The organism is Pseudomonas sp. NY15435 (assembly GCF_048068295.1).
Taxonomy (GTDB): domain Bacteria; phylum Pseudomonadota; class Gammaproteobacteria; order Pseudomonadales; family Pseudomonadaceae; genus Pseudomonas.
In genome coordinates this window covers 57176-114846 of record NZ_JBLUQA010000006.1, presented here as the reverse complement: position 1 = coordinate 114846, position 57671 = coordinate 57176, and the positions used below count along the sequence as shown (strand labels likewise).

Annotated in this window: 44 protein-coding genes (1 of these 44 cut by a window edge); 21 read left to right on the top strand and 23 right to left on the bottom strand. The window is 65.0% G+C overall.

The window, feature by feature from the left end:
• Positions 1-18: 18 nt before the first annotated feature.
• The 7 genes from lon to cmoB all read left to right on the top strand — a co-directional run bounded on the left by lon (position 19) and on the right by cmoB (position 7373).
• Entirely contained in the window at positions 19-2418 is a 2400-nt protein-coding gene (lon, locus tag ACNFH5_RS15925) for an endopeptidase La (protein WP_416747502.1), read from the top strand.
• Between the two features lie 551 nt (positions 2419-2969).
• Positions 2970-3365 (top strand): protease inhibitor I42 family protein, encoded by a 396-nt coding sequence (locus tag ACNFH5_RS15920; RefSeq protein WP_416747500.1) that lies wholly within the window; start codon positions 2970-2972, stop codon positions 3363-3365.
• A 106-nt stretch (positions 3366-3471) separates the two neighbouring features.
• Positions 3472-4146 (top strand): lysoplasmalogenase, encoded by a 675-nt coding sequence (locus ACNFH5_RS15915; protein ID WP_416747498.1) that lies wholly within the window; start codon positions 3472-3474, stop codon positions 4144-4146.
• Position 4147: 1 nt separating this feature from the next.
• Positions 4148-4894: a substrate-binding periplasmic protein gene (locus ACNFH5_RS15910; RefSeq protein WP_416747496.1), complete on the top strand. Its 747-nt coding sequence runs from the start codon at positions 4148-4150 to the stop codon at positions 4892-4894.
• An 87-nt stretch (positions 4895-4981) separates the two neighbouring features.
• Positions 4982-5554, top strand: coding sequence for a hypothetical protein (locus tag ACNFH5_RS15905; RefSeq protein ID WP_026078837.1), 573 nt, complete (start codon positions 4982-4984; stop codon positions 5552-5554).
• Between the two features lie 113 nt (positions 5555-5667).
• Entirely contained in the window at positions 5668-6408 is a 741-nt protein-coding gene (cmoA, locus tag ACNFH5_RS15900) for a carboxy-S-adenosyl-L-methionine synthase CmoA (RefSeq protein WP_416747493.1), read from the top strand.
• Entirely contained in the window at positions 6405-7373 is a 969-nt protein-coding gene (gene cmoB, locus ACNFH5_RS15895) for a tRNA 5-methoxyuridine(34)/uridine 5-oxyacetic acid(34) synthase CmoB (protein ID WP_416747491.1), read from the top strand. Before cmoA ends, cmoB begins: the two co-directional genes overlap by 4 nt.
• 152 nt (positions 7374-7525) lie before the next feature.
• On the opposite strand, the gene pdxJ is transcribed toward cmoB, so the two are convergent.
• From pdxJ to rpoE, 12 genes are all read right to left on the bottom strand, one after another.
• Positions 7526-8269 (bottom strand): pyridoxine 5'-phosphate synthase, encoded by a 744-nt coding sequence (gene pdxJ, locus ACNFH5_RS15890; protein ID WP_017517398.1) that lies wholly within the window; start codon positions 8267-8269, stop codon positions 7526-7528.
• Positions 8262-8966, bottom strand: a complete 705-nt coding sequence (recO, locus tag ACNFH5_RS15885; protein WP_416747489.1) for a DNA repair protein RecO — start codon at positions 8964-8966, stop codon at positions 8262-8264. Before recO ends, pdxJ begins: the two co-directional genes overlap by 8 nt.
• 88 nt (positions 8967-9054) lie before the next feature.
• Positions 9055-9996: a GTPase Era gene (era, locus tag ACNFH5_RS15880; protein ID WP_416747487.1), complete on the bottom strand. Its 942-nt coding sequence runs from the start codon at positions 9994-9996 to the stop codon at positions 9055-9057.
• Positions 9989-10681 carry a ribonuclease III gene (rnc, locus tag ACNFH5_RS15875; protein WP_017517395.1) on the bottom strand — a complete coding sequence of 231 codons (693 nt, stop codon included), beginning with the start codon at positions 10679-10681 and terminating at the stop codon, positions 9989-9991. The genes era and rnc overlap by 8 nt, the downstream gene beginning before the upstream one ends.
• Positions 10678-11055: a DUF4845 domain-containing protein gene (locus ACNFH5_RS15870; protein WP_416747484.1), complete on the bottom strand. Its 378-nt coding sequence runs from the start codon at positions 11053-11055 to the stop codon at positions 10678-10680. The genes rnc and ACNFH5_RS15870 overlap by 4 nt, the downstream gene beginning before the upstream one ends.
• A 142-nt stretch (positions 11056-11197) precedes the next feature.
• Positions 11198-12052 carry a signal peptidase I gene (gene lepB / locus ACNFH5_RS15865; RefSeq protein WP_416747482.1) on the bottom strand — a complete coding sequence of 285 codons (855 nt, stop codon included), beginning with the start codon at positions 12050-12052 and terminating at the stop codon, positions 11198-11200.
• A 5-nt stretch (positions 12053-12057) separates the two neighbouring features.
• Complete coding sequence (lepA, locus tag ACNFH5_RS15860; protein ID WP_416747480.1) at positions 12058-13857, bottom strand: translation elongation factor 4; 1800 nt, start codon at positions 13855-13857, stop codon at positions 12058-12060.
• Positions 13858-14004: 147 nt separating this feature from the next.
• Entirely contained in the window at positions 14005-15435 is a 1431-nt protein-coding gene (locus ACNFH5_RS15855; protein WP_081517633.1) for a DegQ family serine endoprotease, read from the bottom strand.
• A 36-nt stretch (positions 15436-15471) separates the two neighbouring features.
• Positions 15472-15927: a SoxR reducing system RseC family protein gene (locus ACNFH5_RS15850; protein WP_416747477.1), complete on the bottom strand. Its 456-nt coding sequence runs from the start codon at positions 15925-15927 to the stop codon at positions 15472-15474.
• A complete protein-coding gene (locus ACNFH5_RS15845) occupies positions 15924-16868 on the bottom strand; it encodes a MucB/RseB C-terminal domain-containing protein (RefSeq protein WP_416747475.1) in 945 nt (314 codons plus the stop codon). Before ACNFH5_RS15845 ends, ACNFH5_RS15850 begins: the two co-directional genes overlap by 4 nt.
• Positions 16869-16889: 21 nt before the next feature.
• Positions 16890-17474, bottom strand: a complete 585-nt coding sequence (locus tag ACNFH5_RS15840) for a sigma-E factor negative regulatory protein (RefSeq protein WP_045209770.1) — start codon at positions 17472-17474, stop codon at positions 16890-16892.
• 31 nt (positions 17475-17505) lie between these two features.
• A complete protein-coding gene (gene rpoE / locus ACNFH5_RS15835) occupies positions 17506-18090 on the bottom strand; it encodes an RNA polymerase sigma factor RpoE (RefSeq protein ID WP_024765535.1) in 585 nt (194 codons plus the stop codon).
• Between the two features lie 460 nt (positions 18091-18550).
• Between rpoE and nadB the strand changes: the two genes are divergently transcribed.
• The gene (gene nadB / locus ACNFH5_RS15830) at positions 18551-20167 is read left to right on the top strand and encodes an L-aspartate oxidase (RefSeq protein ID WP_416747471.1); all 1617 of its coding nucleotides are present in this window, start codon (positions 18551-18553) and stop codon (positions 20165-20167) included.
• Here the strand turns inward: nadB and ACNFH5_RS15825 are convergent.
• Both ACNFH5_RS15825 and ACNFH5_RS15820 read right to left on the bottom strand, forming a co-directional pair.
• The gene (locus ACNFH5_RS15825) at positions 20136-20588 is read right to left on the bottom strand and encodes a protein YgfX (RefSeq protein WP_416747469.1); all 453 of its coding nucleotides are present in this window, start codon (positions 20586-20588) and stop codon (positions 20136-20138) included. The genes nadB and ACNFH5_RS15825 overlap by 32 nt on opposite strands.
• Positions 20572-20826 carry a succinate dehydrogenase assembly factor 2 gene (locus tag ACNFH5_RS15820; RefSeq protein ID WP_416747467.1) on the bottom strand — a complete coding sequence of 85 codons (255 nt, stop codon included), beginning with the start codon at positions 20824-20826 and terminating at the stop codon, positions 20572-20574. Before ACNFH5_RS15820 ends, ACNFH5_RS15825 begins: the two co-directional genes overlap by 17 nt.
• A gap of 170 nt (positions 20827-20996) precedes the next feature.
• Between ACNFH5_RS15820 and ACNFH5_RS15815 the strand changes: the two genes are divergently transcribed.
• Together ACNFH5_RS15815 and ACNFH5_RS15810 are read left to right on the top strand one after the other, a co-directional pair.
• Positions 20997-21932 (top strand): YgfZ/GcvT domain-containing protein, encoded by a 936-nt coding sequence (locus ACNFH5_RS15815; protein ID WP_416747466.1) that lies wholly within the window; start codon positions 20997-20999, stop codon positions 21930-21932.
• 45 nt (positions 21933-21977) lie between these two features.
• The gene (locus tag ACNFH5_RS15810; RefSeq protein WP_416747464.1) at positions 21978-22814 is read left to right on the top strand and encodes an HDOD domain-containing protein; all 837 of its coding nucleotides are present in this window, start codon (positions 21978-21980) and stop codon (positions 22812-22814) included.
• Positions 22815-22969: 155 nt separating this feature from the next.
• Here ACNFH5_RS15810 and ACNFH5_RS15805 read toward each other — a convergent pair whose 3' ends face one another.
• Together ACNFH5_RS15805 and ACNFH5_RS15800 are read right to left on the bottom strand one after the other, a co-directional pair.
• Complete coding sequence (locus ACNFH5_RS15805) at positions 22970-24355, bottom strand: sensor histidine kinase (protein ID WP_416748074.1); 1386 nt, start codon at positions 24353-24355, stop codon at positions 22970-22972.
• Between the two features lie 13 nt (positions 24356-24368).
• The gene (locus ACNFH5_RS15800; RefSeq protein ID WP_416747462.1) at positions 24369-25040 is read right to left on the bottom strand and encodes a response regulator; all 672 of its coding nucleotides are present in this window, start codon (positions 25038-25040) and stop codon (positions 24369-24371) included.
• A 287-nt stretch (positions 25041-25327) separates the two neighbouring features.
• Between ACNFH5_RS15800 and ACNFH5_RS15795 the strand changes: the two genes are divergently transcribed.
• From ACNFH5_RS15795 to ACNFH5_RS15780, 4 genes are read left to right on the top strand one after another with little or no spacing between them, the layout of a single operon-like run.
• A complete protein-coding gene (locus ACNFH5_RS15795) occupies positions 25328-26617 on the top strand; it encodes an OprD family porin (protein WP_416747460.1) in 1290 nt (429 codons plus the stop codon).
• Between the two features lie 27 nt (positions 26618-26644).
• The gene (locus tag ACNFH5_RS15790; protein ID WP_416747458.1) at positions 26645-27622 is read left to right on the top strand and encodes a Bug family tripartite tricarboxylate transporter substrate binding protein; all 978 of its coding nucleotides are present in this window, start codon (positions 26645-26647) and stop codon (positions 27620-27622) included.
• A gap of 49 nt (positions 27623-27671) precedes the next feature.
• Positions 27672-28139 (top strand): tripartite tricarboxylate transporter TctB family protein, encoded by a 468-nt coding sequence (locus tag ACNFH5_RS15785; protein ID WP_416747456.1) that lies wholly within the window; start codon positions 27672-27674, stop codon positions 28137-28139.
• A 10-nt stretch (positions 28140-28149) separates the two neighbouring features.
• Positions 28150-29670, top strand: a complete 1521-nt coding sequence (locus ACNFH5_RS15780; protein ID WP_416747454.1) for a tripartite tricarboxylate transporter permease — start codon at positions 28150-28152, stop codon at positions 29668-29670.
• Positions 29671-29747: 77 nt separating this feature from the next.
• Here the strand turns inward: ACNFH5_RS15780 and ung are convergent, their stop codons facing one another.
• The 4 genes from ung to ACNFH5_RS15760 form a co-directional block, all read right to left on the bottom strand.
• Positions 29748-30440 carry a uracil-DNA glycosylase gene (gene ung, locus ACNFH5_RS15775; protein ID WP_416747452.1) on the bottom strand — a complete coding sequence of 231 codons (693 nt, stop codon included), beginning with the start codon at positions 30438-30440 and terminating at the stop codon, positions 29748-29750.
• Positions 30441-30494: 54 nt separating this feature from the next.
• Complete coding sequence (locus ACNFH5_RS15770; protein ID WP_416747450.1) at positions 30495-31058, bottom strand: hypothetical protein; 564 nt, start codon at positions 31056-31058, stop codon at positions 30495-30497.
• Between the two features lie 98 nt (positions 31059-31156).
• A complete protein-coding gene (locus ACNFH5_RS15765) occupies positions 31157-31975 on the bottom strand; it encodes a VanW family protein (RefSeq protein ID WP_416747448.1) in 819 nt (272 codons plus the stop codon).
• A gap of 39 nt (positions 31976-32014) precedes the next feature.
• Complete coding sequence (locus ACNFH5_RS15760) at positions 32015-32893, bottom strand: AraC family transcriptional regulator (protein ID WP_416747446.1); 879 nt, start codon at positions 32891-32893, stop codon at positions 32015-32017.
• Positions 32894-33074: 181 nt separating this feature from the next.
• Between ACNFH5_RS15760 and ACNFH5_RS15755 the strand changes: the two genes are divergently transcribed.
• From ACNFH5_RS15755 to ACNFH5_RS15730, 6 genes are all read left to right on the top strand, one after another.
• Complete coding sequence (locus ACNFH5_RS15755; RefSeq protein WP_416747444.1) at positions 33075-34238, top strand: isobutyryl-CoA dehydrogenase; 1164 nt, start codon at positions 33075-33077, stop codon at positions 34236-34238.
• Between the two features lie 196 nt (positions 34239-34434).
• The gene (locus ACNFH5_RS15750) at positions 34435-35253 is read left to right on the top strand and encodes an enoyl-CoA hydratase (protein WP_416747442.1); all 819 of its coding nucleotides are present in this window, start codon (positions 34435-34437) and stop codon (positions 35251-35253) included.
• A 10-nt stretch (positions 35254-35263) separates the two neighbouring features.
• Complete coding sequence (locus ACNFH5_RS15745) at positions 35264-36367, top strand: enoyl-CoA hydratase/isomerase family protein (RefSeq protein WP_416747440.1); 1104 nt, start codon at positions 35264-35266, stop codon at positions 36365-36367.
• A 129-nt stretch (positions 36368-36496) separates the two neighbouring features.
• The gene (mmsB, locus tag ACNFH5_RS15740; RefSeq protein WP_416747438.1) at positions 36497-37381 is read left to right on the top strand and encodes a 3-hydroxyisobutyrate dehydrogenase; all 885 of its coding nucleotides are present in this window, start codon (positions 36497-36499) and stop codon (positions 37379-37381) included.
• A 72-nt stretch (positions 37382-37453) separates the two neighbouring features.
• Positions 37454-38086 (top strand): potassium channel family protein, encoded by a 633-nt coding sequence (locus tag ACNFH5_RS15735; RefSeq protein WP_416747436.1) that lies wholly within the window; start codon positions 37454-37456, stop codon positions 38084-38086.
• 113 nt (positions 38087-38199) lie between these two features.
• A complete protein-coding gene (locus ACNFH5_RS15730) occupies positions 38200-38841 on the top strand; it encodes an NAD(P)-dependent oxidoreductase (protein ID WP_416747434.1) in 642 nt (213 codons plus the stop codon).
• 216 nt (positions 38842-39057) lie between these two features.
• On the opposite strand, the gene ACNFH5_RS15725 is transcribed toward ACNFH5_RS15730, so the two are convergent.
• The 3 genes from ACNFH5_RS15725 to ACNFH5_RS15715 are packed head-to-tail and all read right to left on the bottom strand — an operon-like array spanning position 39058 to position 43964.
• Entirely contained in the window at positions 39058-40428 is a 1371-nt protein-coding gene (locus ACNFH5_RS15725) for an HlyD family type I secretion periplasmic adaptor subunit (RefSeq protein ID WP_416747432.1), read from the bottom strand.
• Positions 40418-42574, bottom strand: a complete 2157-nt coding sequence (locus ACNFH5_RS15720) for a type I secretion system permease/ATPase (protein WP_416747430.1) — start codon at positions 42572-42574, stop codon at positions 40418-40420. Before ACNFH5_RS15720 ends, ACNFH5_RS15725 begins: the two co-directional genes overlap by 11 nt.
• 28 nt (positions 42575-42602) lie before the next feature.
• Positions 42603-43964, bottom strand: a complete 1362-nt coding sequence (locus ACNFH5_RS15715) for a TolC family outer membrane protein (RefSeq protein ID WP_416747428.1) — start codon at positions 43962-43964, stop codon at positions 42603-42605.
• A 338-nt stretch (positions 43965-44302) separates the two neighbouring features.
• On the opposite strand from ACNFH5_RS15715, the gene ACNFH5_RS15710 reads away from it, so the two are divergent.
• Positions 44303-57671, top strand: partial view of a retention module-containing protein gene (locus tag ACNFH5_RS15710; RefSeq protein ID WP_416747426.1) — the 5' portion only. The gene runs 863 nt beyond the window's last position; the window shows 13369 of its 14232 coding nt (coding positions 1-13369); the start codon lies at positions 44303-44305; the stop codon falls past the right edge of the window.

Below are 57671 nucleotides of genomic sequence, written 5' to 3'. Positions count from 1 at the left end.
CAATCAGTCAGGTGCCTCATGAGCGACCACGACGAGATTCACGATATCCACAGCGCCGAAGAGGTCAGCAATACCGGGCTGGTATTGCCGGGGCAGAACCTGCCGACCACGGTCTATGTCATCCCGATCCACAACCGCCCGTTCTTCCCGGCGCAGGTGCTGCCGGTGATCGTCAACGAGGAGCCGTGGGCGGAGACGCTCGAACTGGTCGCCAAGACCGAGCACCACAGCCTGGCGCTGTTCTTCATGGAGAACCCGCCGGAAGATCCCCGCCACTTCGACCCGGACAGCCTGCCCGAGCACGGCACGCTGGTGCGCGTGCACCACGCCAGCCGCGAGGGCGGCAAGCTGCAGTTCGTCGCCCAGGGCCTGTCGCGCGTGCGCATCCGCGGCTGGCTCAAGCGCCATCGCCCGCCCTTCCTGGTGGAAGTGGAATATCCGCACACGCCCAGCGACCCGAGCGACGAGGTGAAGGCCTACGGCATGGCCCTGATCAACGCGATCAAGGAACTGCTGCCGCTCAACCCGCTGTACAGCGAAGAGCTGAAGAACTACCTCAATCGCTTCAACCCCAACGACCCGTCGCCGCTGACCGATTTCGCCGCCGCGCTGACCACTGCGCCCGGCTCCGAGCTGCAGGGCGTGCTGGACACCGTGCCGATGCTCAAGCGCATGGAGAAAGTGCTGCCACTACTGCGCAAGGAAGTGGAAGTCGCGCGCCTGCAGAAGGAGCTGTCCGCCGAGGTCAATCGCAAGATCGGCGAGCGCCAGCGCGAGTTCTTCCTGCAGGAACAGCTGAAGATCATCCAGCAGGAACTGGGCATCACCAAGGACGACAAGAGCGCCGACTCCGACGAATTCCGCGCACGCCTGGAAGGCATGACCCTGCCCGACCAGGCGAAGAAACGCATCGACGAAGAGCTGAACAAGCTGTCGATCCTGGAGACCGGCTCGCCGGAGTACGCCGTCACGCGCAATTACCTCGACTGGGCGACCTCGGTGCCGTGGGGCTTGATGGGCGTCGACAAGCTCGACCTCAAGCACGCGCGCAAGGTCCTCGACCGGCACCATTCCGGCCTGGAAGACGTGAAGGACCGCATCCTCGAGTTCCTCGCGGTCGGCACCTTCAAGGGCGAGATCGCCGGCTCCATCGTGCTGCTGGTGGGCCCGCCCGGCGTGGGCAAGACCAGCATCGGCAAGTCCATCGCCGAGAGCCTGGGGCGGCCGTTCTACCGCTTCAGCGTCGGCGGCATGCGTGACGAGGCGGAGATCAAGGGCCATCGCCGCACCTACATTGGCGCCCTGCCCGGCAAGCTGGTGCAGGCGCTGAAGGACGTCGAGGTTATGAACCCGGTGATCATGCTCGACGAGATCGACAAGCTCGGCAGCAGCTACCAGGGCGACCCCGCCTCGGCGCTGCTGGAGACGCTCGATCCGGAGCAGAACGTGGAGTTCCTCGACCACTATCTGGACCTGCGCCTGGATCTGTCCAAGGTGCTGTTCGTCTGCACCGCCAACACCCTGGACTCCATCCCCGGCCCGCTGCTGGACCGCATGGAAGTCATTCGCCTGTCCGGCTACATCGCCGAAGAGAAGCTGGCCATCGCCAAGCGTCACCTGTGGCCCAAGCAGCTGGAAAAGGCCGGCGTGCCGAAGAATCGCCTGTCGATCAACGATGCCGCCCTGCGCGCAGTGATCGAGGGTTACGCCCGCGAGGCCGGCGTGCGCCAGCTGGAAAAAGTGCTCGGCAAGCTGGTGCGCAAGTCGGTGATGAAGCTGCTGGAAGACCCGGATTCGGTGGTGAAGATCGGCGCCAAGGACCTGGAGGAATACCTCGGCACGCCGGTGTTCCGCACCGAGCAGGTGCTTTCCGGCGTCGGCGTGATCACCGGCCTTGCCTGGACCAGCATGGGCGGCGCGACGCTCCCCATCGAGGCGACGCGCATCCATACGCTCAACCGTGGCTTCAAGCTCACCGGGCAACTGGGCGACGTGATGAAGGAGTCGGCGGAGATCGCCTACAGCTACATCAGCTCGAACCTGAAGAAGTACGGCGGCGAGTCGAACTTCTTCGACCAGGCCTTCGTCCACGTGCACGTGCCGGAAGGCGCCACGCCCAAGGACGGCCCCAGCGCCGGCGTGACCATGGCCAGCGCCCTGCTGTCCCTGGCGCGCAACCAGGCGCCGAAGAAAGGCGTGGCCATGACCGGCGAACTGACCCTCACCGGCCAGGTGCTGCCCATTGGCGGGGTGCGCGAGAAGGTCATCGCGGCGCGCCGGCAGAAGATCTTCGAGCTGATCCTGCCCGAGCCCAACCGGGGGGACTTCGAGGAGTTGCCGGAGTACCTGAAGGAAGGGCTGACGGTACATTTCGCCAAACGCTATGGGGACGTGGCGAAGGTGCTGTTCCCGAGCTGACTTGCGCCCCCCTGCGGCGCATTCGACCTGTAGGAGCGAGGGGACGCCTAGTTCTTGCTCGCGAATAACCTCCGAAGCGGGGGAAGGTTCGCGAGCAAGCTCGCTCCTACATGAAAGGCATACCCGCGCTCTGGTTCTGGCTCTGACTCTGGCTTCAGTGATTTCCAGAGAAACCACCACACACTCCGAACTGCCCCGTTTCAGGAGGCCTCGTTGAGGCGGAGTTTCAGGGTTTGAGCGACATGGATGTCGCGAGAGCGGCGATGGGCCAGGGATGGCCCTTCGCCGCGCGCCCCTGAAACTTCGCTTCAACGAGGGTATTTTTCGCGCCAAGCGAAAAACCGGATGGAGGGGCAAGACCTTTGCCTACTTTGGGTGGGGCGGCCATCCGTCATTTGCCAAAGTAGGTCGCCCGAGGGGGCGAAACCCAATACATCCGAGCAAACCGAAGCGGCGCAGAGGCACCTAACGACACACAAGGCGAACACAGTCCGCTTGAAACCCCGATTGCGTTATCCTGCGGCCCAACCTGTCCCCACTCAGGAGCCGTCATGCCGTCGTACCGCTCATTGCTGCCCCTCTCCCTGGCCCTGCTCGCCGGCTGCGCCGGGCAGCCCAAACCCGTGGTCACCCTGGAAGACGCCAGCGACTGCAAGCCGCTGAAACTGCACACCGGCCAGGAGCTGGTGCTGATCCTGCCGAGCAACCCCACCACCGGCTTCCGCTGGGAAATGCGCAACGCCGCCAACGGCCTGCTGCGCCCGCTCGGCCCGGAGGTCTACAGCAACCCGGAAGACGCAGGCCTGGTCGGCAGCGCCGGCGAATCCACCTGGCGCTTCCGCGTGACCGCTGCCGGCGAGGACAAGCTGGAACTGGCCTACCGCCGCCCCTGGGAAGCCGAAGTCGCCCCCGCGCAGACCTTCACCTGCCCCATCGCCGTGAAGTAACCCGCCGAGCCCGGCGCCATAAGCCGCTCGCGCTGACGCCTTCGGCCTGTAAGCCAGGCGCCGGCCTGCGGCACAGTGGCCGTTCATTTCCTCGGGAGGGAACCCCATGCGCTGGGCACTCTTGGCACTGATCGGCGGTGTCGCCTACCTGTTCGCCGTCACCTTCGACCTGCCCGTCCTGCGCATGCTGTGCAAGCCGCTGCCGGTCCTGGCCATGCTTTTCTGGATTCTCGGCACGCCCGCCGACGGCTACCGCCGCTGGGTCGCCATCGGCCTGGTGCTGTCGATGCTCGGCGACATCCTGCTGGAATGGCCGATCAACGCCTTCGTGCCCGGTCTCGCCGCCTTCCTGCTGGCTCATCTCGCTTACCTGGTCGCCTACCTCGGCGACACGCGCCGCTTCGCCCCGCTCGGCCTGCTGGTCGCAGGCGCCCTGGGTGGTGGCCTGTTCGCCCTTCTCCATAGCCGCGGTCTCGGCCCGCTGCTGTTACCCATTGCGCTGTACAGCCTGACCATCAGCGCCATGCTCTGGCGTGCCATCGCCCGTCTCGGCGTGCCCTCTATCGCCAATGCCAGCCGGCTACTCGCCGCGCTGGGTGCGTTGCTGTTCGTCAGCTCCGACTCGATGATCGGCATCAGCCGCTTCGTCGCCGCCTTCGACGGCTCCTCTTACGCCATCATGCTCACCTACTGGCTCGGCCAGTTCGGCATCGCCGCGTCCGTCACATCCCGTCATATCGCTCTGCCATACTCGGAAGGACAAACCACTTCCCGGGTCTGACATGCTGCGAATCGCTTCACCGCTGCTGCTCCTGTGTTCGGCACTGGCCAGCGCCGAACCCCTGCGCCTGGCCGGCGACGACTGGTGCCCCTATCTCTGCCCGGACGATCCGGACAAGCCCGGCTACCTGCTCGAAGCCCTCGGCCAGGTGCTGCCGCAACCGCCGCTGTTCGAACCCCTGCCCTGGCCGCGCGCCCTGCAGATGGCCCGCGAGGGGCTGGTGGATGGCGTAGTCGGCGCCTACAGCGAAGAGTCCGAGGAGTTGCTGATCGGCGAAGAGCCCATCGGCTGGGTGACCATGCGTTTCTACGTGCGCAACGACAACCCCTGGACCTGGCAAGGTCCGACCTCGCTGAGCAGCCAGTCCATCGGGCTGGCTCAGGGCTACTCCTACGGCAAGGAACTGGACGCCTGGCGCGACGAGCACCTATCCAACCATGAACAGGTTCAGGTACTCAGCGGCGAGAAAGTCCTCGAACGCAATATCCAGAAGCTGCTGCTGGGGCGCATCACGGTGCTGCTGGAGGACAGTCAGATCGTCGAGCATTACCTGCATCGCCACGGCCTGTCGGCGAGCATTCAAGCAGCCGGTGAGCTCGCCGATAAACGTCCCATGTACGTCGCCTTGAATCCTCGCCTGGATGGCGTGCAGGACCGCCTGGCCGATCTCGACGAAGGCCTGCGAGAACTGCGCCGCAACGACCAGTGGAAACCCCTGATGCAGGGTTACGGAATCGCCGTTGACTAGCCCTGCGAAGGCGTGAGAAAAGTCCGGCAGAGCCCTCTGTCATCGGCTATAGATCAATTAATAAGAGACTGGGAAAAGGGGAGCTCCATGCGTGCAGTAGTTCGCTCGATGTTGTTGCTGGGAGCCTGCCTGACGCTCTCTGCCTGTGGCAGCCTGCTGCCCAGCGAACGCGCGGAAGTGCAATCACCATTCCTGGATTACCAGGATGCACAGAGCCGCTACAACCAGGTCGACCCTGGCAAGACCACCAAGTCGCAGCTCTACGCGCTGGGCTTCGATCCGCTGTCCCAGGGCAACGCCAAGATGCTTTCCTTCATCGACGTGCGCCTGCTATTCGTGCAGCCCAACATTCCCATCGACTACCTGCCCGACGGCCTGGTGACGTGCCTGCAGGCCAAGGATCGCTGCATCGGCTACGCCTTCGACTTCAACAAGACCGACAGCCAGCGCGTGGGCAGCTTCTGGGCCGACATCTTCAACTTCCGCAAGCGCCGCCAGGTGCAAGGCTGGTCGTTCCGCCCGGTGTTCGTGCTGATCGACGACGTGGTCGTGCACAAGACCAGCAACGGCGAGCCGAACATCCGCCGCATGGAAGACAAGAAGAACCCCCTCGGCCCGCTGCAGGGCGCCGGCGAATACTTCTCCGACCAGCTCAAGTGACCCTTATCGGCTGAAGCTTGGGCGCACCCCGCGCCTCGGCTACAATGCGCGCCCCGGCAGACCGGGCGCGCCGCGCCTGGTTGCCTGTTCAGCGTAACGAGGCCCCATCCAGCGTGAGCGAATCCGACCGCATCTTCGCCCAGCCGCAAACCCAGGTTCCCGACTTCACCTTCAACGAGGACGTGGTGCGCGTCTTCCCGGACATGATCAAGCGATCGGTGCCGGGCTACCCCACCATCGTCGAGAACATCGGCGTGCTCGGCGCGCGCTTCGCCACGCCGAACAGCGTGCTCTACGACCTCGGCTGCTCGTTGGGCGCCGTGACCCAGGCGCTGCGCCGCCATGTGAAGACCGAAGGCTGCCGCGTCATCGGTGTCGACAACTCCGCACCGATGATCGAGCGCTGCGGCGAATACCTGCGCGCCCAGGACGCCATGCACCAGGAACTGCTGCCGGTCGAACTGATCGAGGCGGACATCCTGAAGCTGGACCTCAAGCCCTGCTCGCTGATCGCGCTGAACTTCACCCTGCAGTTCATCGCCCCTGAACAACGCCTGGAACTGCTCACCCGCCTGCACAGCGCCCTGCTGCCCGGCGGCGCGCTGATCCTCTCGGAAAAACTGCGCTTCGCCGACGAGCAGGAGCACGAACTGCTCACCGACCTGCATATCGACTTCAAGCGCGCCAATGGCTACAGCGAACTGGAAATCGCCCAGAAGCGCACCGCCATCGAGAACGTCATGCGCCCCGACACCCTGGAGACCCACCGCGAGCGCCTGCTGGCCGCAGGATTCTCAAAGGTCGTGCCCTGGTTCCAGTGCCTCAACTTCGCTTCCCTGATTGCCCTGCCATGATCGAACGCTTCGACCTCGACCGCCTGCGCCTTGAACTGGCCGGCACGCCACTGGAATCCTGGGCCGCCTCGCTGCCCGCGCAACTGGCCAGCAAGGTCGACGATGGCCACGGCGATCTCGATCGCTGGCTGGCCGCGGTGGATCGCCTGCCGGCGCTGCAAGCCGCTGCCGTCGAATTGCGCGAGCGCTTCAATCTGGAAGGCGCCTGCGACGAAGCGACCCGCGATCAGCTTACGCTGGCGTTGCAGGGACTGATCCCGTGGCGCAAGGGGCCGTTCAACCTGTTCGGCGTGCACATCGACACCGAATGGCGTTCGGACTGGAAATGGGATCGCGTTTCGCCGCACATCGACCTGATGGGCAAGCGCGCCCTCGATGTCGGCTGCGGAAACGGCTATTACCAGTGGCGCATGCTTGGCGCTGGCGCGCGCAGCGTGGTGGGCGTGGACCCGAACTGGCTGTTCTTCTGCCAGTTCCTCGCCATGAAGCGCTACCTGCCGGACCTGCCTGCCTGGCATCTGCCCTTCGCCCTGGAAGACCTGCCCGAGAAGCTGGAAGGCTTCGATACGGTGTTCTCCATGGGCGTGCTCTACCATCGCCGCTCGCCCATCGACCACCTGCTCGCGCTCAAGGACTGCCTGCGCCGTGGCGGCGAACTGGTGCTGGAAACCCTGGTGGTGGAAGGCGACGTGAACACCGTGCTGGTGCCCGAGGACCGCTACGCGCAGATGCGCAACGTGTGGTTCCTGCCATCGGTGCCGGCACTGGAGCTATGGCTGCGCCGTGCGGGCTTCACCGATGTGCGCAGCGTGGATATCAGCCGCACCTCGGTGGAGGAACAACGCGCCACTGAGTGGATGCGCTACCAGTCGCTGCCGGACTTCCTCGATCCGAACGACCACAGCCGCACCCTCGAAGGCCTGCCGGCGCCGCTGCGCGCCACCCTGGTCGCGCGCAAGCCGTAAGTCTCGACAGGTTCGCGAGCAAGCTCGCTCCTACGAAGAGCACTGCTCCTTGTAGGACCGAGGGGGGCGCCTAGCCCTTGCTCGCGAACCACCCTCAATCAGTGGCGTAGGGCGTACAACCGCTCGCGGTTGTACGCCGTCTGGCAGCCGGATCAGCGATTGGCCGCCGCCACGATCAGCGCCTTCATCTCGGCAACCGCCTGCTTGAAGCCCACGAACAGCGCATGGGCGACAATCGCGTGGCCGATGTTCAGCTCGTTGATCCCGGCAATGGCCGCCACCGGCTCGGCATTGTGGTAATGCAGACCATGGCCGGCGTTGACGATCAGCCCGTGGGACAGACCGAACTCCACGCCATCGCGGATGCGCGCCAGCTCATGGGCGGCTTCGGCCGGGTTGTGGGCGTCGGCATAGCGACCGGTGTGCAGCTCGACGGCCGGCGCACCGATGCGCGCAGAGGCCTCGATCTGGCGCTGATCCGGGTCGATGAACAGCGACACTTCACAACCGGCAGCGGCCAGGCGCTGCACCGCTTCGCGGATACGCGCTTCCTGGCCGGCGACGTCCAGGCCGCCTTCGGTGGTCAGCTCCTGGCGGGTCTCCGGAACCAGGCAGACATGGGCCGGGCGGATGATCTCGGCGAACTTCATCATCTCCTCGGTAACACCCATCTCGAAGTTCATCCGCGTCTGCAGCACTTCGGCGAGCACACGTACGTCGCGGTCCTGGATGTGCCGGCGATCTTCGCGCAGGTGCACGGTGATGCCGTCGGCGCCGGCTTCCTCAGCGTCCAGCGCAGCTTTCACCGGGTCGGGATAACGGGTGCCGCGGGCCTGGCGCAGGGTGGCGACGTGGTCGATGTTCACGCCGAGCAGGATACGGTTGGCTTCAGTCACGGGAGTTGTCCTTGCGATTCATGAAGAGCTCGCGGCTGACCAGCGGTCGGCCGCCAAGATGGGGCGCCAGGGCCTGGCGCATCAGGCGCTTGGCCGCCGCCAGGGCGCCGGGAGCGCTCCAGTCGGCTTCGGCCATGGCCAGCAGATCGGCACCGTGGAACAGGCCAGGCTGCAGACTGCCGACCGGTTCCAGGCCGGAGTCGGGCAGCAGGCGATAGAGACCGTCCGGGGCGACGCTCTGGCCGACGATATCGGTGTCCAGGGAAAAACCATAGCCCAGGTCGTCCAGCAACCGCCATTCGAAGGAACGCAGCAGTGGCTCCAGCGGACTACCGGCGGCCAGCAGCGGCAAGGTCGCTCGGTAATGCTCGAAGAGCGCAGGATGCGGGTCTTCCGCCGGTAGCAGGCGAACCATCAGCTCGTTCAGGTAGAGGCCGCTGAACAGCGCCTCGCCACTGAGCAGATTGGGAATGCCATTGGGCTCCAGCCGCACGACGTTCTTCAGATCGCTGCGCCCGCGGAATTCGGCCTCCAGCGGCACGAACGGGCGCGCCAGAGCCCCCGCCTTGCCCCGCGCGCCACGCAGAACGGCACGCAACCGTCCCTGCGGGGTGAAGAAATCCACCAGCGCGCTGGTTTCCTTGTAGGGACGGCTGTGCAGGACGAAGGCGGCTTGGGCAGTGGAAGCGAGGCTCATGGCGCTGCGCCTGGAGTGGGAGTCGAGAGACGGGCGCGCTCAGGCGCCCGGAGGCTGCGCCCCGCGAAAGCTCGCGGGGCAACAAGGATCAGAGGTCGCCGTAGCCCAGCGAACGCAGTGCGCGCTCGTCGTCGGACCAGCCGCCCTTCACTTTCACCCAGAGGTTGAGCATGACCTTGGAATCGAACAGTACTTCCATGTCCTTGCGCGCGTTCTGGCCGATGCTTTTGATGCGCTCGCCCTTCTCGCCGATGATGATCTTCTTCTGGCCGTCGCGCTCCACCAGGATCAGCGCATGGATGTGCAGAATCGGACCATCCTGCTTGAACTCTTCGATCTCCACGGTGACCTGGTACGGCAGCTCAGCGCCCAACTGGCGCATGATCTTCTCGCGCACCAGCTCGGCAGCCAGGAAGCGGCTGCTGCGGTCGGTGATCTGGTCTTCCGGGAAGAAGTGCTCGCTCTCCGGCAGACGCTCGGCCACCAGGCCTTCGAGCACATCGAGGTTCTGCCCGTGCTGGGCGGAAATCGGTACGACCTCGGCGCTGGGCAACTGCTCAGCCAGCCACTGCAGGTGCGGCAGCAACTCGCCCTTGTCTTCCATACGGTCAACCTTGTTCACCGCCAGCAGGACCGGGCAGCTCACGTACTTGACCTTGTCGTAGACCATCTGGTCTTCGTCGGTCCAGCGGTTGCGGTCGACGACGAAGATCACCACGTCGACGTCCTTCAGCGCGGCGCTGGCCGAACGATTCATGTAGCGGTTGAGCGCTTTGTCGTTGTCCTTGTGCAGGCCGGGGGTGTCGACATACACCGCCTGCACGTCACCCTCGGTCTTGATGCCCAGCAGGGTATGGCGAGTGGTCTGCGGCTTGCGCGAAGTGATCGCCAGCTTCTGCCCGAGGATGTGGTTGAGCAGGGTCGACTTGCCTACGTTGGGGCGGCCGACGATGGCGACATAACCGCAACGAACGGCTCCTGCTTCATCGTGCTCGGATGGGTCGTGCTGGTCTTGCTCGTGCTCACTCATGGCCATTCTCCACGCCCAGGGCTGCCAGGGCGGCGGCAGCGGCCACCTGCTCGGCGATGCGGCGACTGCCGCCGTGACCGTGGGTCTTGTCATTCAGCAGGGCCACCTCGCATTCCACGAAGAAAGTGCGGCAATGCGGTTCGCCCTGGATATCCACCACGTCATAACGCGGCAGTTCGCACCCGCGGGACTGCAGGAATTCCTGCAGGCGGGTCTTGGGGTCCTTGTTGGTATCCACCGGGGTCAGCTCGCGCAGTTGCGGGCCGAGCCAGTCCATGATCCGCTCACGGGCGGAATCCATGCCGGTGTCCAGATAGATGGCACCGATCAGCGCCTCCATGGCGTCAGCCAGGATCGACTCACGGCGATAACCGCCGCTCTTCAGCTCGCCCGAGCCCAGTCGCAGGTAATCGCCGATTTCGAAACCACGGGCCAGCAGGGCCAGGGTCTCGCCTTTCACCAGTCGCGCACGCAGACGCGACAGCTGGCCTTCGCGGGCCTGGGGGAAGTGGGTGAACAGGGCTTCGCCGATGACGAAGTTGAGGATGGCGTCGCCGAGGAACTCCAGGCGCTCGTTGTTGCGCCCGGCGAAACTGCGATGGGTCAGCGCCAGGACCATCAGGTCCTGGTCGCGGAAGGTATAGCCAAGCTTGCGCTCGAGTCGATCCAGACTGTTGTTACTCACGGCATTCGTACACGGAATTCTTTGTCAAATTTGACCACCAGGTCGATGTTCTGGACCAGTGGCTCGCGTTTTTCGTACTTCAGGTGGGCGCGGAACTCGTTGTTCTCGAGTTGCACGTCCAGCGCATCTTCCAGTTTCAGGTCGCGGATGTTGTTGAGCATCAGCGCCTTGTCCACGTAGGAGTAGAACTCCGGAACGGTGCGCACTTCGGCGGCCTTGTCAGTCTCCACCGAGGTGATGGCCTTCTCGATGGCGTAGTAGTCCAGGTAGTGCGGAATGACTTTGAACGCGGCGCTGGCGACAAACGCCACGATGGCGAGCACGACCAGCCAGCCCAGCAACGACATCCCCTTCTGCGAACGTGCGTACGTCATATCGACCTCATGTCGGTATCTTTCTTATTTGCCCGCCAGCCGCGGCAGGTCCAAGTGAAGCGGGGCTGCCTCGCTCCCCGCGTGCAGCCCCGCTCTTTTCTAGCATCGCTCCAGCCGTGCCGGCCTGGACCGTCTCACAAGTTTAGTGAATCACGCCGACTCGCGAGAAATTCGGCAGATTGCGCATTTTCGGGTCCGGCCAGCTCATCCAAACCGCGAACGCCTTTCCGACGATATTGCGGTCCGGAACCATGCCCAGCAGGTCCTTCGGAATCTTCGGATCGTTCCAGTAGCGGCTGTCGTTGGAGTTGTCGCGGTTGTCGCCCATCATGAAGTAATGGTCGGCCGGCACTTTCCACTGCTTGCCCGGCTCGATGCGGAAGCGGGTCATTTCCTTGCGGATCATGTGCTCCACGGCACCCAGCTTTTCCTGGTACAGGGTCACGCTGCCCAGGGTGCCCGGCTCTTCGCCCACCAGCGACTCGGCCACGGCCTGGTCGTTGATGTACAGGCGCTTGTCGCTGGTATAGCGAATGGTGTCGCCCGGCACGCCGATAACGCGCTTGATGTAGTTGATGTTCGGATCGCTGGGATAGCGGAACACCATGACATCGCCACGCTGCGGGTCACCCACCGGGATCACCTTGGTGTCCAGCACCGGCAGGCGAATGCCGTAGGCGAACTTGTTCACCAGGATGAAATCGCCCACTTCCAGGGTCGGTTTCATCGAGCCCGACGGGATCTGGAAGGGCTCGACCAGAAACGAACGCAGCACCAGCACGATGAACAGCACCGGGAAGAACGATTTGCCGTACTCGACGAGTACCGGCTCCTTGTTCAGCTTTTCCAGCACTTGCGGGTCAGCTTCGCTGACCGAACCTTCATAGGCGGAAATGGCTGCCCGGCGGCGCGGTGCGAACAGCACCAGGTCCACCAGGGCGAGAACGCCGCATACCGCGACGGCAATCACCAGCAACAGCGGGAAATTCAGGGTCATAGGGTTCAACTGTCCACTTTGAGCACAGCGAGGAAGGCTTCCTGCGGAATCTCCACGCTACCGACCTGCTTCATCCTTTTCTTACCGGCTTTCTGCTTTTCCAGCAGCTTGCGCTTACGGCTCACATCACCACCATAGCACTTAGCCAGCACGTTCTTCCTGAGCGCCTTGACCGTCGAGCGGGCAATGATCTGCCCACCGATGGCCGCCTGAATCGCGACATCGAACATCTGCCGCGGAATCAATTCCTTCATCTTCTCCACCAACTGGCGGCCCTTGTACGGGGCGTTGTCGCGGTGGACGATCAGGGCGAGGGCGTCAACCTTCTCGCCGTTGATCAGCACATCGAGGCGAACCAGGTTGGCCGGCTCGAAGCGGTCGAAACTGTAGTCCAGCGAAGCATAGCCACGGCTGGTGGACTTCAGGCGGTCGAAGAAGTCCAGCACCACTTCGTTCATCGGCAGATCGTAGATCACCTGGACCTGGCCGCTGAGGAAGTGCATGTCGCGCTGGACGCCGCGCTTCTCGATGCACAGGGTTATGACGTTGCCCAGGTGCTCCTGAGGCACAAGGATGGTCGCGCGGCAGATCGGCTCGCGCATCTCGTCGATGGACGAAAGGTCGGGCAGCTTGGACGGGTTGTCGACATAGAGGATGTCGCCGTTCTTCTGCACGATCTCGAAGATCACGGTCGGCGCGGTGGTGATCAGGTCCAGGTCGTATTCGCGCTCCAGGCGCTCCTGGATGATCTCCATGTGCAGCATGCCGAGGAAGCCGATGCGGAAGCCGAAGCCCAGGGCCTCGGAGCTTTCCGGCTCGTACTGCAGCGCGGCGTCGTTCAGGGTCAGCTTCTGCAGGGCTTCGCGGAAGTCCTCGAAATCATCGGAACTGACCGGGAACAGGCCGGCATAGACCTGCGGCTTGATGCGTTTGAAGCCCGGCAGCACGCCCACGTCGGGAGTGTTGTTCAGGGTCAGGGTATCGCCCACCGGCGCGCCAAGGATGTCCTTGATGCCGGCGATGATGAAGCCCACTTCACCGGCCTTGAGGTCCGGAGTCTCGGTGTGCTTCGGGGTGAAGACGCCGACGCTGTCCACCTGGTGGACCTTGCCGGTGGACTTCACCAGAATCTTGTCGCCTTTCTTCACGCGGCCGTGCTTCACACGCACCAGCGAGACCACGCCCAGGTAGTTGTCGAACCAGGAGTCGATGATCAGCGCCTGCAGCGGTGCGTCGATCTCGCCTTCGGGCGCCGGAATGGCAGTGACCAGGCGCTCCAGCACATCTTCCACGCCCATGCCGCTCTTGGCCGAGCAGGCTACGGCGTCGGTGGCATCGATGCCGATGATGCTTTCGATTTCGTCCTTCACGCGGTCCGGGTCGGCCTGCGGCAGGTCCATCTTGTTCAGGACCGGCATCACTTCCAGGCCCTGCTCGATGGCGGTGTAGCAGTTGGCGACCGACTGCGCTTCCACGCCCTGGCCGGCATCCACCACCAGCAGCGCGCCTTCGCAGGCGGCCAGCGAGCGGCTGACTTCGTAGGTGAAGTCGACGTGCCCGGGGGTGTCGATGAAGTTCAACTGGTAGGTCTTGCCGTCCTTCGCCTTGTAGTGAAGGGTGACGCTGTGCGCCTTGATGGTGATGCCGCGCTCACGCTCCAGGTCCATGGAGTCCAGTACCTGGGCCTCCATCTCGCGGTCGGACAGGCCGCCGCACATCTGGATGAAGCGGTCTGCCAGCGTCGACTTGCCATGGTCGATGTGGGCGATGATGGAGAAATTGCGGATATGACTCAGGTCACTCACGGCGAACACACTCGGAAGGCTGAAGGCGGCGGTCCGCCGAAAAATAGCCGGGGAGTTTACCTGACTACAGCCTGATGCGTCACGCCGCGCCGGACGGTCAGGCATGAAAAAGGGCGACCGAAGTCGCCCTTTTCTGGTGCGCCAACCTTATTCGGTCAGCTTGAACGTGATGAAGCTCGCACGCCCCTGACGCAGCACGCGCATGGAGATCGAACGATCCTTCGGAAGCGCCTTGGCGATTTCGCTGAAGGTTTTCGAGGAATCCACCGCACGGTTGTTCAGATGGGTAATGACGTCACCCGGACGCAGGCCAATCATGGCCGCCGGCCCGCCTTGCACTTCCTTGATGACCACGCCGCCCTTGATATCCAGGGACTTGCGCTGCTCAGCGGTCAGCTCCGCCACGGTCACGCCCATGCGGTTGCTGCTGCGCTCGGCACCCTTGCCCTCGACGGCGGCGACGGCATCGTCGTCGTCCGGCAGGCTGCCGATGGTCAGGCTCAGGGTCTGGCGCTTGTTATCGCGGATGACTTCCAGACTCGCCTTGTCGCCCGGCTTCATGTTGCCCACCAGGTGCGGCAGATCAGCGGATTCATTGATGGTCTGGCCGTTCAGGCTCAGGATCACGTCCCCCACCTGCAGGCCGCCCTTGGCTGCCGGGCCGTCTTCCACCAGTTGCGCGACCAGCGCACCGGCCGGCTTGTCGAGACCGAAGGATTCAGCCAGGTCCTTGTTCACTTCCTGGATCACCACACCCAGCCAGCCGCGATTGACCTTGCCGCCAGCCTTGAGCTGATCGGCGACGTTCAACGCCACATCGATCGGGATCGCGAACGAAAGGCCCATGAAGCCGCCGGAGCGGGTGAAGATCTGCGAGTTGATACCCACCACTTCGCCCTGCAGGTTCAGCAGCGGACCACCGGAGTTGCCCGGGTTGATCGCCACGTCGGTCTGGATGAACGGTACGTAGTTCTCGTTCGGCAGGCTGCGGCCCTTGGCGCTGACGATGCCAGCAGTCACCGAGTGGTCGAAGCCGAACGGCGAACCGATGGCCAGCACCCACTCACCGACCTTCAGCTTGTCGGAATCGCCCAGCTTGAGCGTGGGCAGGCCCTTGGCATCGATCTTCAGCACGGCCACGTCGCTGCGCGGGTCGGCACCGACCAGCTTGGCCTTGTGCTCGCTGCGATCCGACAGGCGCACGAGGATTTCGTCGGCGTCGGCCACTACGTGGTTGTTGGTGAGGATGTAGCCATCATCGGAAATGATGAAGCCCGAACCCAGGGACTGGGCCTCGCGCTGCTGGCCACGGGGAGCCTGCCCCTGACCGCCCTGACCACGGGGAATGCTGCGCTCGAAGAATTCGCGCAGGCCCGGCGGCAGGCCGTCGAGATCCGGAATGCCCATCTGCGCGTTGGAGCGGTCGGGAAGTTTCTGGGTGGTACTGATGTTGACCACCGCCGGCGAGGCCTTCTCGACCAGCGGAGTGAAATCCGGTAGTTCAGCCCGCGCGGTGACCGACAGGCTCAGGGCCAGCAGGGCGACCAGCGCAGCCATGCTGCGTTTCAGGGTTTGCATTGACTACAGCTCCCGTGATGTTGATTGGGAAGATCACTAAACAGGGCCGGGCGGCCCACCGACCAGCGCACGCAGCACAACCGGTTGCATCGCCGGATCATCCGTATGGCGTCGCGTGTAGTGACGCACGAGCAGCCAGACCAGCAGGAAACCCGCCAGACCAGCCACGATGATGAGAGGTTCTCCCAGATCGAGGCGCGCCGCCAGTAGCGCAAGTGCGAACATCCCGATCAATGGGAAGAGATAGAAAAGCAGGGAGCTTCTCAGCAGAAGATCGTCGTCTACCTCCAGCACGACTTCTTCGCCGGGCGACAACTCCAACGAAGACAGGACGCGCATCTGGCCGCGCCCTCGCACAATGCCCAGTCGTTCCAGAAGACCCTGGCCACAACCGGCGCTGGCAGAACATTCCGAGCAGGTGGAGCGGCGCAGCGTTTCGACCTGGACAGTTCCAGACTCGATCGCAATCACCCTCCCCCACTCTTGGATCACTGTGGCTGGGCCCCCGTTGGCCGCATGGACAATGCCACGCGCTCGGCCGTGCCACTGGGTATCTCACCGACCACGGTCACCATGGTGCCGCCGTCGTCACTGGCGAACCGCCTCGACACCACGGTGGTCGGCCCCAACTGGGTGCGGGCATCGTCGACCTTCGCGCCGTGCAGCGGCTCCAGGAACACCGAGAAGCGCGCCAGTCCGTCGCCATAGGCGAGGCACAGAACCTGATCATTGGAGACCGGGCTGCGTTCCTGCAAGGTGCTGTTCAAGGTGAAACCTGGCGGTACCCATTCGGAATGCCAGTTGGTCTTCACCTCGGCGACCTTGGTTTCCTTCACCGGTTTGCAGGCCGCGCTCGGCTGCAGCTCACCGTCTTCAGGCGCCGCCATGTCGATACGGGTGAACTGCAGGCGCTCGATGATCTGGCCCTTGTCGTTGAGCAGCAGGGACTTGAGCGGCAGGCCGGTTTCCTTGTCCAGGTGCAGTTCGAAACCGTAGCGATGCTGGTCACGCGGAATTACCGCGAGCACCACCGCCGGGCGGTCGGCAATGCGCGACTCGCCAGCGACGCGAACGTCGTAGTATGCGGACAGCTCGGTTGGATTGAGCTTGCGTGCCGGCCACATCTCGCCGGTCGACACCTGGCCCGACATCCCACCACCTACGCACTGGGTGGCGCCATCGACGCGCACCACTTCCTGGCGCGGCCCATCGACCTGAACCAGATGCTCACGCACCGAACCGTCGCTCTCCACACGATGCCAGACATCGTGGGTGGAGAAGGCTCCGCTGCGTTCGTAGATGAAGGTGCCCTGGAAATTCTGCTTCTGGTCAGCCTCGGAGAGGCGTTTGACCCAGTCCAACGCATCGGCGGCCTGGACTGGCAATGCCAGCAGGCCACCGAGGAAGAACAACAGTGCTGTTGTCGCGCGCATGTCGCTCCTTAAGGTCGCAAATCAGCGGCTTTCCAGGCTCGCGGCGCGTGCGTAAGGCAGGGCGCTGTCGGTGCCGCTGACGGCGGACTGCTGCGCGTGTTGACGCAGGTAACCCGGAAGACGCTGCTCATGCCAGGTGGTCTGCCCGCCCTGGGCATTGGTGATCACCTGCGGCGCCTCGTCCTGAGTGTAGCCTGCCAGTACCGCCGGGCCTTGCACTTGCGGCAGGGCGATCTGCGGAGTGGCGCCTTGCTGGGCAAGGCCGTTGGCAACACTGTCATCCTGGTGGTACATGCGCACACCCGCCAGCACGGCCAGGGTCACCGAGGCGGCGACAGCCAGGCGGCCGACGTTGCGCCACGGATTACGGCTGCGCGGCGCCGGTGCGACTTCATCAGCCAGCGCAGCGGACACAGCGGCGGCGATGTCCAGTTTGGGCATGGCCGGCTCGCGGTGCATCACTGCACGGGCCAGTTGGTAACGGGACCAGGTGGCCCGCAATTCGGCGTCCTCGCCGCAGGCTGCAAGCACACGCCGCAGCTCCAGCTCATCCGCTTCGTTATCCATAACAGCGGACAGCGACTCCTGCAGGGCTTCACGACTCATAGCGGTACCTCTCTTGGCTTCTGCCGCTGTATCAGACTTCATCATGCAACAAAGGCTGCAAAGCTTTGTCGATCGCTTCCCGCGCACGGAAGATCCGTGAGCGGACGGTCCCCACCGGACACTGCATCACGGTGGCGATATCTTCGTAACTCAGTCCTTCGAACTCACGCAGGGTCAAAGCCGTGCGCAAATCATCGGGCAGCTGCTGGATGGTGCGATGGACGGTTTCCTCGATCTCATCCCGCAGCATGGCTCTTTCCGGCGACTCGATGTCCTTCAGGGCATGATCGCCGTCGAAGAACTCCGCATCCTCTGCCGTGACATCGCTGTCCGGCGGCCGCCGACCGCGCGCAACCAGATGGTTCTTCGCGGTGTTGATGGCGATACGGTACAGCCAGGTATAAAAGGCACTGTCACCCCGGAAGTTGCCCAAGGCGCGGTACGCCTTGATGAATGCTTCCTGTGCAACATCCTGGGCTTCCTGGGCGTCGTGCACGAATCGCACGATGAGCCCCAGAATCTTGTGCTGATACTTCAGCACCAGCAGGTCAAATGCCCGTTTATCTCCGCGCTGTACCCGTTCAACCAGTTGCTGATCCGTTTCCTGGGTTAGCATGAATGCTCCTCTACAAGCCTGGAGGAGCTTCGAGCACCCTGGTGAATCGTCCTGCCAAGATAGACTCGGGTCTTTTGCAAAAGTTCTCCCCTCCAAGCGTACGCCGCACAGTTTTTTCACATTTGCGGCAACCGGACCCCGACATGCGTCCGAAGCCCGTCAAATTCAACTGTACCGGGCGGAACACCCGCTCCCCTTCCGCGCAATGTCAATCTGCGCGAAAAGTGGATTGGGTATTCCGAGTTCGAACCGGATCTCCTGAAAAAGTTCCGGTGATTTGCCGTGATCCTTCAACGACTTCGATGACACCCTGGCGCCCGCCAGACCAGCTTGAGCGGGGGAGAATGCCTCCCGCCCTGCGACTGCCGTCCCGCTGTACGCGTCTTCGGTGTCATCGGTTCGCCAGTATTGTGCCGTGCCCCCCTTCTATATACTAGGGCGCCATTTTGTGGAGCCGGGTATGAGTCAGCATTTCCAGCACGATGTCCTAGTGATCGGCAGCGGGGCCGCCGGCCTGACGCTGGCTTTGACGCTGCCCTCGCACCTGAAGATCGCCGTGCTGAGCAAGGGCGAACTGTCCCAGGGCTCCACCTTCTGGGCCCAGGGCGGCGTCGCCGCCGTGCTGGATGACACCGATACCGTCGAGTCCCATGTCGAGGACACCCTGGTCGCCGGCGCCGGCCTGTGCCGCGAAGACGCAGTGAAGTTCACCGTCGAGCATAGCCGCGAGGCCATCCAGTGGCTGATCAAACAGGGCGTGCCCTTTACCCGAGACCACGAGCCGGGACGTGAGGACGGCGGCTTCGAATTCCACCTGACCCGCGAGGGCGGCCACAGCCATCGCCGGATCATCCACGCCGCTGACGCTACCGGCGCCGCGATCTTCAACGCCCTGCTGGAACAGGCCCGGCAGCGGCCGAACATCGAACTGCTGTCGCAACGGGTCGCCGTCGACCTGATCACCGAGCAGAAACTGGGGATGGACGGCCAGCGCTGTCTCGGCGCCTACGTGCTGGACCGTTCCACCGGCGAAGTCGACACCTTCAGCGCGCGCTTCACCGTGCTCGCCTCCGGCGGCGCCAGCAAGGTCTACCTCTATACCAGCAACCCCGACGGCAACTCCGGCGATGGCATCGCCATGGCCTGGCGCGCGGGCTGCCGGGTCGGCAACCTGGAGTTCAACCAGTTCCACCCGACCTGCCTGTACCACCCGCAGGCCAAGAGTTTCCTGATTACCGAGGCGCTGCGCGGCGAAGGCGCCCTGCTCCGCCTGCCCAACGGCGAACGCTTCATGCCGCGTTTCCACGCCCTGGGCGAACTCGCCCCGCGCGACGTGGTGGCCCGCGCCATCGACCACGAAATGAAGCGCCTGGGTATCGACTACGTCTACCTGGACATCAGCCACAAGCCGGCCGAGTTCATCCGCGAGCATTTCCCCACCGTCTACGAGCGCTGCCTGGACTTCGGCATCGACATCACCCGCGAGCCCATCCCGGTGGTGCCGGCCGCGCATTACACCTGCGGCGGCGTAGTGGTGGATTCCCACGGCCGCACCGACGTGCCGAACCTCTATGCCATCGGCGAAACCACCTTCACCGGCCTGCACGGCGCGAACCGCATGGCCAGCAACTCGCTGCTCGAATGCTTCGTCTATGCCCGCTCCGCCGCCGCCGACATTCTTGCCGAACTGCCCAAGGCCCAGGCCCTGGTCGCGCTGCCCTGCTGGGACGCCAGCCAGGTAACCGACTCGGACGAAGACGTAATCATCGCCCACAACTGGGACGAGCTGCGGCGCTTCATGTGGGACTACGTGGGCATCGTGCGCACCAACAAACGCCTGGCGCGTGCCCAGCACCGGGTCCGCCTGCTGCTGGACGAGATCGATGAGTTCTATTCGAATTACAAGGTCAGCCGCGACCTGATCGAGCTGCGCAACCTGGCGCAGGTGGCCGAACTGATCATCAATTCCGCCATGCAGCGCCACGAGAGCCGCGGCCTGCACTACACGCTGGACTACCCGGACCTGCTGCCCGAGGCCCGCGACACTATCCTGGCGCCGCCCACCTATTGCGGCTGAAGCGCAGCCTCACGCGCAGGCGCCGGTGCAATTCCGGCGCCAGGGCATCGGCCGGAACGCAGACACTGCGAGCCAGCCAGTCACCGGAGCGACGAAAGCGCAGGACGATCAACCAAGGCAGCGCCAGGCTGTCCGGCATCAACTGCACGGATTGAAATCCCTCCCGCTCGCTCCACAACTGCCAGCCCTCGGCATTGTGGCGCAGCGCACGCACCGAAGCCGCCGTGCGCAATAGAATTCGCCCCGGCACAACCCAGCACGCATGCAGCAGGCAGAGGCTCAGGCCGAGCGTTTTCCAGTGAAGGGCAATGTCCGCGAGCAGCAGCGCCAGGACGGCGCAGGATTGCGCGGTGAGGTAGGCCGCCAGCAAACCGATGGACGGTTGCCAGCGGCATTCGAAGGGGTCACTTCGGCTGGACACGGTCCAGGATCATGCGAACGATGATGCGCAGGTCGGCATCTTCCGGCTCGCCGCGCTGCATGAACCAACCGAACATGTCCTGGTCCTCGCACTCCAGCAGCTTGCGGAAGCGCGCCTGATCCTCGGCGGGCAGACCCGGGTAGGCTTCCTGGAGAAAGGGCACCAGCAGGACGTCCAGTTCCAGCATGCCGCGGCGGCTGTGCCAGAAAAGGCGTTTGAGTTCGATTTCGTCGGTCATCTGCGGGGCACCTCGATTAACAGCGGGCGAATACGTCTTGTCGCTCGCGAAGTCGACGGACGGCGCGAGCCGAGCGGCATTATACGCATGCTCGGCTCCCCCGGCACCCGCTGACAAGGCAAGGCCTGAGCTCTATCATGAGGCCCCTAACTTTCTTCCAGCGAATCGTGATGACCGACTCTGCTTTCTATACCGAACTCAATCACGAAGGGATTCTCGCCGTCCGTGGCGCGGACGCCGCCAAATTCCTCCAGGGCCAGCTGACCTGCAACCTCAATTACCTGAACGCCGAATACTCCAGCCTCGGCGCCCGCTGCACGCCCAAGGGCCGCATGACCTCCAGCTTCCGCATCCTCGCCGAGGGCGATGGCTTCCTGCTGGCCATGGCCAACGACCTGCTGGACAGCCAGCTGGCGGACCTGAAGAAGTACGCCGTGTTCTCCAAGGCTACCCTCGCCGATGACAGTACCCAGTGGGCGCGCTACGGCCTGAGCGGCGCCGATGCGGTACTCGCCGAACTGGGCCTGAGCCTGTCCGGCGAAGCCGACCAGGTGGCGCGGGCCGACGGCCTGATCGCCATCGGCCTCGGCCAGGGCCGCGTCGAACTCTGGGTGCCGGCCGAGCGCGCCGCCGCCATTGCCGACCTGCTGCAGGCCCGCCTGCCCCACGCCGAGCTCAACGACTGGCTGCTTGGCCAGGTGCGCGCCGGCGTCGGCCAGGTGTTCGGCGCCACCCGCGAGCTGTTCATCCCGCAGATGATCAACCTGCAGGCCGTGGGCGGCGTAAGCTTCAAGAAGGGCTGCTACACCGGCCAGGAAATCGTCGCGCGCATGCAGTACCTCGGCCGCCTCAAGCGCCGCCTGCAGCGCCTGAAACTCGATGGCGCGGAACTGCCGGAGCCAGGCCGCGAGCTGTTCTCGCCGGTGCACTCCACCAGCGTCGGCGAAGTGGTACTGGCTGCCCGCGCGGCTGACGGCGTGGAGTTGCTCGCCGTGCTGCAGGATGACGCCGTCGCCGACGGCAATGTGCGCCTGGGCGAAGACCAGCCCCTGCGCCTGCTGGACCTGCCTTACGTTCTGGACAGCGACCGCGAGATCCAGCGCTGAATTTCGTGCCGGGCGGGGAGCCCGGCTTTCCCTGAAGGACACTTCATGAGCAAGCTTGCCGAAAAAGTACAACAGGAACTGCTGCGGGCCATCGACAACGATGAACTGGTGCTGCCGACGCTGCCGGAAGTCGCCCTGCGCGTCCGTGAAGCGGCGGAAGACCCGGACATCAGCATCCAGGATCTGGCCAAGGTGATCGGCAACGACGCCGCCCTGACCGCGCGCATCATCAAGGTGGTGAACAGCCCGCTGCTGCGCACCAACAAGGAAATCACCGACCTGCAGATGGCGATCAGCCGCCTGGGGATCAACTACACCTGCAACCTGGCCACTGGCCTGGCCATGGAGCAGATGTTCCAGGCCACCTCCGATGTGGTCGACCGCAAGATGCGCGAGGTGTGGAACAAGAGCACCGAGATCGCCGGCATCTGCCACGCCCTGTGCCGCCACTACACCCGCCTGGCGCCGGATCAGGCAACCCTGGCCGGCCTGGTGCACCAGATCGGCGTGCTGCCGATCCTCACCTACGCCGAGGAACACAGCGAGCTGCTGGCCGACTCCATCAGCCTCAACCACGTGATCGAGCGCATACACCCGGTCATCGGCGACCGCATCCTCAAGGCCTGGGACTTTCCGGCGCCGATCGCCGCCGTGCCGGGCCAGCACCTGGACTTCAGCCGCGACTCGGCCAAGGTCGATTATGTGGACATCGTCCAGGTCGCCACGCTGCAGAGCTACCTCGGCAGCCAGCACCCCTACACCGAGCTGGACTGGGCGACCATCCCGGCCTTCGCCAAGCTGGGCCTGGACCCGAAGGTGGATGTGAAGGAGGACGAAGACCTCTCCGCCGCCATGGAAGCGGCCATGAGCATGTTGCAGTAACCGGAAACGCCCGGAAACCCCTGCTCTTCGTAGGAGCGAGCCTGCTCGCGAACCCGCAAGGCAGCGGCGTTGCGGGAAGGCTCGGTTCGCGAGCAAGCTCGCTCCTACAGGCCACACCGAAACCCGCCCTCATCGGCGGGTTTCGCGTTTCCGGTTCAGGCGTTTTCCGCCGGGAAGGTCACCCGCACCAACAGGCCGCCCAGCTCGCCCTGACCAAGTTCGATACGCGCCCGGTGCGCACTGCATATCTCGCCGACGATGGCCAGCCCAAGGCCGGTGCCCTGCTGGCGGCGGCGGTAGAAGCGGCGGAACACCTTGTCGCGCTCTTCCGGCGGGATGCCCGGGCCGTCGTCCTCGACCTCCAGCTCCGCCGGCGAACGCACGCGGATGATCACATTGCCGTCCGCCGGTGCATGGGCGATGGCGTTATCCACCAGGTTGCTGAGCAATTCGTTGAGCAGGGTCGGATCGCCCCTCACCCAGGCCGGCTCGTCCGCCTCCAGTGCCAGCGCCACGCCGCGTGAATAGGCCAGCGGCGCCAGGGCCAGGCCGAGCTCACGCGCCAGCTGGCAGAGTTCGATGCTCTCCCCCGCACCTTCGGCGATAGCTCGCGCCCCACTTTCCACCCGCGCCAGGGATAGCAACTGGTTGGCCAGGCCGGTCACTCGGTCGGTGTTCTGCACGGCCTCGGCCAGCGTCGCGCGCCACTGCTGAGGGTCCTGCTCGCGCAGGCCCAGCTCCAGCCGCGCCTTGAGCGCCGCCAGCGGCGTACGCAGCTCATGGGAAGCCTCGGCGATGAACTGCGACTGACGGTCGAACAACCCGCGCAGGCGTACGGTGAAGTGGTTGAGCGCCGCCACCAGCGGGCGCAGTTCCTTTTGCACGCGGACTTCCGGCAGCGGGCGCAGATCGTCCGGCTGGCGCTCCTCCACCGCCTCGCGCAATCGGTCGAGCGGGCGCAGGCCGGCGCTCACGGCGTACCAGACCATCATCAGTGCGGCGATGGCCGACAGCGCGAGGTTCAGCAGGGTATCGGCGAGCAGGTTGCGCGCCAGCCGCTCCCGCGCGCCCATGGTTTCGGCGACGCGGATTTCCGCCATGCCGTTGACCGTCGGCTGGCTCACCGGCTGCAGCAGGCTGACCACCCGCACGCCCTGCCCTTCGTAGGTGGCGTCGTAGAACTTGGCCAGCGCGGGATAATCGTCGGTGCGCGGTGTAGTCGGCAGCGGCGCCGGCAGGTTCTCGTAGCCGGAGATCATTTTTCCCTGGGGGTCGATGACCTGGTAGAAGATGCGCCCGGCGCTGTCGTACTCGAAGCTATCCAGCGCCACGTACGGCACGTTGGCGCGCAGGGTGCCGTCGCTGGCATACAACCCGTCGGCGATGTCGCGGGCGGAGGCCAGCAGCGTGCGGTCATAGGCAATGTCGGCGGCATGCCGGGCGCGCCAGTAGGTGGCCGCACTGCCGATCAGCAGCAGCACCAGTAGCAGGCCGCCAAGGCGCCAGAGCAGGCGTCCGCGCAGGCTTCCCGTGCCGGGCAGCACCCAGCGCCGTTCAGCCATCCTGGGCCTCGAGCAGGTAGCCCAGGCCACGGAAGGTGACGATGCGCACCGAGTTGCCTTCGAGCTTCTTGCGCAAGCGATGGACGTAGATCTCGATGGCATCGGCGCTGGCGTCCTGATCGAGGCCGAATACCTGCGCTGCCAACTGCTCCTTGCTCATCACCCGCCCCGGCCGGGCAATCAAGGCTTCGAGCACAGCCTGCTCGCGGGAGGTCAGGTTCATCGCCTGCTCGGCCAGGGTGAAGCGCCGCGCGCCGAGGTCATAGACCAGCTCACCGCAACGTTGCTGCTGTTCGCCGCCCAGCACACTGCGGCGCAGCAGGGCCTTCACCCGCGCCTCCAGCTCGGTGAGTTCAAAGGGTTTGGCCAGGTAATCGTCGGCGCCCAGGTTCAGCCCGTGCACGCGGTCGCGCACTTCGCCGCGGGCGGTGAGCATCAGCACCGGAAGGGTCTTGCCGCGCTCGCGCAGCCGCGCCAGCACCTGGAAGCCATCCAGCCGTGGCAGGCCGACATCGAGGATCGCCAACGCATAGTCCTCGCTGGCCAGGGCCAGATCGGCGGCCACGCCGTCCTGCAGCAGGTCCACCGTCCAACCCGCGCCCTTGAGGGCCTGGGCCACGCTTTCGCCAAGTTGCGGATGGTCTTCAACCAGGAGGATTCGCACGTGGGACTACCCCTTCGGACTACAGGTTCGGGCCGGCAGTTTACCCATCCGCGCGCCGCTGTGAATGGGGGAAATTCGCTGAAATCACTGCGAAAGGAGACTGAAAGCCTGGCGAAAGCTTAGCCCGTTAGCATCGCCAACGAGCCGCCTCCCAACCCCGTTTTTTTCAGCGCCGACTGCCCAGGCGCAACGGCGGGAGCAGCGGACTCGACGACGGCGAAGACCGTCAGCAGAGCGGAAGGCGGCGTGGTGCCCTTTCGCGACAACAACAAGAACGGAGACCACAGATGCCCACCGCCCGGCCTTTGGCTGCACCGGCTTTCACCAAGCCCAGTTCCCGCTGTCTGACGCCCGCCCTGCTGGCTTTCGCCGGGGTCGCCCCACTGTGCGAAGCCGCCGGCTTCATTGAAGACAGCAGCGCCACGCTCAGCACCCAGAACATCTACTTCAACCGTGATTTCCGCGACGGCGCCGGCCAGTCCAAGCGCGAGGAGTGGGCTCAGGGTTTCATCCTCGATTTCCAGTCCGGCTACACGCCCGGCACCATCGGCGTCGGCCTCGATGCCATGGGCATGCTCGGCCTGAAGCTCGACTCTTCCCCGGACCGCACCGGCACCGGCCTGTTGCCGACCCACGATGACGGCCGCGCCGCCGACGAGTACAGCAAGCTCGGCCTGACCGCCAAGTTCAAGGCCTCCGAGACGGAGCTGAAGATCGGCAGCCTGATCCCCGACCTGCCGACCCTGCAGCCCAACGACAGCCGTCTGTTCCCGCAGACCTTCGAGGGCGGCCTGCTCAACTCTACCGACCTGCCGGGCCTGAACTTCACCGGCGGGCGTCTGGAGAAGGTCAAGGACCGCGATTCCACCGACTACACCGACCTTGCGCTGAACAACAAGAACCGCCGCTTCTCCGGCGGCAGCGCCGAGGGCAAGCACTACGACCTGGCCGGCGGCGACTACAGGTTCACCGACAACCTCACCGGCCGTTACCACTATGCGCAGCTGGACGAGGTCTACCGCCAGCACTTCGTCGGCCTGCTCGCCAGCTACCCGCTCGGCCCCGGCAAGTTCAGCGCGGATGTACGCCTGGCCATCAGCGACGACCAGGGCGAGGCGCGCGGCGGCGAGATCGATAACCGCGCCTTCAACGGCATGCTTGGCTACGCCCTGGGCGCCAACAAGTTCAGCCTCGGCTGGCAACAGATGAGCGGCGACAGCGCCTTCCCCTACATCGACGGCAGCAACCCCTACCTCGTCAACTTCGTCCAGGTCGGCGACTTCGCCGAGACCGACGAGCGCTCCTGGCAGGTCCGCCACGACTACGACTTCGCCGGCCTCGGCCTCCCCGGCCTGACCCTGATGAATCGCTACATCAGCGGCGACAATGCCAAAATCAACGGCATGGACGGTCACGGCAAGGAATGGGAGCGCAACACCGACATCAAGTACGTGATCCAGAGCGGCCCGCTCAAGGATGTGGCAGTGCGCGTACGCAACGCCACTTACCGCTCGAGCTTCGCGCGCGATGCCGACGAGACGCGTATCTACCTCAGCTACTCCCTGGCGATCTGGTAAACCGACAACAATAAGAGGAATTGCCCCATGTCCACCGTCCTGCGCAACCTGACACTCGCTGGCGCCACCCTGGTCGCCGCCAGCCAACTGATGGCCGAGCCCAAGCGCCCGGAATGCATCGCCCCGGCCTCTCCCGGCGGCGGCTTCGACCTCACCTGCAAGCTGGCGCAGAGTGCCCTGGTGGACGAGAAGCTGCTGACCAAGCCGATGCGCGTCACCTACATGCCCGGCGGCGTCGGTGCCGTGGCCTACAACGCGGTAGTCGCCCAGCGCCCGGCCGACGGCAACACCATCACCGCCTTCTCCAGCGGCTCGCTGCTGAACCTGGCCCAGGGCAAGTTCGGCCGCTTCGACGAGAACGCCGTGAAGTGGCTGGCCGCCGTGGGCACCAGCTACGGCGCCATCGCCGTGCCCAGTGACTCGCCGTACCAGAACCTCAGCGACCTGGTGGCCGCGCTCAAGGCTGATCCGGGCAAGGTAGTGATCGGCTCCGGCGGCACCGTCGGCAGCCAGGACTGGATGCAGACCGCGCTGATCGCCAAGGCGGCCGGCATCGATCCGAAGCAGCTGCGCTACGTCGCCCTGGAAGGCGGCGGCGAGATCGCCACGGCGCTGCTGGGCGGGCACATCCAGGTAGGCAGCACGGACATCTCCGACTCCATGCCGCACATCCGCGCCGGCAAGATGCGCATCCTCGCGGTGTTCTCCGAGGAGCGTCTGAAGGATGAAGGCATGGCCGATATCCCCACCGCCAAGGAGCAGGGCTTCGACATTGTCTGGCCGGTGGTGCGCGGCTTCTACGTCGGGCCAAAGGTGAGCGACGAGGACTACCAGTTCTGGAAGGCCTCCTTCGACAAGCTGCTGGCCTCGGAAGACTTCGCCAAGCTGCGCGACCAGCGCGAGCTGTTCCCCTTCGCCATGACCGGCCCGGAACTGGACGCCTACGTGAAGCAGCAGGTCGCCCAGTACAAGCAGCTGGCCCGCGAGTTCGGCCTCATCCAGTAACGCCCCGTGCGGCGCCGCCTTCAGCGAAGGCGGCGCAAGGAGACTCTCCATGTCCCGTACCAGCCTCTTCCAGCGGCTGTTCGCCGGCGCCTGGCTGTTCGCCTGCGTCGCCTTCGCCCTGATCGCCTGGCAGCTCCAGGCGCCCTTTTCCTACGAACCGGTCGGCCCGCGTGCCTACCCGCTGCTCTGCCTGGGCCTGATGGCCGCCGGCCTCGCCTGGCTGATCGTGCGGCCCACGCCGATCAAGCGCGAGGACGACGAGCCCGCACTGGAAGGCGCACTGCTGGGCAAGGTGGTGCTCTGCGTCGTCCTGCTGGCGGTCTATGCCGGCCTGTTCGAGCCGCTGGGCTTCATCCCGGCGAGCGCCCTGATCGGCACCTTCATCGCGCTGATCTACGGCGGTCGTCCGGTGGCCAGCGTCATCACCGCCACGCTGCTCGCCATCGGCCTCTACGTGCTGTTCGACCGCACTCTGGACGTCCCGCTGCCGCTGGGCATCCTCGATCCCCTGCTCTGAGGACTGAATCATGGATACGTTGAGCTACCTCGGCCAGGGCTTCGGTGTTGCCCTGAGCCCCTACAACCTGATCACCGCACTGATCGGCACCCTGATCGGCACCGTCGTCGGGCTGCTGCCGGGCCTGGGCCCGATCAACGGCGTGGCCCTGCTGATCCCGGTCGCCTTCGCCCTCGGCCTGCCGCCGGAGTCGGCGCTGATCCTGCTGGCCGCCGTGTACCTGGGCTGCGAGTACGGCGGACGGATTTCCTCGATCCTGCTGAACATCCCCGGCGAAGCCTCCACCGTGATGACCACCCTCGACGGCTACCCCATGGCCCGCAACGGCCTGGCCGGCGTGGCCCTGTCGCTGTCGGCCTGGAGCTCGTTCATCGGCGCCTTCATCGCCACCTGCGGCATGGTGCTGTTCGCCCCATTACTGGCGAAATGGGCGATCGCCTTCGGCCCGGCGGAATACTTCGTGCTGATGGTCTTCGCCATCGTCGCCCTGGGCGGCCTGGCCGGCGACCGACCGCTGAAGACACTGCTGGCGGCGCTGCTGGGGCTGTTCCTCTCCAGTGTCGGGATCGACGCCAACAGTGGCGTGTACCGCTTCACCTTCGACAACATCCACGTCTCCGACGGCATCCAGTTCGTGGTGCTGGTACTGGGTCTGTTCTCGGTCAGCGAAATCCTCCTGCTACTGGAGAAGACCCACCACGGCCACAAGATGGTCGAGGCCAGCGGGCGCATGCTGTTCAACGCCAAGGAAGCCGCCTCGGTGGCGGTAGTGAACCTGCGCTGCGGCCTGCTCGGCTTCATCATGGGCGTGCTGCCCGGCGCCGGCGCGACCCTGGCCAGCGCCGTGGCCTACATGACCGAGAAGAAGATGGCCGGTGAGTCGGGCACGTTCGGCAAGGGCGATCTGCGCGGCCTCGCAGCCCCGGAGACCGCCATCGGCGCTTCCGCCTGCGGCGCGCTGGTGCCGATGCTGACCCTCGGCGTGCCCGGCTCGGGCACCACCGCGGTGATGATCGGCGCGCTCAGCCTGTACAACATCACCCCCGGCCCGCTGCTGTTCCAGGAACAGCCGAACATCGTCTGGGGCCTGATCGCCTCGCTGTTCATCGCCAACGTCATGCTGATCATCCTCAACGTGCCGATGGTCCGGGTGTTCACCCGCATCCTCTCGGTGCCGAACTGGGCACTGGTGCCGGGCATCGCGATCATCACCGCCATCGGCGTCTATGCCGTGCACGCCACCACCTTCGACCTGTTCCTGATGGTCGCCATCGGCATCCTCGGCTACATCCTGCGCAAGCTGGACTTCCCGCTGTCGCCGCTGCTGCTGGGCTTCATCCTCGGCGGGCTGATGGAGCAGAACCTGCGCCGCGCGCTGTCCATCTCCAATGGCGAGCTGGGCATCCTCTGGTCCAGCCCCATCGCCCTTGGCACCTGGGCGCTGGTCGCGCTGATGCTCGGCCTGCCGCTCTACCGCGCCTGGCGCAAGCGCGCTCGCCGCTCCCGCGAGGCGCTGGCTGACGCCGCGTAAAAGCAACCACGCTCGCCGCGTCGAGACGCGCGGCGACTTTCAAGGCCCGCCTTCGTGCGGGCCTCTTTTTTTGCGGGTCACACCGGCGGCAGCGACCAGTCGATGGGCGTAAGGCCGTGCTGTTCGAGGAATTTGTTGGTGCGGCTGAAGTGGCCGTTGCCGAGGAAGCCGCGATAGGCCGACAAGGGCGAGGGGTGTGCGGACTTGAGCACCAGGTGCTTCTGCGGGTCGATCAGCTTCTGCTTGCTCTGCGCGTGGGAGCCCCAGAGCAGGAACACCAGGTTCTCGCAACGCTCGCTGACCACTTCGATAATCCGGTCGGTGAAAGGCTGCCAGCCGGCTTTCGCGTGGGAGCCGGCGTTTGCCTGCTCGACGGTCAGCGAGGTGTTGAGCAGCAGCACGCCCTGCTCGGCCCAGTGCTGCAGGTAGCCGTGGTTGGGGATCGGCAGGTTGAGGTCGCGTTGCAGCTCTTTATAGATGTTCTGCAGCGACGGCGGCGTCGGCACGCCCGGTTGCACCGAGAAACACAGGCCGTGAGCCTGGCCGGGGCCGTGGTACGGGTCCTGGCCGATGATAACCACCTTGATGCGCTCCAGCGGCGTGCTGTTCAGCGCATTGAAGATCAACGGGCCGGGCGGGAAGATCACCTTGCCGGCAGCCTTCTCCGCACGCAGGAATTCACCCAGCTGCTTCATATAGGGCTTTTCGAATTCCTCGTGGAGGGCTTCTTTCCAGCTGGGTTCCAGCTTGATCCGATCTTCGTTGGTCATGGTGCGTCTGCCTGGTGAAACGAACCGGCACGCTAAGCAAGCGCCCCGACCAAGTCAAGGCGACTTGCGCCGCGTCGCCCAGGCGCCTGGCAAACGCGGCGCACCGCGACCCAGGCCGGCAAGAACCCACACCACCACCGCGAGCGTCAGCCCCAGGTGGAACAGTTCGCGGCGCGGTATACCGGCCAATTCGCCGCGGGTGCCGATCAGCAGGCCGGCGCCGATGAACAGCAGCGCGCCCAACAGGGCCAGCCCATAGCGCCGGGAACGGCCGGGCCAGGCGATGACCAGCAGCGCAATCAGGTTGCTCACCAGCGAGAGCTGCGACAGGAACACCAGCAACACGCAGACCACCAGCACCAGCGCTTGCCGGCCGGGGCCGCCGGACAGACGCCCCAGCGCGATCAATGGCAGGCTCACGGCGCCGGACACTACGCTAGCCACGTGATGCGGGTCGGCCAGCCCATCGGCGCCACCATATTCCAGTGCACCCAGCAGCGCCGCGATACCCATGGACAGGAAACCCAGCGCCCGCCAGCGCATCTGCTCGCGCAGGGCGAGCCAGGTGGCGATGGTGCATGCCAGGGTCAGCAGCAGTAAGGCGATCACGGGCAGCATCGGGCGGGTCCTTCTCCGGGTAGTCGGCAAAGACTAGCGAGCCACGCTGCCGTGCGCACGGTCGGACACGCCAGCGCAGGCGACGCCGCGCGCCATTCTCAGGTGCCCGAAAGTCGCTCGTCTTCGATCGGGTACTTTACCCGTACGCGATTGCGATAAAGACATTCGCTCGCCAGCAGTGTCCCTTGCTGGCCTTTTTCCCGAATATCGCGCCAGATTTCATTTTCCCGGACGACGTCTTCACCGGCTTTCAGGAATCGATGATTGCGCTGGTAGACGTGATAGCGGAGGGGACGCTCAGCGCTGCACAGCAGTACCCCCTCCAATTGATGCTCCGCCACGCGCAGGTCGAACTGAAATGTCTCCTCCGTTGGGTTGAACAGCACCAGGTCGATGAAGTTATAGAAAATCGCCGCCCCCGAACCGAAAGGCAAAATCCTGCCGTCGTCGGGGAAGGGATCGAAGCTGTGATTGGCTCGTTCCACGACCTTCAAGGGCGAGTGCAAAGCCATCCAGTGGATCAGGTTGCTCAATTGGCAGATACCACCGCCAACCCCCCTTCTCGCCTCACCGAAGGATAACTCCATGCCTTCCACGAAACCGCGGCGGGCAGTGGGGCGGCCCAGCAGTCGACAGAAGGAAAAGTACTCGCTCGGCCCTATCTGTACGCCATTCATGCAGTCGACGGCCAAGCGCAGATTGATCACCTTGTTGTGCTGCAACTCCAGATCACTGGAGCCCAGTTTCCGGATCAGTTTGGAGGTGTGTTTGATGTAGCGAAACGGCAAGCGCTGCTCGGACCGATACCCGGCGTAAGGAGTATTCGACAGGTACCAGCGGCAACTCCGGAACACACGACGTTGCCAAACCCGCAAGGCATATAACCAAGGATGGTAAAGGGAAAGGGGTTTGCGCATTGCCATGGAGCTCCCAGCAGATCGATGCAAAAGCCCAGTCTATCCCTGGTGCAGCGCCCGGTAATGACTGGGTGCCATGCCCACCACGCTTTTGAACAGCCGCGAGAAATAGTACGGATCGGCGTAGCCCAGTTGTTCGGCAACCTGGCGTACTTCCAGGTTGCCCTGGTCGAGCAGGCGGCAGGCGTGGGTCATCTTCAGCCGGATGAAATCCTGGATCGGCGCCTGGCCGGTCAGTGCGCGGTAAGTCTTGGCGAAGTGAAAGCGTGACAGGCGGAACTGCGCCGCCAGCTCGTCGAGGTTCAGAGCATCGTGCAGGTGCTCGTGCATCATTGCCTGCACCGCCTCGACGTCCAGCACGCGCCCGGATTTCAACCTCGCCCGCGCGGGGCGCAGGGCCAGGGAAGTCAGTAGGCTCTGCAGCAGATGGGCGGCATGGATGAAGTGCGGCAGGCTCAGGCCCTGGCGACGCAGCGCCAAGAGCGCGTCGAACTCTCCCAGTATGCGCGGCTGCACGCCCACGCGCAGGCGCGGCGACTTGCCCAGCGGGCGCAGGAAGTCCTCGGCCAGCCGACCTTCCAGATGTACCCAGAAGATCGACCAGGGTCGCTGCGAGTCGGCCCCGTAGGCGTGGGCGCGCCCCTTGGGCAGCACCAGCAGGTCACCGCCGGCAACCTCGAATCGTCCATCCGCCGTTTCCAGCCAGCCCTGCCCGGCGCTGCAGTAGATCAGCAGGTGATCGTCCGGGTCCTCCCGCTCCATGCGGTGCCCCACCGCCGCCGGGTAATAACCTAGGGCCAGCGGATAGCAAGCCTGGCCGAGCGGATGGCGGTCCAGCGCGCGGCGCAGGCGCGGCGGCGTGATGAAGCGCACGCCCTGCTGTGGCAGCGGCCAGGTGGAGATCAGTGGGCGGGACATGGAAGCGATTCCGGCGGCAACAATGCCAAGATCGTCCATCCCCAGCACAAGATCGTCAATCCACAGCCGATGTCGCAACGGCTATAACCGAAGGACTCTTTACCCGAGAGCTTCCTTGCCAAAGAGAGCGCGCGCCAAAAGCGCGAAGCGGTAGCCGACAAGAACAAACAGAGGTAGCTGCATGCATTTCGATCTGTCCGAAGAACAACGCCTGCTGGTGGACAGCGCCCGCGCCTTCGCCAGCCGCGAACTGGCGCCCCACGCCGCCGACTGGGACCGCCAGCACCACTTCCCGGTGGACGTGATCCGCCGCGCCGCCGAGCAGGGCTACCTCGGCCTGTACATCTCCGAGGAGGACGGCGGGCTGGGCCTGTCGCGCCTGTCCGCCTCGCTGATCTTCGAGCAACTGGCCGCCGGCTGCGTCGCCACCACTGCCTACATGACCATCCACAACATGGCCAGCTGGATGCTCGCCAGCTTCGGCGACGCCGCGCTCAAGGAGCAGTGGCTGCCGGGGTTGATCGGCGGCGAACTGCTGGCCTCCTACTGCCTTACCGAGCCAGACGCCGGTTCCGACGCCGCCCGCCTGCGCACCCGCGCCAAACGTGACGGTGACGACTACGTACTCGATGGCGCCAAGACCTTCATCTCCGGCGCCGGCGCCACCGACGTGCTGATCGTCATGGCGCGCACCGGCGAGGAAGGTGCCAAGGGCATCTCCTGCTTCCTGGTGCCAGCCAACGCCGAAGGCATCCGCTACGGCCGCAACGAGGACAAGATGGGCTGGAAGGCGCAGCCGACCCGCACCATCACCTTCGAGGGCGTGCGCATCCCCGCCGGCAATCGCATCGGCCCGGAAGGCCAGGGCTTCGTCTATGCCATGAAGGGCCTGGACGGCGGCCGCCTGAACATCGCCAGTTGCTCCCTCGGCGCAGCCCAGGCCGCGCTGGAGCAATCGCTGCGCTACGTCGGGGAGCGCAAGCAGTTCGGCAAGGCGCTGGCCGAGTTCCAGGCGCTGCAGTTCAAGCTCGCCGACATGCTCACCGACCTCACCGCCAGCCGGCAGATGGTCCGCCTGGCCGCGCACAAGCTGGACCACAAGGACGGCGAGGCAACCCTGTACTGCGCCATGGCCAAGCGCTTCGCCACTGACCGCTGCTTCGCCCTGTGCAACGAGGCGCTGCAACTGCACGGCGGCTACGGCTACCTCAATGACTACCCGCTGGAGCGCTGGGTGCGCGACAGCCGCGTGCACCAGATTCTGGAAGGCACCAACGAGATCATGCGGGTCATCGTCGCCCGTCGCCTGCTGGAGCAGGGTGGAATGCTGGACCGTTTGCTGTGACGCCTTCCCTGTAGGAGCGAGCTTGCTCGCGAACAATCTCCGCAGCGAGGTTGGTTCGCGAGCAAGCTCGCTCCTACAAAGAGCCCGGCACTGGAAAAACCGCCCGCCTGCGCGGGTGCGATCGAACAGATCGGACATGGACGCGCCCTACCGCGCGCACCTAGAGTCCATGCCCATGACCGACAAGGAGATGCCCATGAGCAACGCCCTGGAACCCTACAAGCCCGGAGTCTTCGACCTGACCCACAAGCTGACGGTGGAAAAGCACGGCCATACCGCGCTGATCACCATCAACCACCCGCCGGCCAATACCTGGGACCGTGACTCGCTGATCGGCCTGCGCCAGGTGGTCGAGCACCTGAACCGCGACGATGACATCTACGCCCTGGTGGTGACCGGCCAGGGCCCGAAATTCTTCTCCGCCGGCGCTGACCTGAACATGTTTGCCGACGGCGACAAGGCCCGTGCCCGCGAGATGGCACGTCGCTTCGGCGAAGCCTTCGAAACGCTGCGCGACTTCCGCGGCGTGTCCATTGCCGCGATCAATGGCTACGCCATGGGCGGTGGTCTGGAATGCGCGCTGGCCTGCGACATCCGCATCGCCGAGCGCCAGGCGCAGATGGCCCTGCCCGAAGCCACCGTGGGCCTGCTGCCCTGCGCCGGCGGCACCCAGGCCCTGCCGTGGCTGGTGGGCGAAGGCTGGGCCAAGCGCATGATCCTCTGCGGCGAGCGCGTCGACGCCGACACTGCGCTGCGCATCGGCCTGGTCGAGCAAGTCGTCGATACCGGCGAAGCACGCGGCACCGCCCTGCTGCTGGCGGCCAAGGTCGCACGGCAGAGCCCGGTGGCGGTGCGCACCATCAAGCCGCTGATCCAGGGCGCCCGCGAACGCGGGCCGACCTCTTGGCTGCCTGAGGAACGCGAGCGCTTCGTCGACCTGTTCGACGCCGACGATACCCGCGAGGGCGTGAACGCCTTCCTGGAAAAACGCGATCCGCACTGGCGCAACCAATAAGGCCCCGACCATGAATGTGATGTTCGAAGAACGCCCCGGCCTTCACGGCTTCCGCATCGGCGTGGTGACGCTGGACGCGGAGAAGAGCCTGAACGCCCTGAGCCTGCCGATGATCGAGGCGATGAACCACCAGCTGCGCGTCTGGCAGGATGACGCGCAGATCGCCTGCGTGGTGCTGCGCGGCAACGGCGGCAAGGCCTTCTGCGCCGGCGGCGACGTGCGCAAGCTGGTCGACGCCTGCCGCGAGCAACCCGGCGAAGTGCCGGAGCTGGCCCGCCGCTTCTTCGCCGACGAGTACCGCCTGGACTACCTCATCCACACTTATTCCAAACCGCTGATCTGCTGGGCGCATGGCTACGTGATGGGCGGCGGCATGGGCCTGATGCAGGGCGCCGGTGTGCGCATCGTCACGCCGAGCAGCCGGTTGGCCATGCCGGAGGTGAACATCGGCCTGTACCCGGATGTCGGCGCGAGCTGGTTCCTCGCCCGTCTTCCCGGCCGCCTCGGCCTGTTCCTCGGGCTGACCGCCACCCAGATGAACGCCCGCGATGCGCTGGACCTGGACCTCGCCGACCGCTTCCTGCTCGACACCCAGCAGGAGGACCTGATCGAAGGCCTGGTGCAACTGAACTGGCGCGACCAGACCGACGTGCAACTGCACAGCCTGCTCCAGGCGCTGGAACACGAAGCCCGTGGCGAGATGCCCGAAGCCCAGTTGCTGCCGCGCCGCGCGCGCCTGGATGCGGTGCTCGACAGCGCCAACATTGCCGAGGCATGGAACGCCCTGACCGCCCTGACCAACGACGAGGACGCCCTGATCGCCCGCGGGGCGAAGACCCTCGCCTCTGGCTGCCCGCTGACCGCTCATCTGGTCTGGGAGCAGATCCGCCGCGCGCGCCATCTGTCGACTGCCGAGGTGTTCCGCATGGAGTACGCAATGAGCCTGAACTGCTGCCGCCACCCGGAATTCCCCGAAGGCGTGCGGGCCCGGCTGATCGACAAGGACAACACCCCGCACTGGCACTGGCCGGATATCGCTGCCATACCTGATGCTGTGGTGAATGCGCACTTCGACGCGACCTGGGAGGGCGAGCATCCGCTGGCGGATCTGTAGGGTGCCCTCCCTGTAGGAGCGTGCTCGCTCGCGAACAGCTTCGCTGCGAGGCCGGTTCGCGAGCAAGCTCGCTCCTACAGGTATCTGCCTTGCGCTGGAGTGCCTGTGGTCCAACAGGAGGAAACCAGCATGCAAACCATCGCCTTCATCGGCCTCGGCCACATGGGCGCCCCCATGGCCGCCAACCTGATCAAGGCCGGCTACCTGCTGCGCGTGTTCGATCTGGTGCAGAGTGCCATCGACGGCCTGGTCGCCCAGGGCGCCAGTGCCGCCCGCAGCGCCCACGACGCGGTGGATGGCGCCGACGTAGTAGTCACCATGCTGCCGGCCAGCCAGCACGTCGAGGGGCTGTACCTCGGTAACGAGGGCCTGCTCGCGCACATCGCCCCCGGCACCCTGGTGCTGGAGTGCTCCACCATCGCGCCCGCCTCGGCGCGCAAAGTCCACCAGGCTGCTGCCGAACTGAAAATCCCCATGCTCGACGCGCCGGTCTCCGGCGGCACCGGCGGTGCCATCGCCGGCACGTTGACCTTCATGGTTGGCGGCGCTGAACAGGTGCTGGAGCGGGCTCGCCCGGTGTTCTCCGCCATGGGCCGGAACATCTTCCACGCCGGCGGCGACGGTGCCGGACAGGTCGCCAAGGTGTGCAACAACCAACTGCTCGCCGTGCTGATGATCGGCACCGCCGAATCCCTGGCCCTGGGCGCGGCCAACGGGCTCGACCCGGTCGTGCTGTCGGAAATCATGCGCCGCAGTTCCGGCGGCAACTGGGCGCTGGAGGTCTATAACCCCTGGCCCGGCGTGATGGAAAACGCCCCCGCCTCGCGCGGCTATACCGGCGGCTTCATGGCCGCACTGATGACCAAGGACCTGGGCCTGGCGCAGGAAACTGCGCAGGTCAGCGGCAACAGCACGCCCATGGGCAGCCTGGCCCTGGCCATGTACCGGCTGCTGGTGAAGCAGGGTCATGGCGAGCAGGACTTCTCGGTCGTGCAGAAGCTTTTCGATAACTGAAGGTCAGGTATGGCTGACAGGCAGCACTCTCGACCAGACTGGCGCCTCCGCGACTCCCGGGCGCCGTCACCCTTGAAACGCTTCCTGCTGCATTACCGCTTCCGCCTGTTGCTGGGCTCGATCATCCTGGTCGTGACGGTGCTGGCCTTCCCCTCGCCGCCTTTGCCACTGGAGCTCGGCAGCCTGGTGCTGATGGTGCTGGCCGCTCTCAACACCCTGCGCAGCCGCAGCCCGCTGTTCTATTTCATCTGCGTGGCCGGCCTGTTCAGCCTGTGCATGCAATTCATCCCCAGCGACTGGCACCTGCGGCCCCTGCTGCACCAGGGCATTCCCCAGGTGTGCTTCTACCTGCTGTTGGTAGCGGCGCTGTTCCGCCGCGTCACCCAGGAGCGACCGGTCACCGGCGAACTGCTCTACGGCCTGTGCTCGCTCTACCTGAACTTCGTGCTGGTGTTTGCCTTCGCCTACAACTTCATCGAGCAGCTATGGCCGAGCAGCTTCAACGGCACCGGCCCGCTGCACCTGGACAGTTTCATCTACTTCAGCATGATCACCCTCACCACCATCGGCTACGGCGACATATCCCCAGTGCTGCCGCTGGCCCGTCTGCTAGCCGGTACGGAGGCCATCATGGGCGCACTGTTCATCGCCCTGGCGGTGGCCAGGGGGCTGAGCCTGATGAGTGATCGGAGCGAGGAATTGTGAAGCCTGGCTTACGAGTGCATAACCGCTGCGGCCGTTTATCCAGACCTGCCCAACACCGAAGATGAATCACCCGCCGCCACCGTGCGGCCAGACATCCCACAAAGGTGATTCCCATGAACATTGCCCTGATCGGCGCCACCGGCCACGTCGGCCATTACTTCCTCGAAGAAGCCCTGCGCCGCGGCCACCAGGTCACCGCGCTGGTACGCGACCCGGCGAAACTGCCGGCGCGCGACAACCTCAAGGTGGTCCAGGCTGACATCTACGACCCGGCTCAGGTAGCCCGTGCAGTAGCCGGCCAGGATGTTGTGGTCAGCGCATTCAATGCCGGTTGGGGCAACCCGGATATCCGCACAGCCCACGCCAAGGGCAGCCGCGCCATCCTTGACGGGGTGAAGGCCTCCGGCGTGAAGCGCCTGCTGGTGCTCGGTGGCGCCGGCAGCCTGGAAATCGCCCCCGGCCAGCGCCTGGTGGACAGCCCGGAATTTCCCGAGCAGTGGAAACAGGGCGCGCTCGGCGCCGCCGACGCGCTGGATCAGTTGCGCGGCGAGAAGGATCTGGACTGGGCCTTCCTCAGCCCGGCGATGCTGCTGGATGGCGAGACCCGCACCGGCAGCTTCCGCATCGGTGGCGACCAGGTGCTGTTCGACGCTAACGGCGAGAGCCGCATCTCCCTGCCGGACCTGGCGGTGGCGATGATCGACGAGGCCGAGCAGGCCAACCATCATCAGCAGCGGTTTACTGTCGCTTATTGATGGCGTTGGGCGGGTTCGCGAGCAAGCTCGCTCCTACAGGTACCTGGCTTGCCGTGTGGCGCCCTTTTGTAGGAGCGAGCTTGCTCGCGAAAGGCTGGCCAAGCCAGCCCGCAAGGGTTGAGAGATCGCGGACGGAGTCCGCTCCTACGCAACGGGCAACACCGGAGCTGGTCCGGTCTCGCAGGACGCCTGCTTCACCATTGCCACAGCAATCGATCAGCGCTCCCGCAGCGCTTCCGCCTTGGCCCGCAGGATGGGTTTGAGCAGATAGCTGAGGATGCTCTTCTTGCCGGTCATGATGTCCACGGTGGCAATCATGCCGGGGATGATCAGCAGCGGCTTGTCGTCCGTGCCCAGGTGGCTTTTGCGGGTACGCAGCTTGATCAGGTAGAAGCTATTGCCGTCATCGTCGGTGACGGTGTCGGCGCCGATCTGCTCCAGGTCCGCCTGCAGACCACCGTAGATGGTGTAGTCATAGGCGGTGAACTTGACCATGGCGTGCTGGCCGGGACGCAGGAAGGCAATATCCTGCGGGCGGATGCGCGCTTCCACCAGCAGGGTGTCGTCCAGCGGGACGATCTCGATCAGGTCGCTGCCCGGCTGGATCACGCCGCCGATGGTGTTCACCAGCAACTGCTTGACGATGCCGCGCACCGGCGAGGTGACCAGGGTGCGGCTGACGCGGTCTTCCAGCGCCTTGCCGGTGGCCGTGGCCTTGCTCAGTTCGGTGCGGGCTTCGTTGAGCTCCTTCAGCGCGTCGCTGCGGAAGCGCGACTGGGTCTCCGCAACCTTGCGCTCCACTTCCTTCACTGCCGCTTCGGCACGCGGGATCGCCAGGGTAGTGGCGTCGAGCTGGCCACGGTTCTCCACTTCACCGCGCTTCAGGCGCAGCAGCTCCACCTGGGACATGGCGCCCTGGGCCACCAGTGGCTCGGACATGGAAATCTCCTGGCGCAGCAGGTTCAGGCTGTTGCGGTACTGCGCCTGCTTGGAGACGAACTCGCGCAGCTCCTGCTGCTTCTGCACCAGCTGTTGTTGCAGGCCGTCGGTTTCGTCCTTGAGCTGCTGCTGGCGGCTGTGGAACAGCGCTTCTTCACTGCTGGCCTGACCCGGCACCTTGGCGCGCACGTCGTCGGGGATATTCAGCGGGCGCTCTTCCACTTCGGCGGAGAGCCGCTCCACCCGCAGAAACATCGCCAGGCGGTCCGCCTCGGTCTCGCCGACGTTGGACTGGAAGCGTGTCGGGTCCAGGCGCATCAACTGTTCGCCGGCCTGCACCACCTGCCCTTCGTGAACGAAGATCTGCGAGACGATGCCGCCTTCCAGGTTCTGGATTTTCTGCACCTTGGACGAGGGAATTGCCTTGCCTTCGCCACGGGTGACTTCGTCGATCTGCGCGAAGTGTGCCCAGAGCAGCAGGAAAGCGACGAAGCCGATCAGAATCCAGATGGTCAGGCGCACCACGCGCGGCGCGTCCTCGATCAGCGCCTTGCTGACCTCCGGAAGCGGCTGGCCGGCGAGGTTGTCGCCGCCCTTGAAATAGCCACGGACAGAGTGGCGGATACTGCCCAGAGGATTAAGCGACACTGATCTGCCCCTTCTTCAGTGCATCCATGACCACGTCCTTGGGACCGTCGGCGATGATGCGGCCCTTGTCGACGATCACCAGACGGTCCACCAGGCTGAGCATGGAGGCACGGTGGGTGACCAGCAGCAGTGTCTTCTCGCCCATGATCGCTTGCAGGCGCGCTTTCAGGCGCTCTTCGCCGGCGTTGTCCATGGCGCTGGTGGGTTCGTCCAGCAGCAGGATCGGCGGGTCGAGCAACAGCGCGCGGGCCAGGGCGACGTTCTGCCGCTGGCCGCCGGAGAGGTTGTGGCCGCGCTCGCCGACCTGCAGTTCATAGCCCTGCGGGTGCAGGCGGACGAACTCGTTCACGCCGGTGAGTTCGGCCACTTCCAGTACGCGTTCGTCATCGATGTAGCGCGCACCGCTGACCAGGTTGTCGCGCAGGGTGCCGCTGAACAGGGAGATATCCTGCGGCACGTAGCCGATGTTGTGGCGCAGCTCGCTGATGTCCAGCTGGCGCACGTCGGCGCCGTCCACCAGCAGGTTGCCGTTCTCGGGCTGGTGCAGGCCGACGATCAGCTTGGCCAGGGAGCTCTTGCCCGAGCCGCTGCGACCGATGATGCCGATCTTCTCGCCGGCGCGGATCTGCAGGTTGATGCCGTGCAGCGCCGCGACCTGCTGGTTCGGGTAGGCGAAGTCGAGGCCACGCATCTCGATGCCGCCGCGCAGCTGCGAGCGGGTCAGCGGACGTTCGTCGGCGTTGCGCTCCTGCGGCAGCTCCATCATCTGGTTGGTGGTGGCCATGGACAGGCGCGCCTGCTGGTAGCGCTGGATCAGCCCGGAGAGCTGGGTCAGCGGGCCAAGGGCGCGGCCGTTGAGCATGTAGCAGGCGATCAGGCCACCCATGGACAGGTCGCCGGCGATGATCAGGTAGACGCCGCCGATGATCATGATGACCCCGGCCAGCGCCTGGATCAGCACGGTGATGTTCATCGCCAGGGTCGACAGCAGCTTGACCCGCAGTTCCAGGCGGCTGAGGGTGCCGATGGTCTGCTCCCAGAGGTACTGGCGCTCGCTCTCGGCGTTGTTGACCTTCACCGCATCGAGGCTGGCGAGGGTCTCGATCAGGCTCGACTGACGCTCGGCCGCCAGCGCCATGGTGCGGTTCATGGTTTCCACCAGCGGCTTCTGCAGCAGCCAGCCCAGGCCCGCGGCCAGCGGGAAAGCCACCAGCGGAACGAACACCAGCGGCCCGCCAATGATGCCGATCACCAGCAGGATCAGCAGGGTGAACGGCAGGTCGATCAGGGTGGTCAGCGTGAGCGAGTTGAGGAAGTCGCGCAGTGTCTGGAATTCGTGGATGTTCTGGGCGAACGAGCCGACCCGCGCCGGGCGGTACTTCATGCTCATGCCGACGATGCGCTCGAACAGCGTCGCCGAGATGATCAGGTCGGTCTTCTTGCCGGCCAGGTCCAGGCACAGGCCGCGCATGGTCTTGAGCAGCAGGTCGAACAGGTAGGCGCCGCTGATGCCGATGGCCAGCACCCAGAGGGTGGCGGCGGCCTGGTTGGGCACCACGCGGTCGTAGACGTTCATGACGAACAGCGGCGCGGCCAGGGCGATCAGGTTGATCAGCAGGCTCGCGGCCACGGCATCGACGTAGAGCCAGCGCGAACGTTTCAGGGTGTCGCGGAACCAGCTCTTGGCGCGCGGGATGAGCTCGCCGTGCTGCAGATCGAACTTGTGCTGCGGCTGGGCAAAGAACGCCTGGCCGGCGTAGTCCTCGCTGAGCAGCTCGCGGGTGACACGCACTTCACCGCCGTCACTCTCGGACAGCAGCAGGCGCGCATCGCCATTGCTCTCCCAACCCAGCAGCACCGCGCAACGCCCTTCGCGCAGCAACAGCATGGCGGGCATGGCGAGTGCGGGAATCTGCTCCAGCTTGCGCTGCAGCAGGCGCCCCTGCAGGCCGGCGCGAGCCGCCGCACGCGGCAGCAACTCGGCGGACAGGCGCTGCCCGGGCAACGGCAGGCCGCTGGTGAGCATGGCGCGGCTGGCCGGCTTCTGGTGCAGCTGACAGAGCGTCAACAGGCTGTCCAGCAGCGGGTCGTCAAGCAGACCGCGCGGATCGTGGCTTAGGGGTACTTCGCTGACTTCTTGATCCACGCGGATGCTCTCTTAAGCAGGTTCAGGTTCAGTTCAGGCCGGGCAGCTGGACTCTGGGCTTGATGTCTTCGGAGGCCACCGCCGCCATCGGCGCAACCACGCCCTGGCTCTTGAGCAGTTCGCCCATGGTGGCCTTGATGCGGTACTGGGTGAACAGTTCGGTGTACTTCAGGTCGACCAGGCGGCGCGAAGCGTTGAACAGTTCGTTCTCGCTGTCCAGCAGGTCGAGCAGCGTGCGCTCGCCGATGGTGAACTGCTTCTGGTAGGCCTCGCGCACGCGGGTGCTGTAGTCCACGTACTGGCGGGCGATCGGCAGCTGGTCGCGGGCGTTGTTCAGGGCGTTCCAGGACAATCCGAGTTCCTCATTCAACTGGCGCAGGGCGTTGTTGCGGATATCCAGGGCCTGGTTCGCTTCATACGACTTGGCTTCCAGCTCGGCCTTGTTGCTGCCACCGGCGAACAGGTTGTAGCGCATGCGCAGCATGGCCTGCCATTCGTTGTTGTGGCCTTCTTCTCCGTCGAGGTTGTTATCGGCACCTCGGGAAAGTTCTGCATCGAATCTCGGATAGAAGGTCGATTTCGCGGCGTCGTACTGCTTCTCGGCGGCGGCAACGTCAGATTCCGCCGAGCGCAGGATCGGGCTGTTTTCCACCAGTTGGCGACGGGCGGCCTGCAGGTCTTCCGGCAGTTGGCCGACAAGCCCGGAGGGCTCGGACAGATCGACCGGATCGGTGCCCACCACGCTGTAGTAGTTGGTCCGGGCGTCGGCCAGGTTGGTCTTCTCGGTCATCAGGTTGTTCTGCGCCTGGGCCAGGCGCGCTTCGGCCTGGTCCTGGTCGGCGAGGCGGCCGACGCCACGGGAGCTGCGCAGGCTGATCTGGTCATAGACGCGCTGGTGGCTTTTGAGGTTTTCCTCGGCCAGACGAACCATTTCCTGGCGACGCAGCACGTCGGTATAGACCTGCGCGACGTCCAGCGCAGTGCGCTCGGAAGTACCCAGCAGCGCGTAGGCGCGGGAGTTGACGTTGGCCTGCTGGCGGCCGACTTCGCTGGAGGTGGCGAAGCCGTCGAACACCATCTGGCGCAGGGCGAGGTTGGATTCGCCACGGTTCAGGGTCTCCCAGTGGTCGCCTTGGCCACGGGTGGTGGTGTTGTCGGAGCCTTCACGACCATAGCCGGCGGTCAAGTCGACGGACGGCAGGTAGCCGCCCTTGGCGGCGCGTAATTGTTTGTCCGCAGCAAGGCGGGAGTTCACACCGGCCTGGATTTCCGGGTGGTACTCCAGCGCCTTCTGCATGGCCTGGTTGAGGGTGTCGGCCTGAACCGGCAGGGAAACGGGAATGGCGAAAGCCAGGGCGAAGGGCACTGCTTGAGCGAATCGCATGCGCATGAGGAAAACATCCTTATCAGTGAGATAGCCGCAGCGATTCTGTTGCCGCAATCAGCGTCAAAAGACCGTCGAATGGCTGCAAGGAAAGCATCAAAAAGCGTGATGGATTTCACGCTAAATTTTTTTGGGCGAACCACCGATATCAAAGTGACATCGATTTGCCAATTGTTTAGGATGGCAATCGAATGGTCAATACATTGGCATATACGTAATTTCCATCCGCTATAAGCCATGTTTTTGACGCCAAACTTTTTGCTCTTACAGACAAGGGAATGCCTCCTGAGCCGACCTCACCTGCGGCCGGTCGGCAACCAGGCAAGCCTCACCAGGAGAAGTGCATGAGCAGCGTCGTCGCCGTCGTAAAAAGCATCATCGGCCAAGTGATTGCGGTATCCCCCGAAGGCGCCCAGCGCGTCCTGGTTGAAGGTGATCGCATCTACCAGGGCGAGCAGCTGCTCACCGGCGCTTCCGGCGCGGTGACGCTCGATGTCGGCAAGGGCAAGCTCGTGGACCTGGGCCGCGACAGCCAGTGGAGCAGCGCCGACCTGCCACAGGCCGAGGCGCACCACGCCGCCGCGCAGCCGGTCAATGCACCGAGCACCGAGGACCTGCAGAAGGCCATCGCCGCTGGCCTCGACCCGACCCAGGCCCTTGCCCCCACTGCGGCGGGCCCGACTGCCGCGCCTTCGGCGGCTGGCGGCAATGGTGGCGTTGGCGGCGGCCACAGCTTCGTGGTGCTGGATGCCACGGCCGGCCGCGTCGACCCGAACATCGGCTACTCCACCGCCGGCCTGGACAACGGCGGTGCGGCTGCCGACGAGCGTCAGGGCGAACTGCCGCCCAACCTCGCGCCGGCGTTCACTGACGGCAGCAACGGCGTGCTGAATCTCACCACCGCCGAAGACACCCTCCTCACTGGCGCCTTCTCCGCCCGCGACCCGAATGGTGACCTGATCTCCTACAGCGTCGGCCAGGCACCGGGCAACGGCCTGCTGGTACTCAATCCCAACGGCACCTGGCAGTACAACCCGAACGGCGACTACAACGGCGCCGACAGTTTCACTGTGATCGTCACCGACGCCCGTGGCGCCACCAGCACTCTGGTGGTGAACGTCGGCATCACCCCGGTAAACGACGCCCCCGTGGCCACTGGCACCTATACCAGTGCCATCACTGACACCGCCGCCAACGACAGCTTCGCCGACATCAAGGGCCAACTGACCGCCACTGACGTCGACGACACCAACCTGACCTGGAGCGGCAGCGCCAAGGGCACCTACGGCGAACTGACCGTCAACGCCGACGGCAGCTACACCTACGTGGTCGATGCCAACGCCGTGAACGCCCTGCCCCTGGGCCAGAACCCGAGCGAAAACTTTACCGTCACCGTGACCGACCCGTCCGGTGCCACCGACACCCGCGTCATCACCATCAACGTGCAGGGCGCCAACGACACCCCGGTCGCCCAGGATGGCCAGGCCAGCGGCAACGAGGACAGCCTGATCGGCGGACAACTGGTGGCCACCGACCGCGACACCGGCAGCAGCCTCACCTTCACCACCAACGGCAATCCGCCGGCGGGCTTTACCCTGAAGCCGGACGGCCGCTGGACCTTCGATGGCAACGACCCGGCCTACCAGCACCTGGCCGAGGGCGAGACCCTGGTGGTGCAAGTGCCCTACACCGTCACCGATGAGCACGGCGCGACCAGCACCGCCACCCTCACCGTGACCCTGACCGGCACCAATGACGCGCCGGTCGCCCTGCCGGGCGCAGCCACCACCGAAGAAAACACCGTTCTCAACGGCCAGGTCCCGGCCGCCTCCGACGTGGACGGCAACGTCGCCGGCTACCAGCTGACCACCGGTGTCGGCAACGGCAATGGCAACCTGACCTTCAACCCGGACGGCAGCTACAGCTTCAACCCCGGCAAGGACTTCGACAGCCTGGCCCAGGGCGAGACCCGTGACGTCACCTTCACCTACCAGGCCAAAGACAACAACGGCGCGCTGAGCGACCCGCAGACCATCACCATTACCGTCACCGGCACCAACGATGCCGCCGTGATCGGTGGGCAAGGCAGCGCCAGCGCCGATGAAACCGACGCCCCGCTCACCCTCGATGGCAAGCTGACCATCAGCGACGTCGACAGCCCGGCCAGCTTCCAGGTCCAGAACAATACCGCCGGCCAGTACGGCAAGTTCAGCGTGGGCGCCGACGGCTCCTGGAGCTACGTCGCCAACGATGCCTACAACGAACTGAAGGTCGGCGAACACCTCAGCGAAACCTTCACCGTGCTGGCCGCCGATGGCACCAGCACCAGTGTCACCGTGACCATCAATGGCACCAACGACGCACCGGTCGCCTACGCCGACAGCAAGACCACCGAAGAGAACACCGGCCTCAGCGGCCAGGTGCCGGCCGCCACCGACGTGGACGGCAGCGTGGTCGGCTACCAGCTCGCCACCGGCGTGGGCCAGGGCAATGGCAGCCTGACCTTCAACACCGACGGCAGCTATAGCTTCAACCCCGGCAAGGACTTCGACGGCCTGGCCGAAGGCGAATCCCGCGACATCACCTTCACCTACCAGGCGAAGGACGACAACGGAGCCCTGAGCGCTCCGCAGACCATCACCATTACCGTCACCGGCAGCAATGACGCACCGATCGCCAGCGCCACCAGCGGCGCGGTGCAGGAAGATGCGCAGATCAGCGGCCAGCTCGCCGCCACCGACGCCGACGATGGCGCCAAGCTCACCTACACCCTGGACAAGACTGCCCCGGCCGGCTTCAGCGTCGATGCCGACGGCAAGTGGACCTTCGATGCCAGCAGCAGCGAGTACCAGCACCTGAAGGCCGGCGCTACACAGACCATCAGCATCCCGTTCACCGTCACCGACGAGCACGGCGCCACCAGCTCCAGCAGCCTGACCATCACCGTCACCGGCACCAACGATGCGCCGGTAGCCAACGCGGCGGCCGCCAAGGCCAGCGAAGACAAGCTCAGCTTTGGCAAACTGACCGCCAGCGACGTCGACGACGGCGCCAAGCTCAGCTTCAGCCTCAATGACAAGGCACCGGCCGGCTTCACCCTGTTCAAGGACGGCACCTGGGCCTTCAGCGGCCTCGACCCGGCCTACCAGAGCCTCGCCGCCGGCGAGACCAAGGTCCTGTCGATCGACTACACCGTCACCGATGAACACGGCGCCACCAGCACCAACACCCTGACGCTGACCGTCACCGGCACCAACGACACGCCGATCGCCCTGCCCTCGCTGATCAACCCGGTGAAGGAAGACGCGCAGATCAGCGGCACGCTCAAGGCCATCGATGTCGACAACGGCGCCCAGCTCACCTACAGCCTGAACAAGGCCGCTCCGGCGGGCCTGACCCTGGGCAGCGACGGCAAGTGGAGCTTCGATGCCAGCGATGCCGCCTACCAGCACCTGAAGGCTGGCGCGACCCAGCTCATCAGCGTCGGCTACACCGTCACCGACGAACACGGTGCAAAAACCAGCAGCCTGCTGGTGATCACCGTCACCGGCACCAACGATGCGCCCAAGGCTGACGCTGCTACTGCAGCCGCCCAGGAAGACGCTGTCAGCAAGGGCCAGCTCACCGCCACCGACGTGGACGACGGCGCCAAACTGAGCTTCAGCGTTTCCGGCAACCCGCCGGCCGGCTTCACCCTGAAGACCGACGGCAGCTGGACCTTCGATGGCAAGGACCCGGCCTACCAGGCCCTCGCCGAAGGCGAGACCAAGGACATCCAGGTCAAGTACATCGTCACCGACGAACACGGCGCGACCGATACGCAGACCCTGACCATTACCGTCACCGGCAGCAACGACGCCCCTGTCGCCTATGCCGATACCGTCACCACCGAAGAGAACACCGTTCTCAACGGCCAGGTTCCGGCCGCCACCGATGTCGACGGCACCATTGCCAGTTACCAGCTGACCAGCGATGTCGCCCAGGGTAAAGGCTCGCTGACCTTCAACGCCGATGGCAGCTACACCTTTACGCCCGGCAAGGACTTCGATCACCTGGCCGATGGCCAGAGCGACACAGTCACCTTCACCTACCAGGCCAAAGACAACAACGGCGCCCTGAGCGACCCGCAAACCATCACCATCACCGTCACCGGCAGCAATGACGCGCCGGTCGCCAGCACCACCAGCGACAAGGCGAACGAAGACGCGAAGATTTCCGGCCAGCTCGCCGCCACCGACGCCGACGATGGCGCCAAGCTCACCTACACCCTGGACAAGGCTGCCCCGGCCGGCTTCAGCGTCGACGCCGACGGCAAGTGGACCTTCGATGCCAGCGCCAGCGAATACCAGCACCTGAAAGCCGGTGCCACCCAGACTATCCAGGTGCCGTTCACCGTCACCGATGAGCACGGCGCCACCAGCTCCAGCAGTCTGACCATCACCATTACCGGCACCAACGACGCGCCCATCGCCAACGCGGCTTCTGCCAGCGTCACCGAAGACAAGCTGAGCATCGGCAAGCTGACAGCTTCCGACATCGACGACGGCGCCAAGCTCAGCTTCAGCCTGAACGGCAAGGCACCAGCGGGCTTCGCTCTCGGCAAGGACGGCAGCTGGATCTTCAACGGCCTCGACCCGGCCTACCAGAGCCTCGCCGCCGGCGAGACCAAGGTCCTGTCGATCGACTACACCGTCACCGATGAACACGGCGCCACCAGCACCAACACCCTGACGCTGACCGTCACCGGCACCAACGACACGCCGATCGCCCTGCCCTCGCTGATCAACCCGGTGAAGGAAGACGCGCAGATCAGCGGCACGCTCAAGGCCATCGATGTCGACAACGGCGCCCAGCTCACCTTCACCACCGGCAAACTACCGGCGGGTCTGACCGTCGGCAGCGACGGCCAGTGGAACTTCAACGCCGGCGACGCGGCTTACCAGCACCTCAAGGCTGGCGCCACGCAGATCATCAGCGTGCCCTTCACCGTCACCGACGAACACGGTGCAAAAACCAGCAGCCTGCTGGTGATCACCGTCACCGGCACCAACGACGCCCCGGTGGCCAATGCCGCCGCCAACGTCGCAGCCACCGAAGATCAGGTCAGCCAGGGCCAGTTCACCGCCTCCGACGTGGACGACGGCGCCAAGCTTTCCTTCAGCGTCTCCGGCAACCCGCCGGCCGGCTTCACCCTGAAGACCGACGGCAGCTGGACCTTCGACGGCAAGAACCCGGCCTACCAGTCCCTGGCCGAGGGTGAAACCAAGGACATCCAGGTCAAGTTCATCGTCACCGATGAGCACGGCGCCACCGATACCCAGACCCTGACCATTACCGTCACCGGCACCAACGACGCCGCCGTGATCACCGGCCAGAACAGCGGCAGCGCCAATGAAACCGATGCCCCGGTGACCATCGGCGGCAAGCTCGATGTCACCGACGTCGACAGCCCGGCGGTCTTCCAGAGCCAGACCAACACCGCCGGCGACCACGGCAAGTTCAGCATCGGTACCGATGGCACCTGGAGCTACGTTGCCAACAGCGCCTACAACGAACTGAAGGCCGGCGAGCATCTCACCGACAGCTTCACCGTGAAGGCCGCCGACGGCACCAGTACCACCGTCACCGTGACCATCAACGGCACCAACGACAAGCCGGTCGCCAGCGCCGATACCGCCACTACCGAAGAGAACACCGTTCTCCATGGCCAGGTTCCGGTCGCCACCGACATCGACGGCACCATCGCCAGCTATGAACTGGCCAGTGGCGTTGCGCAGGGCAAAGGCTCGCTGACCTTCAATGCCGACGGCAGCTACACCTTCACCCCCGGCACCGCCTTCGATCATCTGGCCGCAGGGGCCAGCGAGGATGTCACCTTCACCTACCAGGCGAAGGACAACAATGGCGCCCTGAGCGATCCGCAGACCATCACCATCACCGTGACCGGCACCAACGATGCCGCCGTGATCACCGGCCAGAACAGCGGCAGCGCCAATGAAACCGATGCCCCGGTGACCATCGGCGGCAAGCTCGATGTCACCGACGTCGACAGCCCGGCGGTCTTCCAGAGCCAGACCAACACCGCCGGCGACCACGGCAAGTTCAGCATCGGTACCGATGGCACCTGGAGCTACGTTGCCAACAGCGCCTACAACGAACTGAAGGCCGGCGAGCATCTCACCGACAGCTTCACCGTGAAGGCCGCCGACGGCACCAGTACCACCGTCACCGTGACCATCAACGGCACCAACGACAAGCCGGTCGCCAGCGCCGATACCGCCACTACCGAAGAGAACACCGTTCTCCATGGCCAGGTTCCGGTCGCCACCGACATCGACGGCACCATCGCCAGCTATGAACTGGCCAGTGGCGTTGCGCAGGGCAAAGGCTCGCTGACCTTCAATGCCGACGGCAGCTACACCTTCAACCCCGGCACCGCCTTCGACCACCTGGCCGCCGGCCAGAGCGAGAACGTCACCTTCACCTACCAGGCGAAGGACAACGACGGTGCGCTGAGCGACCCGCAGACCATCACCATCACCGTCACCGGCACCAATGACGCGGCAGTGATTACCGGCCAGACCAACGGCAGCGCCAATGAAACCGACGCTCCGGTCACCATCGGCGGCAAGCTGAATGTCACCGACGTCGACAGCCCCGCGGTCTTCCAGAGCCAGACCAACACCGCTGGCGATTACGGCAAGTTCAGCATTGGCGCTAACGGCGCCTGGACCTATGTCGCCGACAGTGCCTACAACGAACTGAAGGTCGGCGAAAAGCTCACCGATAGCTTCACCGTGAAAGCCGCCGACGGCACCAGCACCACCGTCACCGTGACCATCAACGGAACCAACGACAAGCCGGTCGCATTCAGCGACACCGCGACCACCGAAGAGAACACCGTTCTCCACGGCCAGGTTCCGGTCGCCACCGATATCGACGGCGCCGTCGTCCGCTACGAGATCACCAAGGACGTCGGCCAGGGCAAAGGTACCCTGACCTTCAATAACGACGGCAGCTACACCTTCAACCCCGGCACCGCCTTCGACCACCTGGCCGCCGGCCAGACCGAGAACGTCACCTTCACCTACCAGGCGAAGGACAACGACGGTGCCGTGAGCGATCAGCAGACCATCACCATCACCGTCACCGGAACCAACGACGCCGCGGTGATCACCGGCCAGACTGGCATCAACGCCTACGAAGCCGACGCCCCGCTCACCCTGGGCGGCAAGCTGAATGTCACCGATGTCGACAGCCCGGCATCCTTCCAGGCCCAGAACAACGTCTCCGGCGCTTACGGCAAGTTCAGCATCGGTGCAGACGGCAACTGGAGCTACATCGCCAATTCCGCCTACAACCAGCTGAACGTCGGTGATCGACTGACCGACACCTTCACCGTGAAGGCGGCCGATGGCACCAGCACCACCGTCACCGTGACCATCAACGGCACCAACGACAAGCCGGTCGCATTCAGCGACACCGCGACCACCGGCGAGAATGCCGTGCTCCAGGGCAAGGTCCCGGTCGCCACCGACATCGACGGCACAGTGGTCAACTATCAGCTGACCACCGGCCTGGCGGCGGGCAAGGGCACACTGAGCTTCAGCCCGAACGGCACCTACACCTTCAATCCGGGCACCGCGTTCGATCATCTGGCGCAAGGTCAGTCCGAGAATGTCACCTTCACCTACCAGGCGAGGGACAACAGCGGCGCACTCAGCGATCCGCAGACCATCACCATTACCGTCACCGGCACCAACGACAAACCGGTGGCCTACGCCGACACCCAGACCACCGAAGAGAACACCGTTCTCAACGCTCAGGTGCCGACCGCCACCGACGTCGACGGCACCATCGCCGGCTACCAGCTGGCCACTGACGTGGCCGCCGGCAAAGGCACCCTCGTCTTCAACACCGACGGCAGCTATACCTTCACGCCGGGCACAGCCTTCGACCACCTTGGCGCCGGCCAGAGCGAGAACGTCACCTTCACCTACCAGGCGAAGGACAACAATGGCGCGCTGAGCGACGCGAAGACCATCACCATCACCGTCACCGGCACCAACGACAATCCGGTTGCCGTGCCGGACACCGCGCACACCAATGAAGACACCGCGATCCGTATCGAGGTGCTGGGCAACGACACCGACGCGGAAGGCGACAGCCTGCTCGTCACCGGCGCCAGCGCCGGCAACGGCACCGTGGTGATCAACCAGGACGGCAGCCTGAGCTACACGCCGAAGGAAAACTTCAGCGGCTCCGACACCATCACCTACACCATCAGCGATGGCAAAGGCGGCACCGCCACCTCCACCGTGGCGGTGAGCATCGAAGCCGTGGCGGACAAGCCCAACCTGAGCCTGGACGGCAGCACCACTCACCCGAAAGCCACCGGCCTGACCGTGGACACCTGGACCGGCCTGGCCCTGGGCAATGGCGGCAACGGCGCGGCACCGGACGACCTGCAGGCGAAGATCGATGCAGCCGGCACCCCGACCACCCATGGCTCCACCGACAGCGTGCGCAACACCGACGTCACCGCAGGTACCGCGACCAAGGTCAGCGGCCTGATCTTCCTCGAAGCCGGCCACACCTACACCTTCACCGGCGTGGGTGATGACAGCGTGCGCCTGGTCATCGGCGGCAGCACCGTCGCCGAAGCCACCTGGGGCGGCAGCAGCGGCAAGTTCAGCGGCAGCTTCACCCCGACCGAAAGCGGCTACTACCCCATCGCCCTCTACCAGCACAACCAGAGCGGCCCGGGCAACTACACCCTGAGCATTTCCGACAACGGCAGCACCGCGCAGGTACTGGGCACCGGCAGCGCCCAGGTGTTCCACAACACCGGCGAGCTGACCACCGGCGGCGAGCGCCTGTCCGACCTGACCGGCAGTTCTGGCCAGACTCACTACAAGGTCTTCGGCCTCAATGAAGGCAACGAAGACACCGCCATCAACCTGTCGAAGATCAAGGCCGCGCTGGTCGACACCGACGGCTCGGAAACCCTCTCGGTCAGCATCGGCAAGATTCCGGCCGGCGCTACCCTGAGCGATGGCAAGAACAGCTTCACCGCCGACGCCACCCACAACAGCATCGACCTCAAGGGTTGGAACCTCGATACCCTGACCCTGACCCCGCCGGCCGACTTCAACGGCACCATCAAGCTGGAAGTCAGCGCCACGGCAACCGAAAGTAGCAACAACGATGCAGCGACCCGCACCGTCGACCTGAACGTCACCGTCTACCCGGTGAACGATGCGCCGACCGTGAGCGGTGCGCAGAACCTCACCACCGACGAGGACACCTCGGTCAACGGCCAGATCCACGCCCGCGACGTGGACGGCGACACGCTCAGCTACGCCGTAAAGAACGGCAGCGGCCCGGCCCACGGCTCGGTGACCTTCGGCAGCGACGGCCAGTACACCTACACCCCGGCCAAGGACTACAACGGCAGCGACAGCTTCACCGTGGTGGTCAGCGACGGCAAGGGCGGTAGCGTCGAGCAGGTGGTCAACGTCGGCATCAACCCGGTCAACGACGCCCCGACCACCGCCGACCAGAGCAAGACCGTCGCCGAAGACAGCCCGCTGACCGGCAAGATCATCGCCAGCGACGTCGAAGGCGACACCCTGAGCTACGCCGTGAAGAGCGGCGTCACCCACGGCACCCTGGTGCTCAACACCGCCACCGGCGACTACACCTACACCCCGGCCGCCAACTACAACGGCCCGGACGGCTTCACCATCACCGTCAGCGACGGCAAGGGCGGCACCGCCAACTCCGTGGTGAACATCACCGTCACCCCGGTCAACGATGCCCCGGTGTTCAACGCCCCGAGCAACACCACCACGCCCGAAGACACCGTGCTCACCGGCAAGGTCAGCGCCACCGACGTCGATGGCGACAGCCTCACCTACAGCCTGAAGTCCGGGCCGAGCCATGGCAGCATCGTGGTCGACGCCGCCGGCAACTACACCTACACGCCGAGCAAGGACTACAACGGTGGCGACAGCTTCACCGTCACCGTCAACGACGGTCACGGCGGCGTGGTGGATCAGCTCGTCAACCTCACCATCACCCCGGTGAACGACGCGCCGGAAGCGAAGAACGACAGCAAGTCCACCGGCGAGAACAGCCCGCTCAGCGGCCAGGTACCGACCGCCACCGACGTGGACAGCTCGGTCAACCCCAACGGCTACGCACTGGTCCAGGGTGTGGGCAACGGCAATGGCAGCCTGACCTTCAACGCCAACGGCAGCTACGTGTTCAACCCGGGCACCGACTTCGATTCCCTCGCTCCGGGCGAAAGCCGCCAGGTGACCTTCACCTACACCGCGAAGGATGCCCAAGGCGCGGTCAGCGCACCGGCCACCGTGACCATCACCGTCAACGGCGCCAACGACGCCCCCAACGGCGCCGACAAGGCCATCACACTGGATGAAGACACCTCGCGCAGCTTCAGCGCCGGCGACTTCGGCTTCACCGACATCGACCACAATGACGCCCTCAGCGCCGTGCGCATCGACAGCCTGCCCACCAACGGCAGCCTGAAGCTCAACGGCGCCGCCGTCACCGCCGGCCAGGTGATCGACGCTGCCGACCTCGGCAAGCTGGTCTTCACCCCGGCGGCCAACGCCAACGGCACCAACTACGCCAACTTCACCTTCTCGGTGAAGGACAGCAACGGTGCCTTCGACGCCACGCCGAACAAGATCACCCTCAACGTCACCCCGGTGAACGACAACCCGGTGGCAGTGAACGACAACTTCACCGTCAGCGGCCTGAAGGGCAACTACTGGGGCTACAACGAAGGGCCGGACGGCAGCAACCTGACCAGCCTGAGCCAGGTGACCGCCTTCATGAACGGTCACGCCGCCAGTGCCACCTTCACCTCCACCACGCTGAACTACAACCTCAGCGGCGGCGACCTGGGCGGTGACGGCAACCTGCAGAAGTTCCTGGGTAACGACGCGGGCTCGCTGAACACCGACCCGGCGAACACCTCGGATGCGATCATCCAGCTCACCGGCGCGATCAACCTCAACGCCGGCAGCTACCAGCTGCGCGTCAACGCCGACGATGGCTTCAGCATCAAGATCGACGGCGTGGAAGTGTTCAAGTACGACGCCATCCAGAGCCCCACCGGCCGCGAGTCGGCGGTGTTCAACATCGCCCAGAGCGGCAACCACACCATCGAAATCATTTACTGGGATCAAGGTGGCCAGGCCCAGCTGCAAGTGGAGATGCGTCCGCAGGGCGGCACGTACACCACCGTGGGCGGCACTGCGCTGACGCACGCAGTGGGCGAACTGGTGACTAACGAAGACACCGCGCTGACCATCGCGCCGAAGACCCTGCTGGGCAATGACAGCGACGTCGACGGCGACAGCCTGACCATCCTCAGCGTACAGAATCCGGTCAACGGCACTGTCGCGCTGGTCAATGGCAACGTCGTCTTCACGCCGGCCAAGGACTTCAACGGCAGCGGCAGCTTCACCTACACCATCAGTGACGGCCATGGCGGCACCAGCACCGCGACCGTCACCGTGGGTGTCAACGCGGTGAACGATGCACCGGAAGCCAAGAACGACCTGCAGACCACTGGCGAGAACAACACGCTCAATGGCCAGGTTCCGGCGGCCACCGACATCGACAGCGCGGTCAACCCCACTGGCTACGCCCTGGTACAAGGCGTAGGTGCCGGCAACGGCAGCCTCACCTTCAACGCCAACGGCAGCTACGTGTTCAACCCGGGCACCGACTTCGACTCGCTGAACGTCGGCGAATCGCGCCAGGTGACCTTCACCTACACCGCGAAGGACGCCCAGGGCGCGGTCAGCGCACCGGCCACCGTGACCATCACCGTGACCGGCAGCAACGACCTGCCCACCGCCACCGACAGCACCGTGACGCTGAACGAGGACGGCAAGCGCAGCTTCAGCGCCAGCGACTTCGGTTTCAGCGACAAGGACGCCGGCGACGCGCTCAAGGCCATTCGCATCGACAACCTGCCCAGCGCCGGCAGCCTGACCCTCAATGGCCAGTCGGTGACCGCCGGCCAGGTGATCGCTGTCAGCCTGCTCGCCAGTCTCGTCTACACCCCGGTGGCCAACGCCGCGGGCAATGCCTACGCGACCCTGAAGTTCTCGGTACAGGACAGCCACGATGGCTTCTCCAGCTCGCCCAGCACCCTGACCTTCAACGTCACCCCGGTGAACGATGCGCCGCTGTCGGCGGACGGTTCGGCCAGCATCTACGCCGGCAAGACCTACACCTTCGCCCTCAAGGACTTCGCCTTCAGCGACACCGCGGACTCCGCCAACGGCCAGAACCACAGCCTGCAGAACATCCTGATCAAGGCCCTGCCGGCTACCGGCAGCCTGCTGCTCAACGGCCAGGCCGTGACTGCCGGCCAGTCGATCAAGGCCAGCGATGTCTCCAGCGGCAAGCTGACCTACGTACCGGACAGCTCGGGCAGCAACGCGCACTTCGACTTCGCGGTGCAGGACAGCGGCGGCGTGGCCAACGGTGGCGTCGATACTTCGGGCACGTATGGCTTCGATATCCATGTCGGCCAGGTGCAGATCCCCGGCACCACGCCCAACGGTGACAACACCCTCACCGGCGGCTCGGGTGACGACGTGATCCTCGGCGACGTGGGCGGCCTGCTTACCACTACCCAGCCGGGCACCAACTACAACATCGCCCTGGTGGTCGATACCTCCGGCAGCATGGCCTACAACCTCGCCGGCAACAGCGGTGCGGCCTACGCCGACTCGCGAATGAAACTGATCAAGGATGCACTGATCAACCTGGCCAACGAGCTCAAGGGCCACGACGGCGTGATCAACATCAGCCTGATCGGCTTCTCCGCCAGTGCCAGCATCAAGGTCAGCATCGCCGACCTGAACAACGGCAACGTCGACCAGTTGATCAACGCCATCGGCAAGACCCAGACCACTGGCCTGCAGGCCGACGGAGGGACAAACTATCAGTCCGCCTTCGAGCAGGCGGTCACCTGGTTCAACGGCCAGAAGAACGGCTACGAGAACCTTACGCTGTTCCTCACCGATGGTGATCCGACCTACTCGAAGAATTACGGCAGCGGTAACAGCACGACCTACGACGTCGTTCGCGAGTCGGTGCAGTCCTTCTCCACCCTCAGCGACCTGAGCGACGTGCGGGCCATCGGTATCGGTAGCGGCGTGAACGCCGACCTGCTGAAGTTCTTCGACAACAGCAACATCACCGGCACTGGCTCGCTGAGCTTCGGCTCGACCAGCCTCACCAGTACCCTGCATGACTTCAACAACGGCAGCCTCTCTGGCTGGACGCTGAGCAGCAAGGGCACCGGTAACGGCTCGACCGTCGAGTTCCCCTGGTTCAGCAGCAATGGCTATCTGCACATGGTGGATACCAATGCGAGCGGTTCGACAACCGCCATCAGCCCGAACATGACCGTTGCCGCGGGTTCCACTTCGACCTTCAGCTTCGGCGTCAGCGAAAGCATGCGCAACGGTGACGATTTTGTCTGGAAGCTGGAAAAGCTGGTGGGTGGCGTCTGGACCCAGGCAGATACCGGAACGGTTAACTTCCAGACCGGTGACGCCACCATCACCACCAAATCGGTGGACGGCGGCAGCTATCGCTTCGACTTCATTCTGACCGATAACACCAACCAGGGTACGGCGACCGTCGATATCGACAACA

Excerpts from the sequence above, each read along its gene's own strand:
- lon (WP_416747502.1), top strand. The coding sequence starts at position 19 with ATGAGCGACCACGACGAGATTCACGATATCCACAGCGCCGAAGAGGTC.
- ACNFH5_RS15920 (WP_416747500.1), top strand. The coding sequence starts at position 2,970 with ATGCCGTCGTACCGCTCATTGCTGCCCCTCTCCCTGGCCCTGCTCGCC.
- ACNFH5_RS15915 (WP_416747498.1), top strand. The coding sequence starts at position 3,472 with ATGCGCTGGGCACTCTTGGCACTGATCGGCGGTGTCGCCTACCTGTTC.
- ACNFH5_RS15910 (WP_416747496.1), top strand. The coding sequence starts at position 4,148 with ATGCTGCGAATCGCTTCACCGCTGCTGCTCCTGTGTTCGGCACTGGCC.
- ACNFH5_RS15905 (WP_026078837.1), top strand. The coding sequence starts at position 4,982 with ATGCGTGCAGTAGTTCGCTCGATGTTGTTGCTGGGAGCCTGCCTGACG.
- cmoB (WP_416747491.1), top strand. The coding sequence starts at position 6,405 with ATGATCGAACGCTTCGACCTCGACCGCCTGCGCCTTGAACTGGCCGGC.
- recO (WP_416747489.1), bottom strand. The coding sequence starts at position 8,966 with ATGAGCCTCGCTTCCACTGCCCAAGCCGCCTTCGTCCTGCACAGCCGT.
- era (WP_416747487.1), bottom strand. The coding sequence starts at position 9,996 with ATGAGTGAGCACGAGCAAGACCAGCACGACCCATCCGAGCACGATGAA.
- ACNFH5_RS15870 (WP_416747484.1), bottom strand. The coding sequence starts at position 11,055 with ATGACGTACGCACGTTCGCAGAAGGGGATGTCGTTGCTGGGCTGGCTG.
- lepB (WP_416747482.1), bottom strand. The coding sequence starts at position 12,052 with ATGACCCTGAATTTCCCGCTGTTGCTGGTGATTGCCGTCGCGGTATGC.
- ACNFH5_RS15855 (WP_081517633.1), bottom strand. The coding sequence starts at position 15,435 with ATGCAAACCCTGAAACGCAGCATGGCTGCGCTGGTCGCCCTGCTGGCC.
- ACNFH5_RS15845 (WP_416747475.1), bottom strand. The coding sequence starts at position 16,868 with ATGCGCGCGACAACAGCACTGTTGTTCTTCCTCGGTGGCCTGCTGGCA.
- ACNFH5_RS15840 (WP_045209770.1), bottom strand. The coding sequence starts at position 17,474 with ATGAGTCGTGAAGCCCTGCAGGAGTCGCTGTCCGCTGTTATGGATAAC.
- rpoE (WP_024765535.1), bottom strand. The coding sequence starts at position 18,090 with ATGCTAACCCAGGAAACGGATCAGCAACTGGTTGAACGGGTACAGCGC.
- nadB (WP_416747471.1), top strand. The coding sequence starts at position 18,551 with ATGAGTCAGCATTTCCAGCACGATGTCCTAGTGATCGGCAGCGGGGCC.
- ACNFH5_RS15820 (WP_416747467.1), bottom strand. The coding sequence starts at position 20,826 with ATGACCGACGAAATCGAACTCAAACGCCTTTTCTGGCACAGCCGCCGC.
- ACNFH5_RS15815 (WP_416747466.1), top strand. The coding sequence starts at position 20,997 with ATGACCGACTCTGCTTTCTATACCGAACTCAATCACGAAGGGATTCTC.
- ACNFH5_RS15810 (WP_416747464.1), top strand. The coding sequence starts at position 21,978 with ATGAGCAAGCTTGCCGAAAAAGTACAACAGGAACTGCTGCGGGCCATC.
- ACNFH5_RS15795 (WP_416747460.1), top strand. The coding sequence starts at position 25,328 with ATGCCCACCGCCCGGCCTTTGGCTGCACCGGCTTTCACCAAGCCCAGT.
- ACNFH5_RS15790 (WP_416747458.1), top strand. The coding sequence starts at position 26,645 with ATGTCCACCGTCCTGCGCAACCTGACACTCGCTGGCGCCACCCTGGTC.
- ACNFH5_RS15785 (WP_416747456.1), top strand. The coding sequence starts at position 27,672 with ATGTCCCGTACCAGCCTCTTCCAGCGGCTGTTCGCCGGCGCCTGGCTG.
- ACNFH5_RS15780 (WP_416747454.1), top strand. The coding sequence starts at position 28,150 with ATGGATACGTTGAGCTACCTCGGCCAGGGCTTCGGTGTTGCCCTGAGC.
- ung (WP_416747452.1), bottom strand. The coding sequence starts at position 30,440 with ATGACCAACGAAGATCGGATCAAGCTGGAACCCAGCTGGAAAGAAGCC.
- ACNFH5_RS15770 (WP_416747450.1), bottom strand. The coding sequence starts at position 31,058 with ATGCTGCCCGTGATCGCCTTACTGCTGCTGACCCTGGCATGCACCATC.
- ACNFH5_RS15765 (WP_416747448.1), bottom strand. The coding sequence starts at position 31,975 with ATGCGCAAACCCCTTTCCCTTTACCATCCTTGGTTATATGCCTTGCGG.
- ACNFH5_RS15760 (WP_416747446.1), bottom strand. The coding sequence starts at position 32,893 with ATGTCCCGCCCACTGATCTCCACCTGGCCGCTGCCACAGCAGGGCGTG.
- ACNFH5_RS15755 (WP_416747444.1), top strand. The coding sequence starts at position 33,075 with ATGCATTTCGATCTGTCCGAAGAACAACGCCTGCTGGTGGACAGCGCC.
- ACNFH5_RS15750 (WP_416747442.1), top strand. The coding sequence starts at position 34,435 with ATGAGCAACGCCCTGGAACCCTACAAGCCCGGAGTCTTCGACCTGACC.
- ACNFH5_RS15745 (WP_416747440.1), top strand. The coding sequence starts at position 35,264 with ATGAATGTGATGTTCGAAGAACGCCCCGGCCTTCACGGCTTCCGCATC.
- mmsB (WP_416747438.1), top strand. The coding sequence starts at position 36,497 with ATGCAAACCATCGCCTTCATCGGCCTCGGCCACATGGGCGCCCCCATG.
- ACNFH5_RS15730 (WP_416747434.1), top strand. The coding sequence starts at position 38,200 with ATGAACATTGCCCTGATCGGCGCCACCGGCCACGTCGGCCATTACTTC.
- ACNFH5_RS15715 (WP_416747428.1), bottom strand. The coding sequence starts at position 43,964 with ATGCGCATGCGATTCGCTCAAGCAGTGCCCTTCGCCCTGGCTTTCGCC.